Annotated in this window: 55 protein-coding genes (1 of these 55 running past the window's edge); 16 read left to right on the forward strand and 39 right to left on the reverse strand. The window is 73.3% G+C overall.

Features of this window, described 5'->3' with window-relative positions; translation table 11 throughout:
- The 7 genes from Q9S36_RS40920 to Q9S36_RS40950 all read right to left on the reverse strand — a co-directional run.
- Nucleotides 1-3020, reverse strand: a 3020-nt coding sequence (locus Q9S36_RS40920; protein WP_311290495.1) for an ATP-dependent DNA helicase, incomplete at its 3' end; no start/stop codon positions are given.
- 102 nt (nucleotides 3021-3122) lie between these two features.
- Nucleotides 3123-4229: a ring-opening amidohydrolase gene (locus Q9S36_RS40925; RefSeq protein WP_311290496.1), complete on the reverse strand. Its 1107-nt coding sequence runs from the start codon at nucleotides 4227-4229 to the stop codon at nucleotides 3123-3125.
- Between the two features lie 46 nt (nucleotides 4230-4275).
- Entirely contained in the window at nucleotides 4276-5226 is a 951-nt protein-coding gene (locus Q9S36_RS40930; protein WP_311290497.1) for a carbamate kinase, read from the reverse strand.
- 101 nt (nucleotides 5227-5327) lie between these two features.
- A complete protein-coding gene (locus Q9S36_RS40935) occupies nucleotides 5328-5597 on the reverse strand; it encodes a hypothetical protein (protein ID WP_311290498.1) in 270 nt (89 codons plus the stop codon).
- A gap of 39 nt (nucleotides 5598-5636) precedes the next feature.
- Nucleotides 5637-6929 (reverse strand): ArsB/NhaD family transporter, encoded by a 1293-nt coding sequence (locus Q9S36_RS40940; protein ID WP_311290499.1) that lies wholly within the window; start codon nucleotides 6927-6929, stop codon nucleotides 5637-5639.
- A complete protein-coding gene (locus Q9S36_RS40945; RefSeq protein WP_311290500.1) occupies nucleotides 6926-7423 on the reverse strand; it encodes a TrkA C-terminal domain-containing protein in 498 nt (165 codons plus the stop codon). The genes Q9S36_RS40940 and Q9S36_RS40945 overlap by 4 nt, the downstream gene beginning before the upstream one ends.
- Nucleotides 7420-7968, reverse strand: coding sequence for an SPFH domain-containing protein (locus tag Q9S36_RS40950; RefSeq protein WP_311290501.1), 549 nt, complete (start codon nucleotides 7966-7968; stop codon nucleotides 7420-7422). The genes Q9S36_RS40945 and Q9S36_RS40950 overlap by 4 nt, the downstream gene beginning before the upstream one ends.
- 68 nt (nucleotides 7969-8036) lie before the next feature.
- Between Q9S36_RS40950 and Q9S36_RS40955 the strand changes: the two genes are divergently transcribed.
- The gene (locus Q9S36_RS40955; protein WP_311290502.1) at nucleotides 8037-9002 is read left to right on the forward strand and encodes a sensor histidine kinase; all 966 of its coding nucleotides are present in this window, start codon (nucleotides 8037-8039) and stop codon (nucleotides 9000-9002) included.
- Complete coding sequence (locus Q9S36_RS40960) at nucleotides 8999-9643, forward strand: response regulator transcription factor (protein ID WP_311290503.1); 645 nt, start codon at nucleotides 8999-9001, stop codon at nucleotides 9641-9643. Before Q9S36_RS40955 ends, Q9S36_RS40960 begins: the two co-directional genes overlap by 4 nt.
- Nucleotides 9644-9662: 19 nt before the next feature.
- Here Q9S36_RS40960 and Q9S36_RS40965 read toward each other — a convergent pair whose 3' ends face one another.
- Nucleotides 9663-10085 (reverse strand): VOC family protein, encoded by a 423-nt coding sequence (locus tag Q9S36_RS40965; RefSeq protein ID WP_311290504.1) that lies wholly within the window; start codon nucleotides 10083-10085, stop codon nucleotides 9663-9665.
- A 99-nt stretch (nucleotides 10086-10184) separates the two neighbouring features.
- On the opposite strand from Q9S36_RS40965, the gene Q9S36_RS40970 reads away from it, so the two are divergent.
- Entirely contained in the window at nucleotides 10185-11141 is a 957-nt protein-coding gene (locus Q9S36_RS40970) for a WYL domain-containing protein (protein ID WP_311290505.1), read from the forward strand.
- On the opposite strand, the gene Q9S36_RS40975 is transcribed toward Q9S36_RS40970, so the two are convergent.
- The 5 genes from Q9S36_RS40975 to Q9S36_RS40995 all read right to left on the reverse strand — a co-directional run bounded on the left by Q9S36_RS40975 (nucleotide 11136) and on the right by Q9S36_RS40995 (nucleotide 20616).
- Entirely contained in the window at nucleotides 11136-12464 is a 1329-nt protein-coding gene (locus tag Q9S36_RS40975; RefSeq protein WP_311290506.1) for a lanthionine synthetase LanC family protein, read from the reverse strand. The genes Q9S36_RS40970 and Q9S36_RS40975 overlap by 6 nt on opposite strands.
- Before the next feature lie 65 nt (nucleotides 12465-12529).
- Nucleotides 12530-13210 carry an NAD(P)H-binding protein gene (locus Q9S36_RS40980; RefSeq protein ID WP_311290507.1) on the reverse strand — a complete coding sequence of 227 codons (681 nt, stop codon included), beginning with the start codon at nucleotides 13208-13210 and terminating at the stop codon, nucleotides 12530-12532.
- 8 nt (nucleotides 13211-13218) lie between these two features.
- The gene (locus Q9S36_RS40985; RefSeq protein ID WP_311290508.1) at nucleotides 13219-15213 is read right to left on the reverse strand and encodes a hydantoinase B/oxoprolinase family protein; all 1995 of its coding nucleotides are present in this window, start codon (nucleotides 15211-15213) and stop codon (nucleotides 13219-13221) included.
- Nucleotides 15210-17336, reverse strand: a complete 2127-nt coding sequence (locus Q9S36_RS40990) for a hydantoinase/oxoprolinase family protein (protein ID WP_311290509.1) — start codon at nucleotides 17334-17336, stop codon at nucleotides 15210-15212. Before Q9S36_RS40990 ends, Q9S36_RS40985 begins: the two co-directional genes overlap by 4 nt.
- A gap of 460 nt (nucleotides 17337-17796) precedes the next feature.
- A complete protein-coding gene (locus Q9S36_RS40995; protein ID WP_311290510.1) occupies nucleotides 17797-20616 on the reverse strand; it encodes an NB-ARC domain-containing protein in 2820 nt (939 codons plus the stop codon).
- Between the two features lie 515 nt (nucleotides 20617-21131).
- Here Q9S36_RS40995 and Q9S36_RS41000 point away from each other — a divergent pair.
- Nucleotides 21132-21770: a GNAT family N-acetyltransferase gene (locus tag Q9S36_RS41000; RefSeq protein ID WP_311290511.1), complete on the forward strand. Its 639-nt coding sequence runs from the start codon at nucleotides 21132-21134 to the stop codon at nucleotides 21768-21770.
- Here Q9S36_RS41000 and Q9S36_RS41005 read toward each other — a convergent pair.
- Genes Q9S36_RS41005 through Q9S36_RS41030 form a run of 6 tightly spaced genes read right to left on the reverse strand, consistent with a single transcriptional unit; the run spans nucleotide 21692 to nucleotide 28950 of the window.
- The gene (locus tag Q9S36_RS41005) at nucleotides 21692-23086 is read right to left on the reverse strand and encodes an amidase (RefSeq protein ID WP_311290512.1); all 1395 of its coding nucleotides are present in this window, start codon (nucleotides 23084-23086) and stop codon (nucleotides 21692-21694) included. The genes Q9S36_RS41000 and Q9S36_RS41005 overlap by 79 nt on opposite strands.
- Complete coding sequence (locus Q9S36_RS41010; RefSeq protein WP_311290513.1) at nucleotides 23083-23715, reverse strand: carbon monoxide dehydrogenase subunit G; 633 nt, start codon at nucleotides 23713-23715, stop codon at nucleotides 23083-23085. The genes Q9S36_RS41005 and Q9S36_RS41010 overlap by 4 nt, the downstream gene beginning before the upstream one ends.
- 51 nt (nucleotides 23716-23766) lie before the next feature.
- Nucleotides 23767-26178: an aerobic carbon-monoxide dehydrogenase large subunit gene (cutA, locus tag Q9S36_RS41015; RefSeq protein WP_311290514.1), complete on the reverse strand. Its 2412-nt coding sequence runs from the start codon at nucleotides 26176-26178 to the stop codon at nucleotides 23767-23769.
- Nucleotides 26175-26675: a 2Fe-2S iron-sulfur cluster-binding protein gene (locus Q9S36_RS41020; RefSeq protein WP_311290515.1), complete on the reverse strand. Its 501-nt coding sequence runs from the start codon at nucleotides 26673-26675 to the stop codon at nucleotides 26175-26177. The genes cutA and Q9S36_RS41020 overlap by 4 nt, the downstream gene beginning before the upstream one ends.
- A complete protein-coding gene (locus Q9S36_RS41025) occupies nucleotides 26672-27529 on the reverse strand; it encodes an FAD binding domain-containing protein (protein WP_311290516.1) in 858 nt (285 codons plus the stop codon). Before Q9S36_RS41025 ends, Q9S36_RS41020 begins: the two co-directional genes overlap by 4 nt.
- The gene (locus Q9S36_RS41030) at nucleotides 27526-28950 is read right to left on the reverse strand and encodes a solute carrier family 23 protein (protein WP_311290517.1); all 1425 of its coding nucleotides are present in this window, start codon (nucleotides 28948-28950) and stop codon (nucleotides 27526-27528) included. Before Q9S36_RS41030 ends, Q9S36_RS41025 begins: the two co-directional genes overlap by 4 nt.
- A gap of 177 nt (nucleotides 28951-29127) precedes the next feature.
- Here Q9S36_RS41030 and Q9S36_RS41035 point away from each other — a divergent pair, with 177 nt between their 5' ends.
- The gene (locus tag Q9S36_RS41035) at nucleotides 29128-29601 is read left to right on the forward strand and encodes a GNAT family N-acetyltransferase (RefSeq protein ID WP_311290518.1); all 474 of its coding nucleotides are present in this window, start codon (nucleotides 29128-29130) and stop codon (nucleotides 29599-29601) included.
- A 28-nt stretch (nucleotides 29602-29629) separates the two neighbouring features.
- Here the strand turns inward: Q9S36_RS41035 and Q9S36_RS41040 are convergent, their stop codons facing one another.
- The 5 genes from Q9S36_RS41040 to Q9S36_RS41060 all read right to left on the reverse strand — a co-directional run bounded on the left by Q9S36_RS41040 (nucleotide 29630) and on the right by Q9S36_RS41060 (nucleotide 34774).
- Complete coding sequence (locus Q9S36_RS41040) at nucleotides 29630-30163, reverse strand: hypothetical protein (protein WP_311290519.1); 534 nt, start codon at nucleotides 30161-30163, stop codon at nucleotides 29630-29632.
- Nucleotides 30164-30267: 104 nt separating this feature from the next.
- The gene (locus Q9S36_RS41045; protein WP_311290520.1) at nucleotides 30268-31686 is read right to left on the reverse strand and encodes an HNH endonuclease signature motif containing protein; all 1419 of its coding nucleotides are present in this window, start codon (nucleotides 31684-31686) and stop codon (nucleotides 30268-30270) included.
- 116 nt (nucleotides 31687-31802) lie between these two features.
- The gene (locus Q9S36_RS41050; protein ID WP_311290521.1) at nucleotides 31803-32066 is read right to left on the reverse strand and encodes a hypothetical protein; all 264 of its coding nucleotides are present in this window, start codon (nucleotides 32064-32066) and stop codon (nucleotides 31803-31805) included.
- Between the two features lie 54 nt (nucleotides 32067-32120).
- Nucleotides 32121-33503: a hypothetical protein gene (locus Q9S36_RS41055; RefSeq protein WP_311290522.1), complete on the reverse strand. Its 1383-nt coding sequence runs from the start codon at nucleotides 33501-33503 to the stop codon at nucleotides 32121-32123.
- Nucleotides 33504-33505: 2 nt separating this feature from the next.
- Nucleotides 33506-34774 carry a helix-turn-helix domain-containing protein gene (locus Q9S36_RS41060; protein ID WP_311290523.1) on the reverse strand — a complete coding sequence of 423 codons (1269 nt, stop codon included), beginning with the start codon at nucleotides 34772-34774 and terminating at the stop codon, nucleotides 33506-33508.
- A gap of 65 nt (nucleotides 34775-34839) precedes the next feature.
- Here Q9S36_RS41060 and Q9S36_RS41065 point away from each other — a divergent pair, with 65 nt between their 5' ends.
- From Q9S36_RS41065 to Q9S36_RS41075, 3 genes are read left to right on the forward strand one after another with little or no spacing between them, the layout of a single operon-like run.
- Nucleotides 34840-35571 (forward strand): DUF2877 domain-containing protein, encoded by a 732-nt coding sequence (locus tag Q9S36_RS41065; RefSeq protein WP_311290524.1) that lies wholly within the window; start codon nucleotides 34840-34842, stop codon nucleotides 35569-35571.
- A complete protein-coding gene (locus Q9S36_RS41070; protein ID WP_311290525.1) occupies nucleotides 35568-37049 on the forward strand; it encodes an FdrA family protein in 1482 nt (493 codons plus the stop codon). Before Q9S36_RS41065 ends, Q9S36_RS41070 begins: the two co-directional genes overlap by 4 nt.
- An 8-nt stretch (nucleotides 37050-37057) precedes the next feature.
- Complete coding sequence (locus Q9S36_RS41075) at nucleotides 37058-38452, forward strand: DUF1116 domain-containing protein (RefSeq protein WP_311290526.1); 1395 nt, start codon at nucleotides 37058-37060, stop codon at nucleotides 38450-38452.
- On the opposite strand, the gene Q9S36_RS41080 is transcribed toward Q9S36_RS41075, so the two are convergent.
- The 9 genes from Q9S36_RS41080 to moeZ all read right to left on the reverse strand — a co-directional run bounded on the left by Q9S36_RS41080 (nucleotide 38449) and on the right by moeZ (nucleotide 45696).
- Nucleotides 38449-39123: a lysophospholipid acyltransferase family protein gene (locus Q9S36_RS41080; RefSeq protein WP_311290527.1), complete on the reverse strand. Its 675-nt coding sequence runs from the start codon at nucleotides 39121-39123 to the stop codon at nucleotides 38449-38451. The genes Q9S36_RS41075 and Q9S36_RS41080 overlap by 4 nt on opposite strands.
- Before the next feature lie 5 nt (nucleotides 39124-39128).
- Nucleotides 39129-39461, reverse strand: coding sequence for an MGMT family protein (locus Q9S36_RS41085; protein ID WP_311290528.1), 333 nt, complete (start codon nucleotides 39459-39461; stop codon nucleotides 39129-39131).
- A complete protein-coding gene (locus Q9S36_RS41090) occupies nucleotides 39458-39997 on the reverse strand; it encodes a hypothetical protein (RefSeq protein WP_311290529.1) in 540 nt (179 codons plus the stop codon). Before Q9S36_RS41090 ends, Q9S36_RS41085 begins: the two co-directional genes overlap by 4 nt.
- Nucleotides 39994-41268, reverse strand: a complete 1275-nt coding sequence (locus Q9S36_RS41095) for a DUF58 domain-containing protein (RefSeq protein ID WP_311290530.1) — start codon at nucleotides 41266-41268, stop codon at nucleotides 39994-39996. Before Q9S36_RS41095 ends, Q9S36_RS41090 begins: the two co-directional genes overlap by 4 nt.
- Nucleotides 41265-42269: an AAA family ATPase gene (locus Q9S36_RS41100; protein WP_396653944.1), complete on the reverse strand. Its 1005-nt coding sequence runs from the start codon at nucleotides 42267-42269 to the stop codon at nucleotides 41265-41267. The genes Q9S36_RS41095 and Q9S36_RS41100 overlap by 4 nt, the downstream gene beginning before the upstream one ends.
- On the reverse strand, nucleotides 42256-42708 hold the full coding sequence (locus tag Q9S36_RS41105) for a hypothetical protein (RefSeq protein WP_311290531.1): 453 nt from the start codon (nucleotides 42706-42708) through the stop codon (nucleotides 42256-42258). Before Q9S36_RS41105 ends, Q9S36_RS41100 begins: the two co-directional genes overlap by 14 nt.
- Nucleotides 42708-43505 carry a DUF4129 domain-containing protein gene (locus Q9S36_RS41110; protein ID WP_311290532.1) on the reverse strand — a complete coding sequence of 266 codons (798 nt, stop codon included), beginning with the start codon at nucleotides 43503-43505 and terminating at the stop codon, nucleotides 42708-42710. The genes Q9S36_RS41105 and Q9S36_RS41110 overlap by 1 nt, the downstream gene beginning before the upstream one ends.
- 85 nt (nucleotides 43506-43590) lie before the next feature.
- A complete protein-coding gene (locus tag Q9S36_RS41115) occupies nucleotides 43591-44460 on the reverse strand; it encodes a serine protease (protein ID WP_311290533.1) in 870 nt (289 codons plus the stop codon).
- A 36-nt stretch (nucleotides 44461-44496) separates the two neighbouring features.
- Complete coding sequence (gene moeZ, locus Q9S36_RS41120) at nucleotides 44497-45696, reverse strand: adenylyltransferase/sulfurtransferase MoeZ (RefSeq protein ID WP_311290534.1); 1200 nt, start codon at nucleotides 45694-45696, stop codon at nucleotides 44497-44499.
- 169 nt (nucleotides 45697-45865) lie between these two features.
- On the opposite strand from moeZ, the gene Q9S36_RS41125 reads away from it, so the two are divergent.
- The 3 genes from Q9S36_RS41125 (at nucleotide 45866) to Q9S36_RS41135 (ending at nucleotide 47210) form a co-directional block, all read left to right on the forward strand.
- Nucleotides 45866-46504: a TetR/AcrR family transcriptional regulator gene (locus Q9S36_RS41125; protein WP_311290535.1), complete on the forward strand. Its 639-nt coding sequence runs from the start codon at nucleotides 45866-45868 to the stop codon at nucleotides 46502-46504.
- A gap of 55 nt (nucleotides 46505-46559) precedes the next feature.
- Nucleotides 46560-46778 carry a DUF3107 domain-containing protein gene (locus Q9S36_RS41130; protein WP_311290536.1) on the forward strand — a complete coding sequence of 73 codons (219 nt, stop codon included), beginning with the start codon at nucleotides 46560-46562 and terminating at the stop codon, nucleotides 46776-46778.
- A 147-nt stretch (nucleotides 46779-46925) separates the two neighbouring features.
- Nucleotides 46926-47210 carry a GlsB/YeaQ/YmgE family stress response membrane protein gene (locus Q9S36_RS41135; protein ID WP_311290537.1) on the forward strand — a complete coding sequence of 95 codons (285 nt, stop codon included), beginning with the start codon at nucleotides 46926-46928 and terminating at the stop codon, nucleotides 47208-47210.
- A 100-nt stretch (nucleotides 47211-47310) separates the two neighbouring features.
- On the opposite strand, the gene Q9S36_RS41140 is transcribed toward Q9S36_RS41135, so the two are convergent.
- Complete coding sequence (locus Q9S36_RS41140) at nucleotides 47311-48000, reverse strand: ferritin-like fold-containing protein (RefSeq protein WP_311290538.1); 690 nt, start codon at nucleotides 47998-48000, stop codon at nucleotides 47311-47313.
- A 157-nt stretch (nucleotides 48001-48157) separates the two neighbouring features.
- Here Q9S36_RS41140 and Q9S36_RS41145 point away from each other — a divergent pair, with 157 nt between their 5' ends.
- A complete protein-coding gene (locus tag Q9S36_RS41145) occupies nucleotides 48158-49561 on the forward strand; it encodes a DEAD/DEAH box helicase (RefSeq protein ID WP_311290539.1) in 1404 nt (467 codons plus the stop codon).
- Between the two features lies 1 nt (nucleotide 49562).
- Here the strand turns inward: Q9S36_RS41145 and Q9S36_RS41150 are convergent, their stop codons facing one another.
- Nucleotides 49563-50408 carry a ParA family protein gene (locus Q9S36_RS41150; RefSeq protein ID WP_311290540.1) on the reverse strand — a complete coding sequence of 282 codons (846 nt, stop codon included), beginning with the start codon at nucleotides 50406-50408 and terminating at the stop codon, nucleotides 49563-49565.
- A gap of 60 nt (nucleotides 50409-50468) precedes the next feature.
- On the opposite strand from Q9S36_RS41150, the gene Q9S36_RS41155 reads away from it, so the two are divergent.
- Nucleotides 50469-51221, forward strand: coding sequence for an SDR family oxidoreductase (locus Q9S36_RS41155; protein WP_311290541.1), 753 nt, complete (start codon nucleotides 50469-50471; stop codon nucleotides 51219-51221).
- Complete coding sequence (locus Q9S36_RS41160) at nucleotides 51218-51718, forward strand: GNAT family N-acetyltransferase (RefSeq protein ID WP_311290542.1); 501 nt, start codon at nucleotides 51218-51220, stop codon at nucleotides 51716-51718. Before Q9S36_RS41155 ends, Q9S36_RS41160 begins: the two co-directional genes overlap by 4 nt.
- Here Q9S36_RS41160 and Q9S36_RS41165 read toward each other — a convergent pair.
- Nucleotides 51715-52101, reverse strand: a complete 387-nt coding sequence (locus Q9S36_RS41165; RefSeq protein ID WP_311290543.1) for a response regulator — start codon at nucleotides 52099-52101, stop codon at nucleotides 51715-51717. The two genes, Q9S36_RS41160 and Q9S36_RS41165, sit on opposite strands and share 4 nt — an antisense overlap.
- A gap of 117 nt (nucleotides 52102-52218) precedes the next feature.
- On the opposite strand from Q9S36_RS41165, the gene Q9S36_RS41170 reads away from it, so the two are divergent.
- Nucleotides 52219-53172, forward strand: coding sequence for a hypothetical protein (locus tag Q9S36_RS41170; protein ID WP_311290544.1), 954 nt, complete (start codon nucleotides 52219-52221; stop codon nucleotides 53170-53172).
- 3 nt (nucleotides 53173-53175) lie between these two features.
- Here the strand turns inward: Q9S36_RS41170 and Q9S36_RS41175 are convergent, their stop codons facing one another.
- The 3 genes from Q9S36_RS41175 to Q9S36_RS41185 are packed head-to-tail and all read right to left on the reverse strand — an operon-like array spanning nucleotide 53176 to nucleotide 55145.
- Nucleotides 53176-53727 (reverse strand): adenylate kinase, encoded by a 552-nt coding sequence (locus Q9S36_RS41175; RefSeq protein ID WP_311290545.1) that lies wholly within the window; start codon nucleotides 53725-53727, stop codon nucleotides 53176-53178.
- Nucleotide 53728: 1 nt separating this feature from the next.
- Nucleotides 53729-54574, reverse strand: coding sequence for a PHP domain-containing protein (locus Q9S36_RS41180; protein ID WP_311290546.1), 846 nt, complete (start codon nucleotides 54572-54574; stop codon nucleotides 53729-53731).
- A gap of 1 nt (nucleotide 54575) precedes the next feature.
- Entirely contained in the window at nucleotides 54576-55145 is a 570-nt protein-coding gene (locus Q9S36_RS41185; RefSeq protein ID WP_311290547.1) for a histidine phosphatase family protein, read from the reverse strand.
- A gap of 49 nt (nucleotides 55146-55194) precedes the next feature.
- On the opposite strand from Q9S36_RS41185, the gene Q9S36_RS41190 reads away from it, so the two are divergent.
- On the forward strand, nucleotides 55195-55973 hold the 5' portion of the coding sequence (locus Q9S36_RS41190) for an MFS transporter (protein WP_311290548.1). Its footprint extends 415 nt past the window's final position; 779 of the gene's 1194 nt are visible here — the first part of the coding sequence; the start codon lies at nucleotides 55195-55197; the stop codon falls past the right edge of the window.

A 55973-nucleotide genomic window follows, 5' to 3' on the forward strand; every position in this document is an offset into this window, starting at 1 on the left:
CCGCGCGGCCCCCGCTCGGCACCGCCGGAGCGCATCGGCCGGCCGGCCTCCTCGTCGAGGGCGCCCGCGTCGACGGCGTACTGGTAGAGGGCGAGCTGGAGGTTGCCGGCGACCGCCGGGCCCGTCGGCGCCGTGCGGGCGCTCTTGAAGTCGACGACGACCACCCGGCCGGCGTCGTCGATCTCGAGCCGGTCGGCATAGCCGGTGAGGGCCACCGGCCGGCCGTCGACGTCGACGACGGACCGGAAGCGGGTCTCGGCGCCGAGGACCGTGCGCGGGTTGGCGAGGTGCCACTGCACGAACCGGGCGACCGCCTTGCGGATCCGGGCGAGCTCGCGCTGGCGCGACCACGGCGTGCGGAAGGCGAGGCGGTCCCAGATGGCCTCGACCTCGGCCATCAGCGGCTCGACCTCAGCCGGGAGCTCGCCGCGGACCACGCGCTCGGCCAGCGCGTGGAGCACCTGGCCGAGGTTGGCGGACTGGTGCACTGCCGAGACCCCACCGGCCTCGCGCTCGAAGAACCACTGCGCCGGGCAGAGCAGGATCGACTCGAGCATGCTCGCCGAGATCGGCACCGGCCCCTCCGGGTCGCGGATCGGCTGGACCGACCGGGTGGCGCTGCGGGTGCCCCACCAGGTGGAGGGGTCCGCGGTGGGCACCAGCTGCCGTCCGTCGACCTCCTCGGCCGCGAGCGCCGCGAGGCGCCGGGCGGCCGCCTCGCGCAGCGGCGCGGAGAGGCCGGGGTCGGCGGCGGTGCGGCGCAGCTCGGCGACGAGGCCGCCCAGGGACAGCGGCCGGGGCGGCCGGCCGTCCTGGTGGTCGATGGTCACGCCGAGCTCCTCGAGGAACCGCGAGGGCTGCTCGCCGTCGTCGTCGGGCGAGCGCACCGCGCTCACCACGAGCCGTCGACGTGCGCGCGTGCAGGCGACGTAGAAGAGCCGGCGCTCCTCCATCAGCAGCGCCCGGGCCGTCACGGGCGGGACCAGGTCCGGGTGCCCGGAGGCGTCGACGCCGATGCGGTCGGCGCCGAGCAGGGTCGCGCGCCGACGCAGGTCGGGCCACCCCTCCTGCTGGACGTGGGCGACCACGACGAGGTCCCACTCGAGGCCCTTGGAGCGGTGGGCCGTGAGCAGCCGGACGGCGGCGCCCCGGACACCGCGCTCGGCGAGGGTGTCGGCGGGCAGCTGCTGCGCGACGAGGCTGGCGAAGAACGTGGCCACGCCGACGTGGTCGCGCTGGTCGACCGCGCGCGCGGCGAGCTCGAAGAGCGCGACGACCGCGTCGAGGTCGCGGTGGGCGCGTCGGGCGGAGGCGCCACCCGCGTCGACCTGGCGCCGCAGCCGGGTCGGCCACGGGGTGGTCGACCAGAGGTGCCACAGCACGTCCTCGACGCCGGCGCGGTCCTCCAGCATCCGGGCGCCGTCGCGCAGGAGGGTGGCCAGCGCCCGGGCGCGCTCGACGTCAGGGCCTTCGAGGCCGTCGAGGAAGCCCGGCGCCACGACGGCCAGCCGCAGCAGCTCCCGGGAGGTGCGACGCTCGGCGGCGTCGGCGTGCTCCTTCTCGCGCTGCCGCAGCCGGCGCACCAGGGCCCGCAGGTCGGAGGCGTCGAGCCCGCCGAGCGGCGAGAGGAGCAGCGACTCGATCCGGCCCGGGTCGAGGAAGTCAGGTGAGTCGGGGTCGTCGTTGTCGAGGTTGACCACCGCGCGGAGCCCGTCGAGGAGGGGCAGCACGGCCGGGTCGCGGACGAGCGGCAGGTCGTCGGAGGCCACCTCGACGGGCACGCCGGCGGCGGCGAGCGCGCGGCGCAGCGGCGGGATGCTGGTGCGACCCGAGCGCACGAGCACGGCCATCCGCTCCCAGGCGATGCCGTCCTCGAGGTGGGCGCGCCGGAGCAGGTCGGCGAGGCGCTCGGCCTCGGCCCGCTCGGTGTCGTAGGTGACGACCTCGACGCGGCCGTCGCCCTGGGGGCCGGGGACGGCCTCGGGGGCGAGGAACGCCTCGCGAGCGTCGGGCGAGATGCTGCCGGTCAGCGTCAGCCGCGACGCGACGCGCCCGGCGGCCAGCAGGATGCGCGGCCCGAAGCGGCGGGTGCGGCGGAGCACGACGACGGGCGCGGGCGCCCCGGCCGAGGTCGCGAAGGCGGCCGGGAAGTCGAGGATGCCGCGCACGTCGGCCCCGCGGAAGCCGTAGATCGACTGGTGCGGGTCGCCCACGACGGTCAGGTCGCGCCCGTCGCCCGCGATCGCGCGCAGCAGCGCGACCTGCCCCGGGTCGGTGTCCTGGTATTCATCGACGAAGACGTGGTGGTAGCGGGCGCGGAGCTCGTCGCGGTGGGCCTCGGCCTCGATCACCGCGCGGCGGATGAGGTCGGAGTAGTCGGTCGCGCCGAGGTTGTCGAGGACGGTGAGGTACTGCTCGAGGAACAGGCCGGCCGCGACCAGCTCGGGCAGGTCGTGCTCGATGCCCAGCCCGCGCAGCCCGGCGGGGTCGAGCCCCTTCTCCCGGGCGCGGGCGAGCACCGCCTGCACCTCCCGGACGAAGCCGCGGGTGCCGACTGCGCGCCGCAGGGGCTCGGGCCACACGACCGACTCGGGGTTGTCGCGCAACAGCTCGCGCAGCACCACGTCGGCCTCCGGGGCGGACAGCAGCCGGATGGCCCCTTCGTAGAGCTCGTGGGGGGCGTACTTCCTGACGAGCGCGTAAGCGAAGGAGTGGAAGGTGGAGCACGCGGCCGCGGAGGTCGTGCGGGCGACGCGGGCGGTGACGCGGTCGCGCAGCTGCTCGGCGGCCTTGCGGGAGAAGGTGAGGGCGAGCACCGCGTCGGGCGAGGCGCCGCGGTGCTCGATGCGGTCGACGATCGCCTCGACCAGCGTCGTGGTCTTGCCCGTGCCGGGGCCGGCGAGGACGAGCAGCGGACCGCCCTCGTGGTCGACGACGCGCTGCTGGTGCTCGTCGAGCTCGGGCACGACGACGTCGTGCACGGGCCGCACGAGGTGGTAGCGGGTGGTCGTCGTGCTCATGCAGGACACCCCATCACGCGGGACCGACAATCCGCTGCCGGCCCCGCGGACGGGGTGTGGAGGAAGGGGTGTGGAGGAACCTGCGCGAACGGGCAGGACGGGTCAGGACAGGTCGACGATGGCGGCCACCGGGCCGCCGCCCTCGGGCCCCTGGTGGGCCGCGGAGACCGAGACGAAGACCGCCGGGTCGCCCGTCACGGCTGCGGTGACGCCGCCGACGCACGACTTGATCTGGCGGTGCCAGTGCACGTCGGAGTCGTCGAGCATGGCGTTGCGGCGGCCGCGGACCATGCCGTCCTGGCTGGCCTCGCACTTGAGGAAGACGTTGACCAGGCGGTCGTCGAGGTCGCTCGTGCGCGGGCGCTCGGGGAGGTCGAGGCCGGCGGAGCGGATGGCCTCCCAGATGCCGTCGGCGTCGAGGGCGTCCTTCATCACCGAGTGGCCGATGCGGTACTTGCCGCCGACCCCCTTGGCGTTGCCGACGACGACGATCTGCGCCTGGTCGAGCTCGACGCCGGACGAGCAGGAGGCGACCGAGGAGTAGAGCTCGCGGTTGTGCATCACGTCCTCGTCGGTGGGCATGTCGATCTCGCCGAGGGCGACGGCGATGCCGAGGCCGGTGACGCCGTTGGAGAGGTCCATCGACTCGTGGGTGTGCTCGGTCCACACCTTCTTGCCGCGCGACTTGGCGTCGCGGATGGTGTGGATGGTGAGCAGCGGGGTCTTGGTCTGGACGTAGTGGACGTCGGCCGGGTCGGTGATCCCGGCGCGCTCCATCGCGACCTTCACGCCCGCGGCGACCTTCTCGATCATCGCGGTGTAGCCGATCTCCTCAGGCAGGATCGCCTCGCTCATCGCGAAGCCGGCGGTGAGCCGCAGCTCCTCGCGCGACGGGTCGTCCTCGGGGACGTCGGTGGTGGCGAAGATGGTGGCGTGGGGGCTGATCACGCCGTCGGTGCCGCCGGACCACACGATCGGGATGCCCTTGACCTGCTCGGGGTCGGCGCCCTTGGCGACCAGCGCCTCGCGAAACGCCCGGTCGGCGATGATGCGGGTGTAGTCGTTGACGCCGCCGTTGCCCTCGGTCTTGCCGATGATCGCGAAGACCCGGTCGGCGGCGATGACGCCCTCGTCGACGAGCTTCGTCAGCTCCGAGGCGTCGGCGACGGAGTGGATGGGGACCTTGCGGACTTCAATGGCGCTGGGCATCTGGGCTCCTTCTGGTGGTGGGTTTCGAGGCTCGCTGCGCTCGCACTCAACCGCCGAGAGCGGCGGACGGTACGACGACGGTGCCGGCGTCTCCGGCGACCGCTGCGGTGATCTGGTCGAGGCTGGTGATGACGCCCCGCTTGCCGGTGGTCTCGACGAAGCGGCACACGGCGTCGACCTTGGGGCCCATCGAGCCGGACGCGAAGTGGCCCTCGGCGGCGTACGCGCGCAGCTCCGCGACGGTCACGGTGCCGAGGGGCTCGGCCTCGGGGGTGCCCCAGCGGATGACCGCGTTGGGCACGTCGGTGGCGATGACGAGCACGTCGGCGCCGGTGGTCCCGGCGAGCAGGGCGGCCCCGAGGTCCTTGTCGATGACGGCCTCGACGCCGGCGAGCGAGCCGTCGGGACGGCGCACGTGGGGGATGCCGCCGCCACCGTTGGCGACCACGACGAAGCCGGACTCGATGAGCGCGAGGACCGCCGGTGCGTCGAGGATCTCCCGCGGCTCGGGCGAGGCGACCACGCGCCGCCACCCCTTCTCGCCGCGGTCCTCCCACGTCTCGCCGTGGTCCATCAGCACCTTGGCCTCGGCCTCCGGCAGGTGGCGGCCGATCGGCTTGGTGGGGCGGGTGAAGCCCTCGTCGTCGGCGTCGACCAGCGTGCGGGTCACCAGGGCCGCGCTGCGACGGTCGACCCCGCGCAGCGCGAGCTCGCGGTCGAGCGCGTCCATGAGGACGAAGCCCAGCGTCGCCTGGGTCTGCGCGCCGCACCAGTCCAGCGGGACGGGCGGCACGACGGCGGCAGCGAGCTCGTTCTTGACGAGGAGGTTGCCGACCTGCGGGCCGTTGCCGTGGGTGATGACGACGTCGTGGTCGTGCTCGAGCAGGCCGGCGACCGCGGCCATGGCGACCTGCGCGGCGGCGATCTGGTCCTCGGGCCGGGCCCGGCCGTCGGCGTTCGTCATGGCGTTTCCGCCGAGTGCGAGCAGGACCCTCATGGACGCAACCGTAGTGATGCGCGACACGCGGCCCACCGGCAACAGTTGTCAGCGCCCGGCGCGACGCTGGTCAGGTCTTGCCAAGGGGGCGGCGCCGGGGGTCACGCGTCGTACTCGGCTGCGTGGGTGGGGGCCCCGGGCGCCTGTCGCTCCAGGGACTGCCGGTAGGCCACGCAGCCGCGCAGGAACTGCGGCCAGGGCGGGACGGCGATCGCCGGCTCGACCTGCTCGGGCAGCAGGCTCCACAGGTCGGGGTGGTGCCAGCACAGGTCGTGGCCCGAGCTGTCCCGGTGCGTGCGGATCGCCGCCCTCAGGGCCAGCACCTCCGCGACCAGCCGGTCGCGGTCCATCTCCTCGACGTCCTCGTCCATCGGTCCAGTGTGCGCCCGCCCCACGCCCGCGGCGAGCGGTCAGGCGAGCGCGAAGTACCGGAGGTAGACGTAGAGCCAGGCCACCACGAGGGTCATCGCCGTCACCACGACGCCGTACCTGGTGAACCCCCAGAAGCTGATCGGCTCCCCCGCCTTGGCGGCGATGCCGAGCACCACCACGTTCGCGCCCGCGGCCACGGCCGTGGCGTTGCCGCCGAGGTCGGCGCCGAAGACGAAGGCCCACCACAGCGGGCTGTCGGCCCCGGAGGCCCCGGTGCCGGCCACCATCTCCTCGACCACCGGGACCGTGGCGGTCGTGTAGGGGATGTTGTCGACGAAGGCTCCCACCACGCCCGAGCCGAAGAGCAGCGCCGTCGCGCCGAGCAGCTCGCGGTCGCCCATCGCCTCGGCGGCCCACTCGCTGATCGCCCCGATGACGCCCACCTGCACCAGCGCGCCGACCAGGACGAACAGGGCCATGAAGAACGCGAGGGTGCCCCACTCGACCTCCTCGAGGAACTCCTCGGGCTCGGTCCGCGAGACCAGCACGGTCGCACCCGCGCCCATCATCGCCACCACCGACGGGTCGAGGTGCAGGACCGTGTGCAGGCTGAAGGCGACCATCACCAGGAACAGCACCACCAGGGACCGGCGCAGCATCCGCACGTTGGTGATCGCGTCGGCCGGGCGCAGGTCGTCGAGGCCGTGCACGTCGCCCATCACCTGCATGTCCTTGCGGAACAACCAGCGCGCCATCACCACGAACAGCACCAGCAGCACGACGGTCAGCGGCAGCGAGTGGACGAGGAAGTCGCTGAAGCTCAGGCCCGCCCGGCTGCCGATGATGATGTTCGGGGGGTCGCCGATGAGGGTGGACATCCCGCCGATGTTGGAGGCGAGGATCAGCGAGATGAGGTACGGCGCCGACGGCAGCGCGAGCCGCCGGCACACCGACAGCGTCACGGGCGCGACCAGGAGCACGCAGGTGACGTTGTCCAGGATCGGCGCGACCGCGGCACCGACGAGCACGAGCAGGACGAGCAGCCTGTAGGGGTGGCCGCCGGACTTCTTGGCCGCCCACAGCGCCAGGAACTCGAAGAGGCCGGTCTGCTTGAGCACGCCGACGATGATCATCATCCCGAAGAGCAGGAAGATGACGTTCCAGTCGACGCCGGTGTGCTCGTCGAAGAACGCGGTCTCCGCGTCGACGAGGCCGATGACGACCATGCCGGCGACGCCGCCGAGCGCGGCGGCGACGCGGTGGACGCGCTCGGTCGCGATGAGGGCGTAGCTGACGATGAAGACGGCCAGCGCCGCCGAGGTGAGGATCACGCGGTCCCCACCTCGGCCCGGCGCCGCACGCCGTACCTGCGGGCCGAGCCCGACTCCTCGGCGATGTCCTCGGCCCAGCCGGCGAGGCGGCCGTAGCGGCTCACGGAGCGGAGGCGTTCCTCGACCTCGGTGACCTGGCCGAGGGCGGCCACGACCAGCACCTGGTCACCGGTCCGCAGCACGCTGCGTGCCTCCGGGACGACGACCTCCGTGCCGCGGGTGACGAGCGCGACGGCCGAGCCGGTGGGCAGCCGGAGCTCCCCGATCTCCACCCCGGACAGGCGCGAGCCGGGCTCGACCTCGAAGCGCAGCAACACCGCGTCGAGGCGGTCGAGCGTGGCGAACCCGATCGACACCTTGTGCACGAAGCTGCCCTTCTCCTGCCACCGGGGCTGGCGCCCGCGACCGATCGCCAGCCCGACCGCGAAGCCGATGGCGGAGGCCAGGAGGGCCACCGACACGGCCACCTCGACGAAGTACGGCGTCTCGCTCACCTGGCACCTCCGGTGAGCCGCGCCTCCACCTCGGTCACCGCGACCCCGGTGGCGACCGTGCCCGCGGGGAGCCGGCGGTTGACCTCCCGGGGCCACCGGTCCTCCAGCCCCTCCAGGTCGTCGACGAGGGTGCCGACCTCGAGCCGCTCCACCGATGCTCCGACGATCTCCTCGGCCACGCGGACGACCTGCTCCGCCGGCACGAAGTCCGCCCCCGGCTGGACCCGCCTCACCTCCAGGGTGAGGTCGGCCAGGGCCACCACGTCGACCCCGTCGCGGGTGCGTGAGCGCACGACCAGGGGAAGGACCTGCGGTCCGGTGGGCACCGGCTCGAAGCGCTCGAGGCCCGGCCAGCGCGCGAGGAAGCCGCGGTGGCCGACGCGCACGACGCGACCCTGGCGCACGACCAGCACCAGCTCGCCCGGGCCCACCCGTCGTACGCAGGCGAGGGTGACGAACAGCAGGCCCGGGCCGACGATCACCAGCCAGACCACCCACGCGGCACCCGTGGGATCGACGGCGGTGTTCTCCTCCGGTGGGGGCATGCCACCAGTCTTCGGAGCGCGAGCGCTCGACCCCATGGGGGCTGGACCCCATCTGCGAGGGTGACCACATGCACTGGCCGCGCCACCTCCCGCTGTTCTGGACGATCTGCCTGATCAACGGCGTGGTGTTCGTGGTGGGGGCGCTGGTGCTGGTCCTGTCGCCGGCGAGCGTGTCCGCCGACCCGGTGCCGTCGGAGATCGTGGTGATCGGTCTCGGGCTGGTCGTGATGCTGCTGACCAACGCGCTGCTGATCCGGTGGGCGCTGGCGCCGCTGCAGCGGCTCATCGCGCGACTGGAGGGCATCGACGACCTCGCACCCCGCCGGCTCCCCGAGGAGGGGTCGGGTCCGATCCGCGGCATCGCGGAGAGCGTGAACGGGCTGATGCTCCGGCTCGCCGAGGAGCGTCGGGCCGGCGACGCGCGCGCCCTGGCGGCCCAGGAGGCCGAGCGGCACCGGATCGCCCAGGAGCTGCACGACGAGGTCGGGCAGAGCCTCACCGTCGTGCTGCTCGGGCTCAAGCAGGCCGAGTCCCGGGCACCGGCCGGGCTGGTGCCCGAGCTGGCCGCGGTCCGGGAGAGCGCCCGCGCGGGCCTCGACGACGTACGCCGGGTGGCGCGACGGCTGCGCCCCGGCGTGCTGGAGGACCTCGGGCTGGCCAGTGCGCTGGCCGCGCTCGCCACCGACTTCGCCGACCACAGCTCGGCATCGGTGCGCCGCTCCTTCGCGCCGGGGCTGCCGCCGCTGAGCCCCGAGGCCGAGGTGGTGGTCTACCGGGTGGCGCAGGAGGCCCTCACCAACGCGGCCCGGCACTCCGACGCACAGGCCGTGGAGCTGTCGCTGCAGAAGCTCGGCGACAGCGTCGTGCTCGAGGTGAGGGACGACGGGCGGGGCTTCGACGGCCTGGAGGAGGGCTCCGGGCTGATGGGGATGCGCGAGCGCGCCGCGCTGGTCCGGGCCGAGCTGTCGGTGATCAGCCGTCCGCGGCACGGGACCACCGTGCGCCTGAAGGTCCCGGTCGGGGGTGCCGCGTGATCCGGATCCTGCTCGCCGACGACCACACCCTCGTCCGCCGCGGGGTCAGGCTGATCCTGGAGCAGGAGCCGGACCTCTCGGTGGTGGCGGAGGCCGCCGACGGCGCCGAGGCCGTGCAGCGGGTGCGCGACACCGAGGTCGACCTCGTCGTCCTCGACATCGCGATGCCCCGGATGACCGGCCTGCAGGCGGCCGCCGAGATCGCGCAACGGCGCGACCCGCCGAAGATCCTGATGCTGTCGATGCACGACAACGAGCAGTACTTCTTCGGAGCCCTCAAGGCCGGCGCCAGCGGCTACGTCCTGAAGTCCGTCGCCGACGAGGACCTCGTCGGCGCCTGCCGGGCCGCCATGCGGGGCGAGACCTTCCTCTACCCCGGCGCCGAGAGCACGCTGGTGCGCGACTACCTCGACCGGCTTCGGCGCGGCGAGCGGGTGCCGACGTCGGTGCTCACCGCCCGCGAGGACCAGGTGATCAAGCTGATCGCCGAGGGCCGCTCCTCGCGAGAGATCGCCCGCGAGCTCCACATCGCGCTCAAGACCGTCGAGGGCCACCGGGCCAACATCCTCGCCAAGCTCGGCATGCGTGACCGCGTCGAGCTGACCCGCTACGCCATCCGGGCCGGGCTCATCGAGCCCTGACCCACGTGCGGCCGAGCGGTCAGGCGGGGTACGCCACCGCGACGTCGAGGACCCAGGTGACGCCGAAACGGTCGCGCAGCATGCCGTAGAGCGGCGCCCAGCCGGAGGGACCGAGGTCCTGCAGGACCGTGGCCCCGTCAGCCAGTCCCGACCAGAGGGCCGACACCTCGTCGGCGTCGTCGCCGCGAAGCGAGACGAAGAACGGGATGGTGCCGGCGTCGTACGCCGTCGCGGCCGGGACGTCGTACGCCATCACGCGCACGCCGCTGGGGGCGACGACCTGGCCCCACATGACCTGGTCGGCCTCGGCCGGGTCCTGCACGGCGTGGGCGTCGGCGTAGGTGACGAGGACGAGCTCGCCGCCGAGGGCGTCGCGGTAGAAGGTGAGCGCCTCGCGCGCGCGGCCGCGGAAGTTGAGGTGCGGGGTGACGTCGACGGTCATGGTGGTTCCTCTCGGTGCGGCCGGTGGTTCCAGCCGATGACGCCACTCTGTCGGGAGAACAGGACTGTTCCTGTCCGCTACTTCGGGCAGGATGGGCACATGTCCGACACCAGCGCCGGCCCCACCGGGCGGCTGCTCGCGCTGCTGTCGCTGCTGCAGGCACGCCGACAGTGGCCCGGAGCCGTGCTCGCCGAGCGGCTCGAGGTCACGGAGCGCACGGTGCGCCGCGACGTCGACCGGCTCCGGGCGCTCGGCTACCGGGTCGCGGCCGCGAAGGGCCCCGACGGGGGCTACCGGCTGGAGCCGGGCAGCGAGCTGCCGCCGTTGCTCTTCGACGAGGAGCAGGCGGTCGCGCTCGCCGTGGCGCTGCGCCTCGCGGCGGACCTGGACGACGGGGTGGCGGCGGGGGCCGCTCGCGCGCTCGCGACGGTCAGGCAGGTGCTCCCGAGCCGGGTCCGGCACCGCGTGGACGCCGTCGAGGTCACCGGGCTCGACCGTGGTCCGCACGTCGACCCGGCGGCCCTCGTGGCGGTGAGCGAGGCGATCCGGCGGTGCGAGGTGCTGCGCTTCGACTACGGCGACGTGGCGGACGGTCCGGCCCGCCGGACCGAGGCTCGGCACCTGGTCCGGCGGCACTCGCGGTGGTACGTCGTCGGCTGGGACCTCGACCGGGACGACTGGCGCACCTACCGGCTGGACCGGATGCGGCTGCGCACCCCGCACGGACCGCGCTTCACCCCGCGCGCCCTCCCCACCCCCGACGTCGCCACGTTCGTCGCCGCGCGCTTCAAGGGCTCGACCGGCGAGGACGCGTGGCCGTGCCGGGGATCGGCCGTGCTCCGCTCTCCGGCCCACGCGGTCGCGCCGTTCGTCGGCGACGGCGAGGTGGAGGACCTGGCCGACGGGACCTGCCGGATCAGTCTCGGCGCCTGGTCGTGGCCCGCGCTGGCAGCCGCGCTGGCGCGCTTCGACGCCGACCTCGAGCAGGTCGCGCCCGCCGAGCTCGCCGCTGCGTGCCGGCTCGTGGGCGCTCGGCTCGGCGCGGCGGGGTCATGACGGCGGGACGTTCCACCAGGTGTCGAGCCGGGCGACCGCGGGCGTCGTACGTCCTTCGCGGAGCACGCGCGCGAGCCGCAGGAGGTACGCCGCGATGCCGGCGGTGCCCTGCATCCAGCCGACGCCGGGCGGGAGCAACGGGTCCTCGTTGCGGTGCTCCGTGAAGCGCCAGCAGGCGCCCTCGCCGTCCACGATCGACCGCTCCACGAGGGCGTCGCCCAGCACCTGCGCGAAGGCGAGGTCGTCGTCGACCCCGCGCCGCTGCCAGGCGTCGAGGAAGACGTCGCCGACCCCGGCGGTCCCGCAGCAGCGGCCGTCGTTGTCCCAGAAGCCCGGCCGCAGCCGCTCGGGGACCCCGGACGTACGGATGCTGTGCAGGCAGCGCCGCTGCCACCGGACGGGGCTCTCCCCCGCCACCTCCCGGACGCCCGCGTGCTCGAGCGCCGTGAAGAGCAGCGAGGTGCCGGTCGGCCCGTGGCACCAGCTGTAGGTGACCTCGTCCGTGTCGGGCTCCGCGGGGATGACGTGCGGCACCACGAAGCCGTCGTCGCTCGTGTCCCCGAGCGTGACCAGGTGCTCGGCCCCGCTGCGGGCGGCGTCCACCAGGTCGGGTCTCCCCAGCTCCGACCCCGCGACCGCGAGCGCGGCGGCGATCCCGGCGAGCCCGTGCGACCAGTTGGGCATCTCCATCTCGCCGCGCTCGGCGCGCACCTGCTCGGTGAACCGGTGTGGGACGAAGGGCCAGTTCGTGCCCGCCTCGGTCGGCTCGGCCTCGGCGAGCAGCAGGTCGGCGGTGCGGTGCGCGAGCTCGGTGGCTCCGGGCGTGCCGTGCCGGTGCGCCCACACGGCCCCCAGGAGGTTGCCCGCCGTGCCGAGCGTGGCGTCGTTGATGCGCGTGTGCTCGGGGAAGCGCGGCGGCGTCATCCAGGGCTGGTCCCAGCCGTCGTCCGTGGCCAGCGCGGCCAACCGGGCGATCGCCTCGTCAGCGCCGTCGGCGCCGAGCGCGGACAGCACGCCGAGGTCGCTGACCAGGCCGTCGAAGTAGGTGTAGGTCGTGGTCGTCGACAAGCGGCTCCGGATGCGGGCGGTGATCCCGTCGGCGAGCCGCTGCTCCTCGCCGGTCCACGGCCGCGCCTCGCGGGCCTCGGCCAGCACGTGGGCGAGCCCGCCGATCCCGCTGTGCATGCCGTCGCGCTCCTCGGGCGGACCGCCGTGCGGCACGGACTCGGGGATCCACGGCCCGTCGTCGTCCCACCGGACCTGGTCGAGCACCCATCGCCACGCCGCCTCGCCGAGGTCGGCGTACGTCTCCGGAGTCGTCATGGGCGCGATCATGGCAGGACCCGGGCCCGGGGTTCCTGTCCTTTCCTCGCGACGGGAGGCGGGCGTCAGGCGCGGGCGCGCAGCAGCGCGTCGAGCACGCGGGTGCCGACGGGCAGCCCGTGGTCGTCGTAGTGGGCGAACATCGCCGACAGCCAGGGATGCGTGCCGGGATCGCTCACGCGGCGCACGGGCACGCCCGCCTCGGACGCCAGCTCGCGCACCGTCGCGACCCGGGTGGCGAGCTCGTACGTCGCCCCCGCGTGACCGGGCTCGGTGAGGACGACGGCGGCGGACCGCCCGAGGTCCGCGAGGTCGAGGAAGCCGAACGGCACGTCGGGCGAGTAGGGCAGGTCCACCGGGCCGGTCAGGTCGAGGTTCTGCAGGTACGCCCCCGGCTGGAGGATCGTCCAGTCGAGGCCGCTGCGACGGACCAGGTCCTCGCTGACGGCCTTGCCGACGTGGTGCGGCATCGCGGGCGCGTAGGGCGAGGCGACCGAGTGGTAGACCACCCGGCCCACGCCCGCGACCGACAGCGCCTCGAGGACCGCGGCGACGTACGCCGGCTCGTCGGGGTGCAGGTTGGGCGCGATGAGGTACGCCGCGTCGCAGCCGGTCACCGCTGCCGCCAGGTCGGGCCAGTCGGCCCGGCCGAGCGGCAGCGTCCCCACGTCGAGGGCGGTCAGTGCGTCACGGACGGCGCGACCGGTCTTGCCGTGCCCGCCGAGGACCGCGACGCGTCCCACCATCAGGGCACTCAGATCCGGTCGACCTCGGCGAAGGCCGCACCGTCGGCGAGCGAGGAGTAGCCCGGGCCGCGGTCGAAGAACGCGTCGTCCTCGCGGCTCCACGCCGCGCGGCCGGCCCGCTCGGCGGTCGTGGCGTCCGGGTCGAAGCCCAGGTCGCCGGCGTCGGCCGATCCGGTCAGCACCACGCCGTAGTCACGCAGGGCGGCCTCAGGCGAGACCTTGCGCCACACCACGTCACGCACGACCAGCTCGGGGTCGCGGGCCAGCGGGTCGCCCCAGCCGCCGCCACCCGTCGTCCGGATCCGGACGACCTGGCCGGCCTTGACCACCTCGGCGTCGGCGAGGGCGTCGACCTCGCGCTCGTCGGGACCGCCCGGGTCGATGACGACCTGGAAGGGCGCACCCGCCCTGCCGCCGCGCACGCCCCAGCAGGCGAGGATCGACCGGTCGGCGATGGACATGAAGTGCGCGTCCTTGAGCATCCGGATGTGCTTCTCGTAGCCGAGGCCGCCGCGGAACTCGCCCGCGCCGCCGGAGTCCATCGCGAGGCCGAGGCGCTCGACGATGAACGGGAAGCGGGACTCGGTGAACTCGGTGGGCAGGTTCCGGGAGTCGGGCACCACGTGGATGGTGTCCTCGCCGTCGGCGTAGTAGCGCCCGCCCGAGCCGCCGCCGAGGACCTCGCGCATGAGGTAGTCGTTGCCCTCGAGGTCCTTGCCGTAGACGCCGGTGTAGCGGATGGTCTCCTGGTCGGCCGGCATCTTGCCGTCGACCGCCTTGGCCACCACGCCGGCGAGCACGCCGAGCAGCCGGAGGATCACGAAGGTGCGGGCGTTGGTCGGGGCGGGGTGGATCGGGGTGAGCAGCGTGCCCTTCTCGGGGAAGCGCATCTCGATGAGCGGCACGATGCCCTCGTTGACGTCGAGCTCGGCCATCCGCTCCGGGGTGTCGGCGAGGTTGCGCAGGATCGGCGCCAGCCACTTCTTGAGGAAGTTGCCGCCGACGTAGTCGCCGCAGTGGTTGATCGGGCCCTTGGCCTGGGCGCTGGTGCCGGTGAAGTCGATGATCAGCCGCGGTCCGGCGGGACGCCCGTTCTCCGGGTCCGCGGGGGCGTCGCTGACCTTGGTCAGGGTGATCCGCTGCGTGTGCAGCTGGGGCTCGTCGACGCCGTCGTGCTCGGCGTAGTCCTCCCAGACGTAGGTGCCGTCGGGGATCTTGGACAGGATCTCGCGCCGGTAGGTCTCGGTCGTCGCGTCGAGGATGGCGTCGAACGACGCCTCGATCGCGTCACGGCCGTAGCGGCCGAAGAGCTCGCCGAGCCGGCGCGCGCCCATGAGGCAGGCCGAGCACTCGGCGTCGAGGTCGGCGGCGAGGCTGTCGGGCATCCGCGAGTTGCGGGTCATGATCCGCAGTGCCGACCTGTTCGGCACGCCGGCGTCCCACAGCTTGATCGGCGGGACGGCCAAGCCCTCCTCGTAGACGGTCGTGGCGTTGCTGGGCATCGATCCGGGCACCGCGCCGCCGATGTCGTCGTGGTGGCCGAAGGCCTGCACGAACGCGACCACCTCGCCCTCGTGGAACACCGGCACCGTGACGCAGAGGTCGGGGAGGTGGCCGATGCCGCCCTCGGACTCGTAGACGTCGTTGTGGAAGAAGACGTCGCCCTCGCGCATCTCCTCGATCGGGTAGTCGCGCACGATCGGGTGCACGAGCGCGCTGTAGGAGCGGCCGGTGAGCTTGCGCAGCTGGCGGTCGTGGATGCCGGCGCGGAAGTCGTGGGCGTCGCGGATCATCGGCGAGCGGCTGGTGCGGCCGATCGCGGTCTCGACCTCCATCTCGACGCTGGCCAGCGTCCCCTGGACGATCTCGACGAGGATCGGGTCCACCGTCGTGCCCTCGGGGGTGAGCCGGCCGCCGTGCTCGTAGGCCGTCGGCAGGCCGGCCGGGTTCACCGGCTTCGCGGTGACGTACGCCGGGTCGACGGTGGTGTCGAAGGTGGTCATCGCACGCCCTCCTGGGTGCTGGTCTTCCGGATCACGAGGTTGGCCCAGTCGTCGACCACGACCTCGAAGCCGGGGTGGACGGGGATGGTCGAGCCGAACTCCTCGACGATGGCCGGGCCGCTGAAGCTGTCACCCGCTCCCAGGTCGGGGCGCCAGATGACCGGGGTGTCGACGTAGCCCTCGCCGGCGTCGAAGCAGACGGGGCGGCGGCCGCGGACCGCGCGGTCCTCGAGGTCGCCCTCGGCCTTGTCGAGGGTCTGGATCTCGGGGCGGGTGATGGGGCCGATGCCGGTGACGCGGAGGTTGACCCACTCGACCTGCTGGTCGCGGTCGCCGCGGAAGTCGTAGCCGTAGAGCTGGCGGTGCTCGGCGTGGAAGGTCTCCGCGACCTGCGCGACATAGGCGTCGTCGACGTCGCCCTCCGGGGCCGCGACGCGCACCTCGAAGGCCTGGCCGACGTAGCGCACGTCGATGGTGCGCTGGAAGCGGTGCTCCGCGGCGGCGAAACCCTCCTTGTCGAGGGCCTCGCGCGCCCGGGCTGTCAGGTCGTCCAGGATGGACTGGACGGCCACGTGGTCGAGCGCCGACTCCTTGGCGACGTGGGTCTGGACGTAGTCGTTCTTCACGTCGACGGTCAGCAGGCCGAAGGCGCTGACGTTGCCCGGGTTGGGGGGTACGACGACGCCCGCGAGGTCGAGGATGTCGACGAGCCGGCAGGCCAGCAGCGAGCCGGAGCCGCCGAAGGTGGTCAGCATGAAGTCGCGCACGTCGAGCCCGCGCTTGACGCTGACCTGGCGCAGCGCGTTGGCCTGGTTCCAGGCGGAGATCTCCAGGATGCCCGTCGCGCAGGTCTCGAAGTCGAGGTCGAGCTGGTCGGCGAGGTCGGCGATGCCGGCCCGGGCGGCCTCGACGTCCAGCGGGATCTCGCCCCCGAGCAGGTGGGGAGGGATCCGGCCGAGCGTGACGTGGGCGTCGGTGATGGTCGGCTGGGTGCCGCCCTTGGCGTAGCAGAGCGGGCCGGGGTCGGCACCGGCCGAGTGGGGGCCGACCTTGAGCGTGCCCTCGGGCGAGAGCCAGGCGATCGAGCCGCCGCCGGCGCCGACGGTGACCACGTCGATCATCGGGATCTTGCTGGGGTAGGCGCCGACCGTGCCCTCGGTGGTGAGGGTCGGCTCGCCGTCGAGCACGACGGACACGTCGGTCGAGGTGCCGCCGCCGTCGCAGGTCAGGATCTTCGGGAAGCCGGCGACCTTCGCGATCAGCGCAGCACCGAGCGCCCCGGCGGCCGGGCCGGACAGCACGGTCGTGATCGGCTGGTGCACGACCTCGTCGGCCGACAGCACGCCGCCGTTGGACTTCATCACGTAGAACGGGATCTCGCTGCCGGTCCTGTGCCCACCCGTGAAGGCCATCAACCGCTCGGAGATGTTGGTGACGTAGCGACTGACGTTGGGCTTGACGGCCGCGTCGACCAGCGTGGTCATGGAGCGCTCGTACTCGCGGTACTCGCGCAGCACCTCGCTGGAGATCGACACCACCGCGTCGGGGTGCTCGCGGCGCAGGATGTCGCGCATCCGCAGCTCGTGGTCGTCGTTGGCGTAGGCGTGGAGCAGGCAGACGCCGATCGTGCTGATGCCCTGGTCGCGGAACCAGCGGGCCGCGGCGACGGCGGCCTCCTCGTCGAAGGGGCGGATCTCGGCGCCGGTGAAGTCGAGGCGGCCACCGACGGTGCGGACCCGGTCGGCCGGCACGATGCGGTCGGGCTTGACCCAGAAGTAGGAGTTGCCGTAGCCGTCGGGCACCGACTGCCGGGCGATCTCGAGCATGAACTCGTAGCCCTCGGTCGTGATGAACCCGAGCGCCTCGACCTTGCCCTCGAGGAGCTTGTTGGTCGCGACCGTGGTGCCGTGCGACACCGCCGAGATGTCACCGCCCCCGGCGCCGACGATGCCGAGGATCTTCTCGATGCCGGCGATGAACCCGTCGGCCGGGTTGCCCGGCGTGCTGGGCGTCTTGGTGGTGACCAGCTCCCCCGAGTCCTCGTCGAAGGCGACGACGTCGGTGAACGTGCCACCGGTGTCGATACCGATCCTGATCCGCCGCTGGGCCGATTCCTGCGTCATGGGGACGATTCAACTGAACGTGGCGTGGCGAGGGCCACGGCAGAGTCTGCCGACGGAATGCCGATTGTCCGGCGATTCTTGCCAGCCAGCTCCTCGACACCGGGGCGGAAATAGGTGAAGGGCCCTCGTCGGTATGAGCGGCAAGGGCCCTTCGGGCGATGTGCAGGTCGCCGAAGCGTCCAGCTCATCTGGGTGACCGGTCGTGGTGATGCTCCCGGTCGATCGCTCCCTCTGTCCGGTCCCAGCCACCGCATCACCCGGTGCCTGCGACGATCCCCGGCGAACCGGTTCCCGTCGTGCGGACCCTCCTTCCGGAGCCATCCCGCCTCCCCTTGCGGGGGTGCGTAGGAGAGTTCTATGCCCGCGGCGCAGGCGGCCGCAAGGGGTTCGACGAAGGAAGTTCCACATACTCCGGGTTCCGGCGTGTCGTCCCCAGCCCGGGGGCGGTCCTCCCCAGGGATCAGCGCTTCTCCACACCTTCGTGCACAGGGCTGTGCACAGGTGACGGCTCCTGCTCCTGCCGCGGCGCGGGCACGGCGTCGTGCACCCGGCCGTCCCCGTCGAGGATCCGCGCCAGCACCTGGTCGAGCGTGAGCCGGGCACCCTCGGCGCGCAGCTCCTCGAACCGGTCGTCGCCCAGGCTCGCCCGGAGCAGCATGACGACGCGCGCATGCTCGGGCACGTCGCCGGGGTGCCGGCGGGCGCCGAGGACGCGGAGCGCCTCGTCGCCGGCGCCGATGAGGACGGCGCCGAGCTCCGAGCGGCCGAGGGCGTGCTCGGGACCGGCCAGCTGGGAGACCGTCCACGCCGCCATCAGCCGGCGACCCTGCGACCAGCAGATCCGCAGCGCCCGGTGGGTGAGCCGGCGCGCCTCCTCGTGGTCCCCGCGGTGGTCGGCCAGGTAGCTGAGGTTGGACAGGAACACGCTGACGTACATCTCGTCGCCCAGGGCGCTGGAGATCTGCAGGCCCTCCTCGTAGGCGTCCCGCGCCAGCTCGTCCAGGCCGGCGACACGGGTCAGCTCGCCGCGCACGTTGAGCACCTGCGCGACCAGCGCCGGACTCCCGACTCCGCGCCCGAGCGCCAGCGCCTCGTCGTTCATCGCGATCGAGCGCTCGACGTGTCCCACGTCCCCGATGTACGTCGCCGAGGTGACCGCCAGCCCGTAGGCGACGAGCCGGGTCTCCCCCAGCGCCCGGAACAGCTCGGTCGCGCGCTCCCAGTGACGGCGCGCGTCGGACCGGTCGGACGGGAAGGCCATGAAGCCCGCGGCGAGATGGATCCGCGCCGCCACGTAGGCATCCAGGTCGCCCTCCACGGCGAGCATCTCCTCGATCCAGCGCAGGCCCTCGGCGTGGTGGCCCTCGAGGAACCAGTACGCACCGAGGGCTGCGGTGATCCGCGCGGTCAGCGCCACGTCGCCGGACCGTGCCGCCCAGGCGTGAGCCGCACGGACCTCCTGCAGCATCTCGCCGATGTCGTCGAGCCACCGGTCGGTCGCGTCGGTCCAGCGTCGCTCGTAGAGGTCGTCGAGGCGGGAGGAGAAGTACGCCGCGTGGGCGGCGCGCGCCGCCTCCCGCTCGTGGTCTCCCAGCCGGGCGGCCGCCTGCTCGCGGACGAGGGAGAGCATCCCGAAGCGGGGCGCGTCGCGGTAGCCGGTGGTCCTGCGGACGAGGCTGTGGTCGACCAGTACGGTCAGCGGGTCGACCACGTCCCCGTCGGCCCACACCGCCTCGACGGCCTCGAGGGGCACGGCACCGTGGAAGACCGAGAACAGGTCGAAGAGCCGTCGCTCGGCCGGCCCGAGGAGCTGCAGGCTCCAGTCGATCGCCGCCGGGATGGTCTGCTGGCGGTCGGGGAGGTGGCGACCAGCGACGGCGGCCGAGCCGAGACGACTGGTCAGCCGCTCGCGCAGCAGCGCGGGCGACAGGGTGCGCAGGTGGCCGCCCGCGATCTCGATGGCGAGCGGCAGTCCGTCCACCGCCCGGCAGATGGCGGCGACGTCGTCGACGTGGGCGGCCAGATCGAAGGTGGGGTCGACCGCGGTCGCGACCTGGTCGAACAGCGCGAGGGCGTCGGCGAGCCCGTGCGTGCCGTGGCCGGCCTCGAGCGTCAGCGGATGCACCTCGTAGACGCACTCCCCCGCGACCCGGAGCCGGGCCCGGCTGGTCACCAGCACCCGGAGGTCGGCGGACCACTGCAGCATCCGTGCGACGAGGTCTGCCGCCTCGACCACGTGCTCGAAGTTGTCGAGGACCAGCAGCAGCGACTGACGTTGCAGCGCCTCCTCGAGCATCTGGACCACGTTGGCGTTGTCACCGGAGCGCACGCCGAGCTCGCTGACGGTCAGCTCGGCGACGAGACCGGGGTCGGCGACCTTGGTCAGGTCGACGTAGCAGGTCCGCCGGCCCGTCGCCTCGGCCCAGCCGTGCGCCACCTCGGCGGCGAGCCGCGTCTTGCCGACCCCACCGATGCCGACCAGCGTCACGAGGCGGTGGTCCTCCATCAAGGTCAGCACCGCCGTCACGTCGCGCTCGCGTCCCACGGTGGGGGTGGCGGGGCGGGGCACCCGGCTCGCGCCGGTGCCGTGGACCGGGCTCGCCGGCTCGACCGCCGGCATGGCGCTGGCACGCGCGTGCAGCTCCCGCGCCGCGGGCCCCGGCTCCAGACCGAGCTCGTCGCGCCAGAGGCGGGCCATCGCGTCGAGCTCGCGCAACGCCTGGGCTCGGTTGCCCGACTCGACGTGCTGCTGGACCAGCCTCAGGTGGGCCTCCTCGTCGAGGGGCTCGGCGACCACGAGCTCGGCCCAGCGGCCGGCCGACCTGAGCAGGTCGAGGTAGGCCACCCGCAGGCGCTCGCGCTCGGCCTCGGCCCACGGCTCGTAGAGGTCCTCGGGGAGCAGGTCGCCGCGGTAGAGCTCGATCGCCTCCGCGACCGACGACGGGTCGCCCGCCACCCGGTCGAACCGCTCGACGTCCACGACGACCTCCGCGTCGGGCAGGAGCGTGACGACGTCCCCGGCCAGGACGACCGCGGTCGGGACGCCCATCGCCGTACGGGCGTAGTGGGCGGCCTTGTGCAGCCGGGGTGCCGCCTGCTCGAGCAGCAGGTCCGGCCACAGCAGGTCGACCACCTGCTCGCGGGGCAGCTGGCGGGCCGGCCGCAGGGCGAGCAGCTTCACCAGCGTGGCCGCGCTCCGACGGCTCCACGCCTGCGCGGCGACGGCGCGGCCGTCGACGACGACCGCGAATCCTCCGAGGAGGTTGATGTCGACGTGCACCGCACCCTCCCAGCCACGAGCGATGCGACTCTACGCCCGCGGCGGCGGGTGGTTCGACGCCATTGCCCTGGGATCAGCGCGCAGTGCCCACCGGCCGGAGCGCCTCGAGGTGCTGGACCTCGTCGGCCATCGCCGCGCTCAGGCGGTGGAGCAGCGCGCGGATCCCCGCTGCGTCCCAGTCGTAGGCCGTCGAGGACGACGACGTCGTCCTGGTTCGTGGCGCTCGTGGCGAGCGGTGTGACCGGCTCGTCCTCGCGACTCCTGGCGAGGAGGTTGGCGGGCCGGCCTTCCGCGGTCCTTCCCGAATCCTTCCGCGGCGCGGACCGGGCTGGGGAAGGGCGCCGGAAGGACGTCGGCACACCCTCGGTGCGACCAGAAGGAATCGATCAGGAGCACCTCATGCACCACGCACTCAGCACCACCCTGGCGAGCGCCCGCGAACGCGAGCTCCGCGCCGTCGTACGCCGTCCCGAGCGCCTGATGGCCCGGCTGCTCGAGCTGGAGAAGGAGGCATCGTGAACCACCACGTGCACGTCACCGTCCGCCTCGCGGACGGTGGCTCCGTGCTCCTGCGCCCGCTCTCCGGCGGCGAGGTCTCCGTCGTCGAGACCGTCTTCGAGGGCCTCTCGTCGCAGTCGCGGCGACGACGCTTCCTCGTCCCGATGCCGCGCCTGCCGGGCGGGCACCGCCGGGCGCTCGCGGACGTCGACGGCGAGCGCCACGTCGCGTGGGTCGCGCTCGTCGACGGCGTGCCGGTCGGGATCTGCCGCTACGTGCGGACCTCCCCCGACGCCGCGGAGCTGGCCTTCGAGGTCGTCGACGCGCACCAGGGCCGCGGCATCGGCTCGGCCCTCGTGGACGCCGTGACCACGGTCGCCCGCGCGAACGGCATCACCTGGCTGGAGGCGACGGTCGAGCCCGGCAACGCGGCGTCGGAGGCGCTGCTCACCCGCGCCGGCGTCCGGCTGGTGTCCGTCGACGGCCTGCTGGAGGGCGGCGGGGAGCCCCGGCCGGTCCGGTGGTCGTCACCGGTGAACCCGCGCGCCGTGCTCGCCCTCGCCGCCGCGCCGGCCGCTCAGCCCGCGAGCAGCTCCTCGACAGCCGCAGCGACCTCCAGCAGCTGGCGGTCCGAGCCGTGCCTGGCGACCAGTTGAACCCCCACGGGGAGTCCGTCGGGCGTAGCGCCGGCCGGCACGGAGATCGCCGGGCACCCGGTGACCGTGATGAAGTACGCCGAGCGCATCCACGCCAGGTAGTCCGGCATCTGCTGGCCGTTGATGGTCTCGGGGAACTCCTGCTCGACCGGGAACGGCGGGACCTGTGAGGTCGGCAGCAGCAGCACGTCGTGCCGCTCGAAGAACAGGCGCATCGTCTCGGCCAATGCGGTGCGCTGGGTGTAGGCCCGGGCCACGTCCGCGCCGGTGAGGGACTCCCCGGCCCGGATGTTGGCCTCCAGGGACGGCTTGAACGACGTGGGGTGCTGGGCCAGCAGGTCGGCGAACTTCGCCTGGAAGTGCCACGCCCGCAGGGTGCGGAAGGTGTCGTCGGCGAGCGACAGGTCGGGGTGGGAGTCCTCGAGCGCCGCGCCGGCGTCGGCGAGCCGGCCCGCCGTGGCGCGTACGACGTGCGCGACCGCGTCGTCGACCACCAGCGCGCCGCCGAGGTCCACCGAGCAGGCCACCCGCAGCCCGGCGAGCGGGGCCGGGGCCAGCGGGGGCGCGAAGGTCGAGCCGGGGTCGCCCAGCGCGTGCGGCGCGCGGGGGTCGGGCCCGGCGATCACCGACAGCAGGAGTGCCAGGTCGCCGACGTTGCGCGCCATCGGACCGCCGACCGAGGTGGTCTCCCACTGGTTGTAGAGCGGCCACTCCGGGACCCGGGCCCACGACGGGCGCATGCCGACGACGCCGCAGAACGACGCCGGGTTGCGCAGCGAGCCGCCCATGTCGGAGCCGTCGGCCAGCGGCACCATGCCGGAGGCCAGCGCGCACGCCGCTCCCCCGCTGGACCCGCCCGCGGATCGCGACGGGTCGACCGGGTTGCGGGTGACGCCGAAGACGGTGTTGAAGGTGTGCGACCCGGCCGCGAACTCCGGCACGTTGGTCTTGCCGACGAACACCGCACCTGCCCGGCGTACCCGCTCGACGAGCAGGTCGTCGTGGTCGGCGACCGCATCGGCGAAGATCGGCGAGCCGTAGGTCGTGCGCCAGCCCGCCAGCGCGTGGGTGTCCTTCACGGCGAAGGGCAGCCCGTGCAACGGGCCGACCTCCTCGCCCGAGGCCTGGGCCTGGTCGGCCACGGCGGCGGCCTGACGGGCACGCTCTGCGTCGAGCGAGACGATCGCGTTGAGCTCGGGGTTGCGCTGCTCGATCCGGTCGAGGTGCAGCTCGAGCAGCTCGGCCGCGGAGATCTCGCCGGAGCGTACGGCGGCGGCCTGGGCCCGGGCGGTGGACTCGACGGTGACGTCGGTCATCGCCGGCGACCGAAGATCCCGCCCACCACGACGCCCAGGACCACGAGCCCGGCACCGACGGCGACGCCGGTGAGGAACTCCTGCCGGGAGCCGGCCGCGGCCGACGTCGCGGGGGCGGTGAAGACCTGGCCGACGGCGGCGGGCTGGGCCTGCTGCGTCCCGGCGGCCTCGGCAGCCGCCGGGACCGCCGGTCCACCCTTGATCGCGGCGTCGACGTTGCCGAAGAACTCCCCCGCCATCCGGCGCGAGACACTGGTCAGCATCCGCTGGCCGACCCCGCCGATCATGCCGCCGACGACCGCGTCGGCGTCGTAGGAGACCTTCGTCGAGGAGCCCTCCGGGGCGAAGCGGACGTTGACGGTGGCGCCGATGGTGCCCGGGGCGCCCGCGCCGTCGAGCTTCATCACGAGCGACTCGTGCTCGACCAGGTCGGTCAGCACGCACGAGCCGGCGTAGGTGCCCTTGATCGAGGCGACACCCGCGGTCACGGTCATGGCGTACGCGTTGTCCCCGGTCGCCTCGAGGCGCTCGCAGCCCGGGATGGTGCGGACGAGCACGGCCGGGTCGAGCAACGCGTCCCACGCCTGCTCGACGGGCGCGTCCAGGACGTTCTCTCCGGTGAACTTCATGAGGTGGCTCCTAGTAGGGGGTGTGGTTTCGAGGCTCGCTGCGCTCGCACCTCAACCACCAGACGAACCGTCGGCGTGCGCGAGGCGCAGGGCGAAGAGCTCGGACGGCGAGATGGGCATCGCGGTGATCGCCAGCTCCGGGTGGTGGGGCCGCTCGGCGTCCTCGATGGCCGCGGCGAAGACGGCGGCCGACGGGATCACGCCCGCCTCGCCGGCGCCCTTGATGCCGAGCGGGTTGAGCGGCGAGGGCGTCTCGAGGTGGTCGATGTCGATCGTGGTCGGCACCTCGGTGACGTAGGGCATCAGGAAGTCCATGAACGACGCGTTGAGCAGCTGTCCCGACTCGTCGTAGGCCATCCGCTCGTAGAGCGCGCCGCCGACACCCTGGGCCACGCCGCCGTGGATCTGGCCCTCGACGATCATCGGGTTGATGAGGTGGCCGCAGTCGTGGACGACGGCGTACTTGAGGATCGTGATCTCGGCGGTCTCGGGGTCGGTCTCGACGATCACGGCGTGCATGCCGCTGGCGAACGTCGAGCGCGGCGGGGAGTAGAAGTCCTTGCCCTCCAGGCCGGGCTCGTCGTCCTCGGCGACCGGCGGCTTGCCGGGGTCGCCGACGGAGAACTGCGTAGCGGCCTTGGACGCCTCGTCGAAGGCGTAGCGCAGCGGGTTGGACAGCACGGCGACCGTCCCGAGGTCGATCGAGGCGTCGGTGCCGCGCACGGAGACGACACCGTCGGCGATCTCCAGGTCGTCCTCGGACGCCTCGAGCGCCTCGGCGGCGATGCGCAGGGCCTTCTCGCGGGCGCGGAGGGCGGCGAGGTGGATCGCCGAGCCGCTCATCACCGCCGCGCGGGAGGCGAAGGTGCCCACGGCGTACGGCATCTTCCGGGTGTCGCCGGTGGTGATCTCGACGTCCTCGAAACGCACGCCGAGGGCGTCGGCGACGATCTGCGCGAACGCGGTCTGGTGCCCCTGGCCCTGGGTGGTCAGGCCGGTCGCGACCTTGACCTTGCCGGACGTCTCGATGTGCACGTGCGCCCCTTCGTAGGGGCCGACGCCGGTGCCCTCGACGTAGCAGGCCAGGCCGATGCCGACCCTCCGGCCCTGGGCCGCCATCTCGGCGCGGAAGTCCTCGAACTCGTCCCAGCTGACCAGCTCCTTGAGCTTGGCCAGCGACGCCGGGTAGTCGCCGGAGTCGTAGGTGAGCTCGCGACCGTCCTGGAAGACCAGGCCGTGCTCGTAGGGGAACTCGTCGGGCTGGATGAAGTTGGTCGAGCGGACCTCGGTGCGGTCCTTGCCGAGGTACTCCGCGATCGCGTCCATGGTCCGTTCCATCACGAAGCATCCCTGCGGGCGGCCGGCGCCGCGGTAGGGGGTGACGATCACGGTGTTGGTGTAGAGCGACTCGAAGACGACGCGGTAGTTCTGCGGCTTGTAGGGGCCGAGCAGCTGGGTCGAGGTGATGATCGGGACGATCAGGCCGTACGGCGTGTAGGCGCCGTGGTCGTGCCAGAACTCGACGTTGAGCCCGAGCACCCGGCCGTCGTCGTCGAAGCCGACCTCGACGACGTGCTGCTGGGCCCGCTCGTGGGCGGAGGAGATGAAGTGCTCGCGCCGGTCCTCGGTGAACTTCACCGGCCGGCCGAGCGTCATCGCCGCCAGCGGCACCAGGAGCTCCTCGGGCCACGGGTGCACGACCTTGACGCCGAAGCCGCCGCCCACGTCGGGGGTGACCACGTCGACCCTGGCGAGGTCGAGGCCGAGCTTGGCCGCCACGCAGCCGCGGACGCCGGTGGAGGTCTGGGTCGACGACCAGACGGTGAGGCGGCTCGTGTCGGGGTCCCACCGGGCGACGGTGCCGCGGCCCTCCATCGGCGTACAGGCCGAGCGCTCGATGTCGAGGTCGAGGGCGAGGGTGTGCGGGGCGGCGGCGATGGCGGCGCGGGCGTCGCCGTTCTCCTGCTCCATCCGCGCGCCGACGTTGCCGGGAACGTCGTCGTGGACCAGCCTCGTGGCGGCCCGCGCGGCGGCGATGCCGACCACGGGCTCGAGGTGCTCGTAGTCGACGCGGATCCGCGAGACGGCGTCCTCGGCGACGTAGCGGTCGACGGCGACGACGAAGGCGATCGCCTCGCCGACGTAGTTCACCTCGTCCCTGGCGAGGGCGTACTGGGTGCGCCCGTGGGTGAGCGTCGGGTGCGGGATGAGCAGCGGCAGCGGGTCGGCCATCGGGCCGGTGAGGTCGTCCCACGTCCACACCGCCAGCACGCCCTCGATGTCGAGCACGTCGGAGACGTCGATGTCGACGATGCGGGCGTGGGCGTGGGGCGAGCGCAGCACCGCGGAGTGCAGCAGCCGCGGGTCGTCGTGCAGCAGGTCGTCGACGTAGCGGCCCTGCCCCCGCAGGAACCGCTGGTCCTCCACGCGCGGCACCTTGGCGCCGAACATCTTGGTGGTCACACGTCACCCCGCTGGATCTCGGCCGCCCGGAGCACCGACTTCACGATGTTCTGGTAGCCGGTGCAGCGGCAGAGGTTGCCGGCGATCATCTCGCGCGCCTCGTCCTCGGTGGGGTCGGGGTTGTCGCGCAGCCCGGCGGTGATCGTGGTGAGGAAGCCGGGGGTGCAGAAGCCGCACTGCAGGCCGTGGCAGTCCGAGAAGCCCTGCTGGACCGGGGACAACGAGCCGTCGCTCTCGGTCAGGCCCTCGACCGTGGTGATCTCGGCGTCGACCGCGGAGACGGCGAACATCAGGCACGAGCGCACCGGGGTGCCGTCGACGAGCACCGTGCAGGCGCCGCACACGCCGTGCTCGCACCCGACGTGGGTGCCGGTCAGGCCGCAGTCGTGGCGCAGCGCGTCGGACAGCAGGCGCCGTGCCGGCACCTGCACCTCGTGGACGGACCCGTTGACGTGCAGCCGCACGTCGTGGAGCTCCTCGGCGGACGGGACACTCATGGGTTCTTCCTCCGGCGTGCGTGGTCGGTGGCCGCCGCGAGGACCTTCGGCACCAGCACCTTCACGAGGTGGGCGCGGTAGGCGGCGGTGGCGTGGATGTCGTCGGCAGGATCGAGCTCGGCCAGCGCCCGGCCGGCGGGGTCGTCGAGGGAGTCGCTCACGTCGACGACGACGGGCACGTCGCTGACGGACACGAAGCCGAGCCGCGCGCGGGTGACGTCGTCGCCCTCGGTCTCGACCACGGCGGCGACGCCGACCAGGGCGTAGTCGCCGTGGCGCCGGGCGATCTCCTGGAACGCGACGCCCGCACCGTCGGGCAGCGACGGGAAGAACGCCTCGACGGCGATCTCGTCGTGGGCGAGCGTCGACTCGAGCGGACCGGCGAACAGCTCCGCGGCCGGGATCGTACGACGACCCCGCACTGACGCGACGTCGACCGAGCCCTCCAGCAGCCGGAGCACCATCGGCATCTCGGCGGCCGCGTCGGCGTGGACCAGCGAGCCGACCGTGGTGCCGCGGTTGCGGATCGTCGGGTGCGCCACGTGGCTCAGCGCCATGGCGACCAGCGGCTGGACCTCGGCCGCCTCGGCGGAGGCCAGGACGTCCGCGTGGCGGGCGAGGGCCCCGACCCTCACACCACCGCCCCCGGCCACGGAGGCGTCACAAGTGACGTCTCCGAGGCCCGGCAGGGCGTTGATGTCGACGAGCATCGAGGGGGCGGCCAGCCGCATGGACAACAGCGGGACCAGGGACTGGCCGCCGGCCAGCACCTTCGCCCCCTGCTCCCCCGCGAGCGCCGCGAGGGCTTCCTCGAGGGTGGACGGACGCAGGTAGGCGAAGGGTGCGGGCTTCATCGCGGAGCGGGACCTCCCGAGGCCACGTCGTCGACGCCCTCGTCGTAGTCGGGGTGGCTGAGGTTGCGGGTGACGGTGCCCGCCCCGTCGCCGCCCCGGCCCTTGACCATGTGGAAGAAGACGATGACGAGGATCGTGCCGAGCGCGATGCCGCCGAGCTCGAAGTCGTCGCCGAAGGTGAGCGTGACGCCGCCGATACCGGCGATCAGGCCGGCGGCGAGGCCGACCATGTTGACCGGGTTGCCGAAGTCGATGTTGTTCTCGACCCAGATCTTGGCGCCCACCAGGCCGATCATTCCGTAGAGCACGACCGTGATCCCGCCCAGGACCCCGCCCGGAGTCGCGTTGACGATCGCCCCGAACTTCGGGCACAGGCCGAGCAGGATCGCGACGACCGCGGCGACGTAGTAGGCGGCCGAGGAGTAGACCCGGGTGGCGCCCATGACGCCGATGTTCTCGGCGTACGTCGTGGTGGGCGAGCCGCCGAAGGCGCTGGCGAACGCGGTGGCGACGCCGTCGGCGCCGATCGCGCGGCCCATGTAGGGGTCGAGGTTCTCGCCGGTCATCTCGGCGACGGCCTTGACGTGACCGGTGTTCTCGGCGACGAGGGCGATGACACCCGGGAGGACCAGGAGGATCGCGGTCAGCGAGAAGGACGGGCCGTGGACCACGGACACGCCGTCGGCCAGGGTGCCGCTCGGGAGGCCGATCCAGTCCGCGGCCTGGACGCCGGCCCAGGACACGCGGTCGTGCTCGGTCGCCTCGGTGGCACCGCCGAGCACCGACGTGATGGGGCCGAACACGAGGTCGGCGACGTAGGAGAGGAGGTAGCCGAAGATCAGCGCGAGGAAGACCGCGATGCGCGACCAGAAGCCCGGCAGCACGACGGCCGCGAAGACCATGAACGCCGCGGTGAGCAGGGCGATCCACTGGTCCTGCGGCCAGTAGATGCCGGCGACGACGGGCGCGAGGTTGAAGCCGATCAGCATGACCACGGCGCCGGTGACGGCCGGCGGCAGGATCTTGTGGATCAGCTCCGCCCCGGCGAAGTGCACCAGCACGCCGACCGCGGCGAGCACGAGGCCGCCGACCAGGATCGCGCCGGTGACGTACGACGAGTCGTTGCCCTCGTCGAGGGCACGGATCGCGGCGACGGACGCGACGAAGGAGGCGCTGGTGCCGAGGTAGCTAGGGACCCGGTTCTGCACGATGAGCAGGAACAGGATCGTGCACAGACCCGAGAACATGATGGCGAGGTTGGCGTCGAGCCCCATCACCAGCGGGAACACGAAGGTGGCGCCGAACATGGCGACCACGTGCTGGGCCCCGAGGCCGATCGTCTTGCCCCACGGCAGGCGCTGGTGCGGGAGCACCGCCTCGCCGGGAGCGGGATCGACCACGTCCCACTTGAACATCGACATGAGCAAGGCCTCCAGATTTCGCAGGGGTGGTTACCCGAGAAGCCACAAACTAGTGCGCCACATCACACACCCTCACTGGCGACATCTGCCGAAGGAACGCCGTGGGTGATGACAAGTTCTTCGGCGGTTCCAGGTGGTGCCTGTCGGCAGGGAGGCGGCACCCATACCGTGCAGGACATGGCACCGTCCGCCCCCGTCGCACCCGTCGGCCTGCGTCGCGCGAGCGCCGCGGACGCCGCAGCGATGGCGGCCGTCGCCGAGGCGGCGTACTCCCCCTACGTCGCTCGGATGGGCGGGCTCCGACCGGGGCCGATGGACACCGACTACGCCTCCGCCGTCGAGGACTCCGAGGCGTGGGTCGCGGTCGAGGACGGCGAGGTGGTGGGTTTCGTGCTCCTCGTCGAGGAGGACGACGTCCTGCTGCTGGAGAACGTCGCCGTCGTCCCCTCCCACCACGGACGCGGGGTCGGCCGCCGGCTCCTCGAGCACGCCGAGGCGCGTGCCCGCGCCCTCGGCCGCACCCGGGTCCGGCTCTACACCCACGTCACGATGGTCGAGAACCAGGCGCTCTACGAGCGGATCGGGTACGTCGCGACCGGCCGGACCACGGAGCACGGCTTCACCCGGGTGTTCTACGAGAAGCGGCTCTGAAGCTCCTGCACGGCGGCGTCGCGCGAGGTCACCGCTCCGCGACGCGGACGGTCATGTCGATCCCGTTGTCCGAGTCCTCCGGGACCCCCACGACGCCGCCGAGCACCCCGACGACGACACCGATCGCGACGAGACCGCGGATCGAGGCGCCGAGGCGGGAGGGCGGGCGGGTGCGCTGCCAGGCGTACCACGGCGTCCGTCCGAACCTGTACAGCGCGACCAGCGCGACGACGGTGGTGGCCAGGGAGGCCAGGGCGACGATCGCCTCGCGCAACCCGTCGAGGTACCCCAGCCCGACGCACTCCGCGACGAGCGACACCACCAGCACGATCCAGGCGAGGGCCACCCGGACCGGGCGGGCCCGGATGACGCCGGCGGCGACGTAGCCGACCAGCAGCGCGCCGAGCGCCATCGAGCCCAGCAGCGAGACGCCGTTGACCTGGTTCACGCCGCGATCGGCGAGCACCACCACCTGGCCCGCCAGCGACGCCCATGCCAGCACTGCGATCTCGGTCGGCAGCGGCGGCGTGGGCTGCTGCTCGGTCTCCCCGTCCATGTCCACGGGCGGGATCCTCGCACCGACGCCGGTCCCGCGTGCTGCGATCCGTCCTTCCGGCGCGCCGCTCGACCCCGCCATCGTGGGGACTGGCGGGGTGCGGGGCGGGGTCATGGTCGGTCGGGCGGCTGTGCCTCCGCGATCGGACTGCTCCCGCTGTGGTCGCGTCGGTAGTGGTGGCCGTGAGGGCTGGTCCACTCGAACACACCAGGCGCGACCATCCGGTAGCGCCAGGCGGTGTGGGTCTTCAACCGGTGGTGCGACCGGCACAAGCACGCGAGGTTCGACGTGGTGGTCGGGCCGGGCTGGGGTCGGCCCTCGGCCACGGCGTCGTGGTCGAATTCGACGATGTGGTCGACGTCCGAGCGGCGGGCGGGTCGGGTGCACCACGGGAACACGCACGTGCGGTCCCGGAGAACGACCTGCTCGCGGATGCGGTCGGGGATGGCGTAGCCCGATGCGCTCAGCTCGGCAGCCAGGTCGATGACCGGCTTGATGGTCACCTTCGTGTGCGAGTCACCGCACCGCGCCCGCACCTGGTCGAGCAGCACCAGCCGCTGGCCCTCCTCGATTCGGCCGGTCGGACCGAACACCGTCCTCGTGCCTTCGGTGGTGGCACCGACGGTCGACGCGTCGAAGTGGGCGTGGATCACGACCTCGCGGGCGGCCGGCAGGTCGGCCGGCTTCCGTTCGGTGCCGGTGTCGTTGGCAGTAGCGGCTGAGAGGTCGAGGGCGGTCTGGATGCGGGCCAGGTCACCCAGCGCCTTGGCCCGACGCACGTCGAGCGACTCCGCCGACCCCAGCGCCTTCAGCGCCGCAGCACCCCGCGACACGGCATGACCCAGGTCGAGGGCGTCCGCGATGTCGAGCTCGGCCTCGACGCGCATCGTGCCCGCGAAGTGCACGTCCTCCTCGTCGATCGTCACGTGCCGCGGATCCACCGCGAGGTAGCCGTCCTCCGGATCCGCTGCCGGGTCGTCGGTGGCCAGGTCGTACCGCTTGATCGCCTCCGCGACCAGCCGGTCCAGCTGCGCCGGAGCAACCCGCCCGGCCACGGCAGCGACCTGCGAGTCGACGAACGCCGCCGCCTCGGGCGTGAGGGCCGGCGTCGTGTGGATGGTGACCTCCGCGACCGACCGGGCCCGCCACGCCGGCACCACACCCGCCTGCACCAGGTCCCACAACCGCGGCAGCCGATGACGCAGCTCCAACGCGTGGCCGATGAGCTTCTTCGCACCAGTCGACGACATCCCCAGGACCGCACCGAGCTCCGGGATGCAGAACTCCGCCACCAACGGCGCACCCACACCCGCGATCGGCTCCTCGTGCTCACACCCCGCCACCGCGAACGTCGCGGCCGAGTGGATCGACTCCGGCGGATGCAGGTCCGCCCACCGCCCCGCGAGTTCCAGGAGATCAGCGGCAGCACGCTCCTCGGCCGCCTTGCGCTCGCGGATCGAAGCGAGCAGCGCACCGGCCGAGAGGTCGTCCGCGACCTCCACCGCCTCCCGCTCCAGCACTTCGATCATGTGTTCGAAACTACGGCAACCCACCGACACTCACCCCGCTCCGAACACCACCTGTGGAGACGTCCCGTGACGGAACTCCGCCCCTCTCGACCACCGGTGGAAGAGCCGGGCGCGGATCAGCCCTGGTAGGGCGGAGCGACACCCCAGCCCCAGCGCGGCGTGGGTGCGTGCTCGACCGGGGCGGCGCCGGGCTGGGAGTTCTCCATGGCGAGGCGGGTGCCCCACTCGAGGTAGCCGATGATCGCGGCGCGGAACTCGGGGTCGGCCGGGAGGTCGGCCTCGACCCGGTCGTAGAAGCAGTCGATCATCCGGCGCAGCGGGACCAGACCGCCGGCCCAGTCGTACAACGTCGGCAGCCCGGGCTCGTCCACTCCGCTCATGGGCTCCATGGTGGCCCGGGTCACCGGCCCACCGCACCCAACATTCCGGGTCCCTCAGCCCGACCCACGCACCGCCGACAGCCGCCCCCTGGCGCCCGCCCACGGCAGGACGGCGTACTGAACGAGAGGCGAGGCGAGGAAGTAGCTCGTCATCCGGCCGATCGTGATGCTCGCGGCGTCGGTGCCCGCGGTCACGGCCACGGTCGTGCCGGCCGGCTGCGTCCACACGGCGTCGCTCGGCTCGCGCAGCCGCCCCCTGGCGCCCAGGTCGAACGACGTGGCCGTGACCGTGGCGGTCTCGGCACCGCGTTGCTGTGCGGTGCGGGCGACGACACCGTGCCCGTCGGCGGCCACCGAGAGGTCGAGGGTGTCGCCCGGGACGACGGACTCGTCGAGCGCGCTCGCCCCGCCCAGGCGGGTCACGGACGGCTGGCGGCGGGTGGGCGCCCACGTCGCGAGCCAGGGCCGCACCGAGCGCCGGTCGCCCACGGTGAGCCAGGTCGCCACACCCGCGCTGGCCTGGGTGATTCCGGCCGACACCTCGCGCACGTCTCGGCTCCAGCGGGACGGGGACCAGGACCGCGGGTCCCGCGGCGTGCCGGACAGCAGCAGGACACGCTCGGCACGGCCGTCGAGCTTCCCGGTCGAGCGGGACTGCACGGCGGCGGCGACGATGCGACCGTCCGCCACGTCGATGCGTCCGGGCGCGATGCCGCCGTCCGGGTCGGCCAGCCGGTGACGTACCGTCCAGCGACCGCGTGCGTCGCTGTAGGTCTCGATGCGCATCCGCCCGCCGAACCAGTAGCCGGGCTCGTCCTCGAATCCCGACCCGCGCAGCGTGACGACGTTGCCGGAGTCGTCGACCGCCGCGACGAGGTCGTCGCCGCCCAGCCCGAGCTCGGGACGCCGCAGGTCACGCCAGCCGAGGTCGGCGTGGTAGCTGGTCAGGTGGTGCGGACGGCCGTAGCGGCTGTTCGTGGCGAAGAGGACGTACTGCCCCTGCGGGGAGTAGTCGAGAGAGGCCAGGGCTCCCTCCGACTGGACCCGCCACACCCATCCGTCGTCGCCGGTCCACACCAGCTCGACCAGCCGCGTGGGCGGGTCCTCGAACCCGGTCGTCTGCCGGCACTCCACGGCGACGGCGAGGTTGCCGAGCGACGTCACCGCCTCGACCGGGCGACAGTCCTCAGCGCCCTCGACGGTCATCACCTCGGTGCGCGGGCCCTCGCTGCCGGCGACCACGCGCTGGTCGTGGATCGTCGCCTCGTCCGGCCCGCCGATGCTGATCAGGGCCACGGTCTCGTTGTCCAGCGCGACCGCCAAGGCGTGGTCCCCCACCTCGCGCAGAGGGGTCCAGTCGGCTGCGACGGCTGCGGTCGGTGTGACGAGGGTCGACACCATGGCGGCGACCAGCAAGACGTACGACAGGCGGCGCACGGCTACTCCGCGATCTCGAGCGCCCGCAGCGCGACGGCGACGTCGAGGCGCAGGTGCGGGTCGGTGGCGACGGGCCCGAGCAGGCGCTGCAGCTTGCCGACCCGGTAGCGCATCGTGTTGTAGTGGAAGAACTGGGCGCGTGCCGCCTCGGCCACGTTGAAGTTCGTGTCGAGCAGCACCTGCAGGGTCTCGCGCAGGTCGGCGGCCTCCGGGGTGCGCTCGGCCAGCGGGCCCAGGACGTCGGCGGCGAACGCCGACAGCTCGGCCCCGTCGGGGACCAGCGCGAGCAGGCGGTGCAGGCCGAGCTGGTCGAAGCGGGTCACCGAGCCGCCGCCGTGCACGCGGCGGCCGATCTCGACCGCGCGCTGCGCCTGGCGGAACGCCTCGGGCAGCTCGCCGAGGTCGTGCGCGATCCGGCTGACCCCCGCCGAGAAGGCGATGCGCCCGCCGCCACGGTCACCGCGGACACCGTCGATCATCCGGTCCACCGCGGCGTGCCCGGCCGCGACGCCCTCCTCCGGGTCGACCGGCACGAGGGTGACGACCTCGCGGCTGAAGGCCACCGAGGCGATGCTGCGGTCCGTGGCCGCGGCCACCTGCCGCCACGCCGCGGCGAAGCGGTCGTGCCAGGCGCGACGGTTCTCCGCCGGCCCCTGGGCGGCGACGGCGTCGGGCTCGAGCACCGCCACGACCACCATCACCGGGCGGCCGAGCTGCCAGCCGAAGGCCCGCGCGTGCTCGGAGACGTCGTCCTCCTCCCCGGCACGGCCGAGGAAGACGTCACGGAGGAAGTCGCCCTGGTACTTGTTCTCCACCGCCGTGATCGCCTCGACGCGGGTCACGAGGAGCGCGGCGACGATCGCGGCGCGCTCGAGCGCCTGCACGTCGGAGGCGTGGATGGTGCCGTCGGTGCGCAGCGCGACGAGGCGGGCCAGGTCGACGCCCGCGGCGACCACGCGCCGGATCAGCGCCTCCCCCTCGCCGACGGCCGTGCCCTGCGGGTCGATCCGTTCCACGCGCACGCGCCCCGTGGGGTCGAGCAGGTCTGCCGTCGCGAGCGCGTCGCGGTGGACCTCGTCGAGGTGGGCCGCGCGCTCGCGACCGTCCGTGGAGGTGAACACGACCCCGCAGCCGAGGGCGTCGCTGACCGCCTCCGCGATCGCCGCGAGGTCCCCGCCCTCGAGGACGATGTGGGTGAGCGCGGTGTGGAGCGCGTCCGCCCGCTCCAGTGCGGCGACCGCCTCCGGATCGCTTATCAAGTCTTGGCCCACTTCATGTCCTTCGTTGTCAGGAACTCACATTCGCGAGTGTGCCACGAGCCGTTAGCGTCTGGGGAATGATCCCCGTGGCCGCACCGATCCGCGTGCGGGCGCGACTGGCCGCCGCCGCCGACGGACCGCGCCCGGTGCTCCACGCCAGCAGCACCGCGGTGTACGTCGACCTCGACGGCTGGTGCCTCGGGCTGGTCGCGGCCGGCGCGACCCGCGTGCCGTGCGCGCTGTGGTCCGCGCTGCCCGACCTCACCCCCCTGGCCGGGCGTCCCGTGCACGTCAGCGCGGGGACGCTCACGATCGGCGGGGAGCCCGTGCGGATCGGTCGGGTGGTCGACCCGCGGGCGACCACCGTCGCACCCGCGACGTCGTACGACCCGCCACGCTTGCCCATGACGTCCGACCTCGACCTCCCCGCCGACGGCCGGCTGACGGCCGCCCACGTCGACCGGCTCGTGGGCCGCGGGCCCGGTCTGACGCCGCTCGGCGACGACGTGCTGGCCGGCTGGCTGGCCACGCGCGCCGTGCTGGGCCGCCCCGACGCGACGGTCACGGCAGCCGTCCGGGACCGCTTCGGCTCGACCACCCTGCTCTCGGCCACCCTCCTCGACTGCGCGATCCGCGGCGAGGTGCTCCCCCAGCTCGGCGCCTGGCTGGCCGAGCCCACCCCCACCGCCGTCGAGGCGCTGCTGGCTGTCGGCGCCACCTCGGGGGCCGGCCTGCTCGCCGGCGCCCGCCTCGCACTCGCATCCGTCACCACCGACCGACCCACCGACCCCCTCTGGAGGGCTGCATGAAGGACCACGTCGAGCTGCGGAGCGGCGCCTACGCCGACTCCGTGACCCTGCTCCAGGTGAGCCGGGCGGTGCAGGCAACGCCTGGGGTGGTCGCGGCCCAGGTCGCGATGGCGACCGGTCTCAACCTCGAGGTGCTCGAGGGCATGGGCTTCGACATCCCCGCGTCCTCGCCCAACGACATGGTCGTGGCGCTGCGCCTCGACGACGACGCCGACGTCGCCACCGCGCTGGCCGCCGTCGACGCCGCGCTCGCGCCGACCCGCCCGGGCACCGGCGACACCACCGTCGCCCCTCCGCGCACGACCGGCGCAGCACTGCGCCGCGCGGGCCGCGGCGCGATCGCCCTCGTCTCCGTGCCCGGCGCCAGCGCCACCGTCGAGGCGATGGACGCGCTCGAGGCCGGCCACGACGTGATGGTCTTCAGCGACAACGTCCCGGTGGCCGAGGAGGTCGCCCTCAAGACGTACGCCGCCTCGCGCGGCGCGCTCGTGATGGGACCCGACTGCGGCACCGCGGTCATCGACGGCGTCGGCCTGGGCTTCGCCAACGCCGTCCGGCCCGGCCGCATCGGCCTCGTCGCGGCCTCCGGCACCGGCTGCCAGCAGCTGCTCGCGCTGCTCCACCACGCGGGCGCGACCCACGACGGCGTCGGCGTGCGCCACGCCCTCGGCGTCGGTGGACGCGACCTGTCCGCCGCCGTCGGCGGCACCTCGACCCGCGAGGCGCTGCGCCGCCTCGACGCCGACCCCGACGTCGACCTCGTCGTGGTCGTCTCCAAGCCGCCTGCCCCCGAGGTCGCGGAGGCGCTGGCCCGGGACGCGGAGGCCCTCGGCACGCCGGTCGAGCTCGGCCTTCTCGGTCGCGGGCAGCGCGACCTCACCACGGTCGCCGAGGCCGTGCTCGCCCGGCTGGGGCTCGAGGCCCCACAGTGGCCGGTGCACGGCGTCGACCACACCGCCGCCGCCACCGGGCCGCTGCTGCGCGGGCTGTTCGTCGGCGGCACGCTGTGCGACGAGGCGATGTTGATGGCCACCGAGGCGCTCGGGCCGGTCCGCAGCAACATCCCGCTCTCCGACGACCTCGCGCTGGGTGACGAGCTCCTCGTCGACCAGCACACGATGGTGGACTTCGGCGACGACGCCCTCACCCAGGGGCGGGCCCACCCGATGATCGACCCGACGCTGCGCAACGAGCAGCTGGCACGCGCGGCCGCCGACCCGGGCACCGGCGTGATCCTCCTCGACCTGGTGCTCGGGCACGGCGCCGAGCCCGACCCGGCCTCCCTGCTGGCGCCCGCCATCGAGGCGGCGCGCGCGGAGCGGGCGATCCCGGTCGTGGTCAGCCTCGTCGGCACCGACCTCGACCCGCAGGGACTCGACGCGACCCGCGACGCGCTCGTGGCCGCCGGTGCCGAGGTCCACCTCTCCAACGCGTCGGCCACCCGCCGCGCCCTCGACCTGATCGGAGCAGCCCAGTGAGCAGCGCAGTGAGCAGCGAGACCACCGTCGTCACCTGCGGCGCCGACATGTTCGCCGACGCCGTGGCCGGCCAGGCCGTCGGCGTAGAGCGCGTGGACTGGCGCCCGCCGATGCCCGGCACCGAGGCCGACCTCGCGAAGGTGGCGACCGACCCCCGGCGCCCGGAGGCCAACCGCCGGGCCGTCGAGGCGATGCTCGGGGTGACCGCGCACCTCGTGGACGTCGCCCCCGCCTCCGAGGTGCTCGGCCTCGAGCAGGGCCAGTTCCTGCACGCCGGCCCCCCGATCGAGTGGGAGCGCGCCTCCGGCCCCCTGCGCGGCGCCCTCATGGGTGGCGCCGCGCTCGAGGGGCTGGTCGACGACCCCGAGGACGCCGTCGCGCTGTTCGAGTCGGGCAGCAACGTCAGCCTCGAGCCCTGCCACCACCGCAGCGCCGTCGGCCCGATGGCCGGCGTCGTCACCCCGTCGATGTGGATGTGGGTCCTGGAGGACCGCGCGACCGGGCGACGGACGTACTGCTCGCTCAACGAGGGCCTCGGCAAGGTGCTGCGCTACGGCGCCTACAACGACGAGGTGCTCACCCGCCTGCGCTGGATGGGCGACGTGCTCGGCCCGCTGCTCCAGGCCGCCGTGCGCGGCACCGCGGAGGCCACCGACGTGACCGGCATCCTCACCCAGATGCTGCAGATGGGCGACGAGGCGCACAACCGCAACCGCGCCGGCACGCTGATGCTGCTGCGCGACCTCTCCCCCGCCATGGTCACAGCCGGCTCCGACGCCGGCTTCGGCGGCAAGGACGTCGCGGACGTGCTCCGCTTCGTCGGCGGCAACGACCACTTCTTCCTCAACCTCGCGATGCCCGCCTGCAAGCTCGCGCTCGACGCCGGCCGCGACGTGCCCGGCTCGACGATGGTCGTGGCGATGGCGCGCAACGGCACCGACTTCGGCATCCAGGTCTCCGGCACCGGCGACGAGTGGTTCACCGGACCGGCCCAGGTGGCCGAGGGACTCTTCCTCGGCGACTACGGCCCCGACGACGCCAACCCCGACATCGGCGACTCGGCCATCACCGAGACCGCCGGCATCGGCGGCTTCGCGATGGCGACCGCCCCGGCCATCGTGCGGCTCGTCGGCGGCACGGTCCCCGACGCGCTCGCCACCACCCGCCGCATGCACGAGATCACGCTCGCGGAGAACCCGCGCTGGTCGGTGCCGGTCCTGGAGTTCCAGGGCACGCCCACCGGCATCGACGTGACCAAGGTGTGCCGCACCGGGATCCTGCCCCAGATCAACACCGGCATGGCCGGAGCGGTCGCGGGCGTGGGCCAGGTCGGGGCCGGGCTCGTCACGCCCCCGGCCGAGATCTTCCCCCAGGCGCTGGCCGCGCTGGCGGCTCGGGTCTAGGCGCCGGCGGGGCGCTCGTTGTAGACGCCTGCGAGCTCCTGGCCGGTGAGGCCTGCGATGGCGGTCATGATCCGGTCGGTGAGGTCGCGGCGCGCGCGCCCGGTGGGTACGCCGTCGTACTCGCCCGCGACGGTGATCGGCTCGCCGAACCGGACGGTGACGTCGACCTTCGCCAGCCGGGGCCGGCTCGAGCCGACGGGCTGGATGTCCTGGGTGCCGGTCAGCCCGACCGGCACGACCGGGCAGCCGGCGGTCAGCGCGAGGTGGGCGACGCCGGTGCGTCCGCGGTAGAGCCGCCCGTCGCGCGAGCGGGTGCCCTCGGGATAGATCCCGAACGCCTCCCCCTTGCGCAGCACCTCCAGCGCGGTGTCGAGGCTCGCGATCGCCGCCTTGGTGTCGTCGCGGTCGACGGGCAGCATGCCCAGGCCCTCGAACCACGCGCGCGACAGGGCGCCCTTGACGCCACTGCCGGTGAAGTAGTCGGACTTCGCGAGGAAGACGACCTTGCGCGGCACCACCACCGGGATCACCACGCTGTCGAAGAACGACAGGTGGTTGCTGGCCACGATGACCGGTCCGCTGTCCGGCACGTGGTGCAGGCCCTCGACCCGCGGGCGCCACACGGCACGGGCGAGCGGAGGGATGACGCCGTGCGCGACCGTGTAGAGCATGGCAGTCATTGTGCCCCGAGCCGCGGCTGCCAGAACGCGCGTCCCAGGTCCACGGCGCCGCTCGGCCGGAGCGGGGTGCCCTCCTCGAGGTAGGCCTGGCGGGCCTCGTCGTCGTGCGAGGGCGGCAGCGACCCGTCGGCGCGCACCACGCGCCACCACGCCACGGCCCCGCCGTGCTGGGCCATCACGTTGCCGACGAGGCGGGGACCACCGCGGCCGAGCCGCTCGCCGACCACGTCCGCGATCGCGCCGTACGTCGTCACCCGCCCGCGCGGGACCGACTCGGCGCACTGCAGCACCAGCTCGACGTAGAGCTCGCGCTCCTCCGGAGTGGTCACGGGCGCGGGTCTCCGTCCCGCGGACCCTCGACCGGCTGCGTGCTGCGCAGGGTGACCAGGGTGAGGGCCACCAGCACCAGGCCCGCGGACAGCCACAGCCACGGCGGGGCGAGGTCGGCGTCGAGCCCCTGCAGCGCGAACCAGGCGATCGGCACCGGCACCAGCGCCAGCAGGCCGCGCCCGGCCCAGAGCCGGGCGAGCGCCGGCTCCACGGGCAGGGTCGCCGGGCCGTAGGACAGCAGCGTCGCCACCACGTGCGCGACGAGCAGCAGCACGCCCACCACGGGGACCCGCCAGTCCATCACCCCGTGCACCGTCCACCAGACCACCACGAACGCCAGCGCGATGCCGCCGGCCGCGTGGTCGGGCCGGCGCGCCCACAGTGCGGCGCAGAGGACGACGGCCGTCACGACCAGGACGTGGGGGCGCGTGGGCAGCGCCAGCGCGAGCGACGCGCAGGGCAGCAGGAACAGCACGACGCGCAGCACCGTCCCGGCCGTGTCGAGCCCGGGCGGCAGGCGCAGCCGGGCGCTCACCGGGCCCGCACCTTCGGGACCCGGGCGCGGCGCGCGAGCTGGTGGAGGACGGTGTCGAGGGTGCCCGGACCACGCCACGGCACGACGGGGCAGCCCAGCGCGGCCAGCTGCAGGAGCCGGTCCTCGCGCTCGATGGCCTGCATCCGCGCGGCGAGGCTGGCGAGGGAACGGGGGTCGGCGTCGGTCGGGCGCTCGCCCAGCGTGTCGATGACGACCACCGACGCACCGCTGCGCAGCAGGCTCGCCGTGGCGGTGACGAGCGGCGTGAACAGCATCGGCGACAGCACGTAGACCACGCTGCCGGCGCCCGCCCCGAGGTCGAGCCGCTCGGGCGCCACGCTCCGTGCCTCGGTGCGCACGCGCGCGAGCGTGCCGGTGAGCCGGTGCAGGTGGCGCGGGCCCGAGCCCAGTCCGACCCGGGCCGCGTCGGCCGCCACGACGAGCAGCCCGACCCGGTCGCCGGTGCGCACGTGGTGCTCGGCGAGCGCGGCGGCGGCCCGGACGGTCAGGTCCAGGCTGCTGGCCGCGCCGTCGACGCCGCCCGAGGCACCGATGTCGCGCAGGCCGTCGACCACCAGCCACACACCGGCGTCCTGCTCGGCACGGGTAGTGATCACGTGCAGCTCCCCGGTCCGCAGCGACACCGGCCAGTTGACCCGCTTGAGCCGGTCGCCGGTGGCGAAGGGGCGGATCCCCTCGAACTCGGTGCCGCTGCCCAGACGGCGCGACCGGTGCCGGCCGACGAGGCCGTCGGGCTGCGGCACCTCCGCCCGGCTGTCGTACGGCGCCGTCTGCGGCAGCACGCTCAGCCCGTGCTCGGGCATGTCGACCGGGCCCCAGCGCCACCCGCCCCACGCGCTGGTGAGCGCCACCCGCTCGGCGCCGATGACGCGCCGGCCCCAGCGCCGCGGGCTGAACTCGACCGTGGGCAGGCCATCCCCGACGAGCGACCCGACGGCGCCGTACGCCGGGTGGGTGACGACGTGCGGCGTCGGGGCGGCGACCCGGGTGACGTGCTCGACGCCGGACAGGTCGTCGACGACCAGGCGCGAGGTGGTGCCCTGGCCCTCGTGCAGGCGGTGGTGGTCGATCTCCGTGCGGACGGCGGGCGGGCGACCCGGGCGGCCGAGCAGGCCCATGGCGGCGAGCACCACGAACGGGGCGGCCAGGACCACCGGCACCTCGAGCCCGCCCACGACGCCGCCGGCGAGGCCGGCGAGGGCGAGGACGCAGGCGCGGACGAGCGCGGGGGTCGGCCACCAGGAGGTCACCGTCGCGACTCCAGGGTGCGCGGCGTCTCCACGCTCGTCATGACGGCGTCGACGACCCGCGCGCCGGAGGCCTGGGTCATCCAGAGCTCGGGCCGCACGGTGATCCGGTGGGCGAGCGCGGCCCGCGCCACCACCTTCACGTCCTCGGGCACGACGAAGTCCCGGCCCCGGATGGCTGCCCACGCCCGGGCGGTGAGCACCAGTCCGAGGCTGCCGCGGGGCGAGGCCCCGGTGAGCACGTCGGCGTGGCTGCGCGTGGCCGCCACCAGGTCGACGCAGTAGCGGCCGACCGACTCGTCGACCGCGACCCGCTCGACCGCCGCCTGCATGCCCGCGAGGCCGGCGGCGTCGGTCACCTGCGCGATGTCGACCTCCTCGCGCTGCCGGTCCAGCCGCCGGCGGAGGACGTCGTACTCCTCGCCGGCGTCGGGGTAGCCGAAGCTGACACGTAGCAGGAAGCGGTCGAGCTGGGCCTCGGGCAGGGGGTAGGTGCCCTCGTACTCCACCGGGTTGGCGGTGGCGAGGACGTGGAACGGGCTGGGCAGCCGGTGGGTCTGGCCCTCGACGGTGACCTGTCCCTCCTGCATCGCCTCGAGGAGCGCGGCCTGCGTCTTGGGCGGGGTCCGGTTGATCTCGTCGGCGAGCAGCAGCCCGGCGAAGATCGGGCCGGGGCGGAAGTCGAACTCCGCGCGCCGCTGGTCGTAGACGTAGGAGCCGGTGAGGTCCGCGGGCAGCAGGTCGGGGGTGAACTGCGCCCGCGCGAAGTCGAGCCCGAGGGCGCTCGCGAACGAGCGCGCGGCGAGGGTCTTGCCGAGACCGGGGAAGTCCTCGAGCAGCACGTGGCCCTTGGCGAGGATGCCGGCGAGCACGAGGGTGAGTGCCTCCCGCTTGCCGACGACGGCGCGCCCGACCTCGTCGAGGACACGCTCGGCGAACGAGGCCACGTCTGCGGCGGCCGGGACGGGGGCGACAGGTCCGGCGGTGGGGTCAGGGGCGGTCACGGGCGGTCTCGATTCGGGTCAGGATGCGGTCGACGTCCGCCGGCGAGAGCCGACGGGCGGGGTCGTGGGGTCCGCCGAGCTCGTGGCGCAGGGCGTCGGCGAGGTCGGGGTCGCGACCGCGGGCGAGCGCCACCAGGCGCTCGCGCACCGCCTCGGTCGGCACGCTCGCCTGCTGGTGGCTCGTGAGGAGGCGCAGGTCCGCGGTGGCCTCGTCGGCGCGGTCGTGCACCGGGGACGTCGCCGGCAGCCAGCGCGCCGGCTCGTCGTCGACGACGTCGAGCACCATCCACACCAGCGACAGCACCACGGCCGTCATCACCACGAACGGCACCGGCTGCGGGTCCCAGTCCAGGAGGCTCGCGCCGGCGAAGGTCGCCGCGCCGAGCACCACGCCGACCAGCAGCCGGGTGCGCCACGTACGGCTCTCGGCGCGCGCCATCAGGCCCGCACCGCCAGGCTGCGACGGATCGCCACGAGCGCGTCGAGGGCGGCGGCCCGGTGGTCCTCGGTGATCGGGTGCTCGGAGAACCTCGCCTCGCGGTAGAGCGTGGCGAGGCGGTTCACGGCGCCGGAGTCGGCCGCGACCAGGTCGAGGATGCGGATGGCGTACTCCGAGGAGGTCTCCCAGGGGTGGCGACCGGCCCCGGCCGCGAGGCCCTGCACCTCGAAGCGCTGCCAGGCCGCGACGATGGCGTTGCGGGCGTCGCCGTCGCGCAGCAGCGCGTCCTGCTGGTCGGCGTCGCGGGTGATCTCCTCGACCAGCCGGACGGGCGCGTCGAGGGCGGTGAAGGCGATCTCCTCGCGCCTCTCCACCCGCCGGCGGTGCACCCGCCGGTCGCGCAGGACGAGCGCGAGGAGCACCAGCGCCACCACGATCGTCGCCAGGATCGCGGCCACGAAGGTCCAGGTCAGCACCTTCAGCCACAGGGGCGCGTCCTCGGTCCGCGGTGGCGGGGGCTTCCCCTGCTCGCCGCCGGGCTCGTCGCACCACGGGAGGTTGCGGGGGTTGTCGGGCCGCTCGGTGGTGGTCGTTCCGTCCGGGGCGGTGCTCACCACCTCCAGCGGCACGCAGGACTCCGCGGGCGTGGTGAGGGTGCGCTGCACCACGCCCGGACCGGTGAAGACCTGGCTCGGCCCGACGAGGGTCGCCCAGGCGACGAGCACCATCAGCAGGCTCGTCCCGGCGACCATCAGCACGGCACGGGCACCCGGTGGAGGAGCACCGAACGCACGCATGGCGCGAACCCTAGGTGACGGGCTCGCGCCATGCGAGGGGGGCGCGCCCGGTGGGGTCGGGCGCAGGGGGGATCAGGGGAAGGGGTCAGAGGAGGGGGCTGAACGGCTCCGTGCCGGGGACCAGGCGCAGGCCGGCGATGCCGCTGTGCGCCTGGGCGTACGACAGCTCGTGCGCGAGGTCACCGACGCCGTTCGATCCCGCGAGCGGGGCGAGGGCCAGCGTCGAGAGGGTGCCGACCGCGTTGCCGTCGGCGTCGAGGAAGGCGCTGCCGGAGTCTCCCGGCACCCCCGGCGTGACGGTGTAGACCGGGTGGGTCCAGCCGCTCGATTCGGTGCCGAGGCTGGTGCCCTGCTTGGGCGAGAGCACCTCGACACCGCCGCGCAGGCTGGAGTTGCCGAAGCTGTAGACGGTGTCGCCCGCCGCGGTGCCGGTCGTGTTGATGCCGACCGGGCCACCCCAGAACGGGATCGACGGGTTGACCTTCGCCGCGTCCGCCGCGTCGACCTTCACCAGTGCGAGGTCGTTGTAGGCGCAGGCGTCGGCGTCGGACTCGCCGGTGCGCTGCATGGTGAGCCACGACGAGTAGACCAGCGTGCCGCCCCCGACGCGGGTGCCCTCGGCGAGGAGGGAGCCACCCTCCACGAAGTCGACCTTCGTGCCGAGCGGCAGCGACGGCGAGGTGCAGCCGTCGGTGTCGGTGGCCTCACCGAGGCCGGCGCAGTGCGCGGCGTAGCCGACGTACGTCGTGCCCGCGGTGTCGGTGTAGACGAAGTTGGCCGTGCACTGGGCGCCCTCGGTGTACATCTGCACGCCGGGGTGGATGGTGGCGGTGTCCGCGGGTGCCCAGCTCGTGCGGACCTGCTTCTTCGGCGCCGCGGTCGCGGGCGCGCTGGTGGCTGCGGCGGCGACCAGGCCGGCGGCCGCCAGGGTGAGGAGCTTCGTCGGAGTGCGCATGCCCTCCCAACGACACTCGCCGGGAGGGGTTACGCGTCAGTAGTCGGGCTGGCTCGGGTCGACCTGGTTGACCCAGGCCACCACGCCGCCGCCGACGTGGACGGCGTCGGAGAAGCCGGCGCCCTTGACGATGGCGAGCACCTCGGCCGAGCGGACGCCCGACTTGCAGTGCAGCACGATCGGCTTGTCGCTCGGCAGGTCGCCGATGGCGTTGCCGTTGAGGAACTCGCCCTTCGGCACGAGCACCGAGCCGGGGATCCGGTTGATCTCGAACTCGTTGGGCTCACGGACGTCGATGAGGGTGAAGTCGCGCTCGCCGGCCTCGCGCTCCTTGAGCATCTGCTCCAGCTGGACGACCGAGATCGTCGAGCCGGCGGCCGCCTCGGCGGCCTCGTCGGAGACGGCGCCGCAGAAGGCGTCGTAGTCGATCAGCCCGGTCACCGTGGGGTTCTCGCCGCACAGCGCGCAGCTGGGGTCCTTGCGGACCTTGAGCTTGCGCCACTCCAGCTCGAGGGCGTCGTAGATGACGAGCTTGCCGACGGCCGGGTCGCCGATGCCGGTCAGCAGCTTGATCGCCTCGTTGACCTGGATCGAGCCGATGCTGGCGCAGAGCACGCCCAGCACGCCGCCCTCGGCGCAGCTGGGGACCATGCCCGGCGGCGGGGGCTCGGGATAGAGGCAGCGGTAGCAGGGGGCGTCGTCGGCCAGCGTGGGGGCGAAGACGCTCGCCTGGCCGTCGAAGCGGTAGATCGAGCCCCAGACGTAGGGGATGCCGAGGAAGTACGCCGCGTCGTTGACCATGTAGCGGGTCGCGAAGTTGTCGGTGCCGTCGACGATCAGGTCGTAGCCCTCGAAGATGCCCATCACGTTGTCGTTGTCGAGGCGCTCGTTGTGCACCACCACGTCGACGTACGGGTTCACCTCGGCGATCGACTCCTTCGCCGAGATCGCCTTCGGGCGGCCGATGTCGGACATGCCGTGGATGATCTGGCGCTGCAGGTTGGACTCGTCCACCTCGTCGAACTCGGCGATGCCGAGCGTGCCCACGCCCGCGGCGGCGAGGTAGAGCAGGGCCGGGGAGCCGAGCCCACCGGCGCCGATGACGAGCACCTTGGCGTTCTTCAGGCGCTTCTGCCCGGCCATGCCCACGTCGGGGATGATCAGGTGGCGGCTGTAGCGGCGCACCTCATCCGTGGTGAGCTCGGCAGCCGGCTCGACAAGAGCGGGGAACGACACGTGATCTCCTTGACTCGGGTGTGGGTGCAACAGCACCGACGCCACTGCTGTTCCCCGCCATGGTCCCTGCGCCCGGCGGACACGCCCCGCCACGTCCCGCGATACGGACGCGGGTCGGCGACCGGGGGCGGCTAGGCTCAGCCGCGACCGCACTACTCAGGAGTACGACGTGACTGCAGGCCAGCTGGAACCAGACGCCCCGCGACCGCGCGGGGGCCGGATGCCGCGCCGTGAGCGCCGGGTCCAGCTGCTCGAGTCGGCCCTCGAGGTCTTCGTCGCGCAGGGCTACCACGCCGCCGCGATGGACGACATCGCCGACCGGGCCGGCGTCTCGAAGCCGGTGCTCTACCAGCACTTCCCGGGCAAGCTCGACCTCTACCTCGCGCTGCTCGACGCCTCCTGCGACACGATCATCGACAACTGCCGCGCGGCCCTCGCCTCGACCACCGACAACAAGGACCGCGTCGCGGCGACGATGAAGGTCTTCTACAGCTACGTCGCGTCCGAGGAGGGCGCGTTCCGGCTGGTCTTCGAGTCCGACCTCACGAGCGAGCCCGACGTGCGCGAGCGCGTCGACCGGGTCACCGTCGAGTGCGCGGCGATGATCGCCGACGTGATCCGCACCGACACCGGGCTGCCCGACGAGGCCTCCGAGCTGCTCGCGGTCTCGCTCGTGGGAATGGCGCAGGTCTCTGCCCGGTTCTGGCTGGCGGGTGGCGGCGGCATCCCCCAGGACGACGCCGCGGCCCTCATCGCCGGCCTCGCGTGGCGCGGCATCCGGGGCTACCCGATGACCGACGACCACTGATCCGGCAGGATCGATCGCACATCACCCCCAACGTCCTCAAGCAAGGAGCACCACCGTGGAGGTCAAGATCGGCGTGCAGAACGCGCAGCGTGAGCTCGTGCTCGACACCGACAGCACGCCCGACGACATCGAGAGCAAGCTGACCGAGGCACTGGCCGCCGGCGGCGTGCTGCGGCTGGCCGACGTGAAGGGCCGCGCCGTCGTCGTGCCGGCCGACAAGATCGCCTACGTCGAGCTCGGCAACCCGACCGCGAGCACCGTCGGCTTCCGCTGAGCCCCACCCGGGAGGGGGTGCGACACCCCCTCCTTTCGGGCGTCGCGGTGATTGAAGGCGACGCGGCCGGGGAACATCATGGAGGAGTCGGTGCACCCACACCGACACTCCCGCCACGAGCTCGTGGCACAGAAAGGCGGAGCGCTCATGCTTTGGACCATCATCTTCTACCTCGTGGTCGGCACCATCGTCGGCCTCCTGGGCAAGTTCGTCGCCCCCGGCGACAAGGACAACATCCCCCTGTGGCTCACCGTCGTGTGCGGCATCGGCGGGATGATCCTGGGCGGCTTCATCTACCGCGCCTTCGGGGGCGACGGCAGCCGCGGTCTGGACTGGACGCAGGGCATCGTCGCCATCCTCACGGCGGCCGTGCTCGTGATCATCGCCTCGACCGTCACCGGTCGCAACGCAGGCACCCGCACCCGGGTCTGACCCGCAGCTCCCGACACGCAGCACGCGACAGGGCCCCGCACCTCACGGTGCGGGGCCCTGTCGCGTCGTGCAGCCTCGCGTGGTTCAGGCCTCGCGCGGCTCAGGCCTCGAGCCCGAGCCTCGCCATCCGGTCGGTGTGCAGCTCGGTGAGCCGGGTGAACATCCGCCCCAGCGCAGCCAGGTCGAGGCCGGGACGGTCGACTCCCCCGGCGAGCAGCGCGGTGAGCGACTCCCGGTCGCCGGCGACGCGCTGGGCCTGGGTCAGTGCCTCCCCCATCAGCCGGCGGCCCCACAGCGCGAGGCGCCCACCGAGGCGGTGGTCCTCGGCGATGCCGGCCCGCACCCGCTCGACGATGAACGCGGTCTGCCCGGTGTCCTCGAGGGAGCTGATGATCACCTCGCGCGTCTCCGCATCGAGGTAGGCCGCGATCTCGCGGTAGAAGTCAGCGGCGAGCCCGTCGCCGACGTAGGCCTTGATGAGTCCCTCGTAGTAGTCGGAGGGCGCGGTGTGCTCGTGGAAGCTGTCGAAGCTGGGCCGGAAGACCTGCATCGCCTCCACCGGGTCGGCGCCGAGCTCCGCGAGCCGGTCGACGAGCTTCTGGAGGTGGCCGAACTCGGCGGTGGCCATCGCCCCGATGGCGATCTTGTCGTCGATGCCGGGCGCCATCTTGGCGTCCTCGACGAGCCGCTCGAAGGCGGAGAGCTCGCCGTAGGCGATCGCGCCGAGGAGGTCGACGGCGGCGCGGCGGTAGTCCTCGTCGGGCGATGCCGTTTCGGCCGATGCGCTCATGCGCGCAGCCTAGCGATAGCATCGAGGGCACCGAGCCGTCGACAACGTGTCGGGCGGCCACCTGTATGTGCGCGGTTGGCATTCCCTCCCTGCAAGCTTCCTCGAGTGGGCTGACCGCATCCGTGTGGGACATCCAACTCAGCAGAGAGCGAACTTCGTGACCACCTTCCGTGACATGGGCGTGCTGCCCGAGATCTGTGACGCGCTCGAGCGCGCCGGCATCACCACCCCCTTCGCCATCCAGGAGATGACCCTCTCGGTGGCCCTCCTCGGCACCGACCTCATCGGCCAGGCCCGCACGGGCACCGGCAAGACGCTGGCCTTCGGCATCCCGGTGCTGCAGCGCTCGATCGCCCCGGGCAACCCGGCGTACGCCGACATGCCGCAGGGCAAGCCGCAGGCCCTGATCGTCGCCCCGACCCGCGAGCTCGCGCTCCAGGTGTCGAACGACCTCGCCCTCGCCAGCGCCGACATGGGCCTGCGCGTGCTGACCGTCTACGGCGGCGTCGGCTACGAGCCGCAGCTCGAGGCCCTCGACACCGGCGTCGACATCGTCGTCGGGACGCCCGGTCGCCTCATCGACCTGGCCAACCGCCGCGCCCTCGACCTCTCGCACGTCCACGCCCTCGTCCTCGACGAGGCCGACGAGATGCTCGACCTCGGCTTCCTGCCCGACGTCATCACGCTGATCTCCAAGACCCCGGAGACGCGCCAGACGATGCTGTTCTCGGCCACCATGCCGGCCGCGATCGTCGCGTTGGCACGCACCCACATGCGCCACCCGATGAACATCCGGGCCGAGTCGTCGTACGAGAACGCGACGGTCCCCGCGACCGCCCAGTTCATCTACCAGGCCCACGACCTCGACAAGACCGAGATCATCGGGCGGGTCCTGCAGGCCGAGGACGCCGACAAGATGATCGTCTTCACCCGCACCAAGCGGCAGGCGCAGCGGGTCGCCGAGGACCTCCAGGAGCGCGGCTTCAAGGCCTCGCCGCTCCACGGCGACATGGCACAGGTGGCGCGTGAGAAGGCGCTGGCCCGCTTCCGCGAGGACAAGATCCAGGTCCTCGTGTGCACCGACGTCGCGGCGCGCGGCATCGACGTGCGGGGCGTCTCCCACGTCATCAACTACACCTGCCCCGAGGACGACAAGACCTACGTCCACCGCATCGGCCGCACCGGTCGCGCCGGCGCCTCCGGCACGGCGATCACCTTCGTCGACTGGGCCGACCTGCACCGCTGGAAGATGATCAACAAGGCGCTCGAGCTGCCCTTCGACGAGCCGCAGGAGACCTACTCCACCTCCGAGCACCTCTTCCACGACCAGGGCATCCCGGCCGGCACCAAGGGCCGTGTCGTCGACCCGGCACCGGTGGAGAAGAAGGAGCGCGCCCCGCGCGAGCGCCGCTCCGGCTCGGGCCGCTCCGACTCCGGCCGCTCCGACTCCGGCCGCTCCGACTCCGGCTCCTCGGAGAAGTCCGGCGACGCGCCGCGCCGCCGCAACCGCAACCGTCGTCGTACCCGTGGCGGCCAGTCCGTCGAGGCGCCGAAGGCATGAGTCAGCGCTTCTTCGGAGCCTTCTTCGCGGTCTTCTTCGGCGTGGGACGTGACGCCCGCGCGACGAGGTTCTCGGCCACCTCGCGGTAGGCCTTCGCGCCCTTGCTGCTGCGGCTGGTCGCCAGGATCGAGCGGCCGGCCGCGGGGGCCTCGGCGAACTTGATGGTCTTGGGGATGGGCGGCTCGACGACCTCGAGGTCGTAGGTCTCGCTGATCGTCTCCAGGACCGTGCGGGAGTGGTTGGTGCGCCCGTCGTAGAGCGTCGGCAGCACGCCCCACACCTCGAGGCGGCGGTTGGTGAAGCGGCGTACGTCGTGGACGGTGTCGAGCAGCTGCCCCACGCCGCGGTGCGAGAGCGTCTCGCACTGCAGCGGCACCAGCACGCCGTCGGCGGCGGTCAGGGCCGCGACCGTGAGCACCCCGAGCGACGGCGGGCAGTCCAGCAGGACCCAGTCGTACGCCTCGTCGCCGAGGTCCTCGGCGAGCTGCTCGAGCGTGCCCTTGATGACGTGCTCGCGACCGGTGCGGGTGAGCAGGTCGGCCTCCGCGCGAGCCAGCTCGATGGTGGCTGGCAGCACGTCGACCCCGTCCTCGGTCTCGATGATGACCTCGGCCGGGTCCAGGCCCTGCGTCAGGACGTGGTGGACCGAGGTCTCGAGGTCCTCGGGGTCGATGCCGAGGGAGAAGGTCAGGCACGCCTGCGGGTCGAGGTCGACGAGCAGGACGCGCTGGCCCATCTCGGCCAGGGCGGCCCCGATGGAGGCGACGGACGTGGTCTTGGCGACCCCGCCCTTCTGGTTCGCGACGGCCAGCGTGACGGGGGCCGCTCCCCGGCTCTTGGTGCTCATCGCTGGCCATTGTGCCGGACCGGGTCGCGCCGCGACCGGTCGTCCTGAAATGCTGTGGCCATGAGCACCTCTCTCATCACCGGCGCGACCGCCGGCATCGGCCTCGAGTTCGCCCACCAGCTCGCCGGCCGCGGCGACGACCTCGTCCTGGTCGCCCGCGACGCCCAGCGGCTCGAGGCGGTCGCCGAGGAGCTGCGGCGCGCCCACCAGGTGGAGGTCGAGGTGCTGGTCGCCGACCTCGTCGACCGCGACCAGCTCGCCACCGTCGAGGCCCGCCTCGCCGATCGGGCGCGACCGGTCGACCTGCTGGTCAACAACGCCGGCTTCGGGTTGAAGCAGCGCTTCCTCGACAACTCCGCCGACGACGAGACCGCGATGCTCGAGGTGCTCGTCACCGCCGTGCTGCGGCTGAGCCACGCCGCCCTCGGCGCGATGGCCGAGCGCGGGCACGGCGGCATCATCAACGTCTCCAGCGTCGCGGCCTTCCTCCCCCGCGGCAGCTACTCCGCGGCCAAGGCGTGGGTGAACAGCTTCAGCGAGTGGGCGCACCTGGAGTACCGCTCGCGAGGCGTGCAGGTCATGGCGCTGTGCCCCGGCTTCACCAAGACCGAGTTCCACCAGCGCATGCAGGTCAGGCGCGGCGACGGGTTCATGTGGCTCGAGCCGGACTTCCTGGTGCGCAAGGCCCTCGAGGACTTCGCCAAGGGCCGCGCCTACTCCATCCCGGGCGCGCAGTACAAGACGATCATCGCGCTCACCAAGGCCATCCCCAACCGGGCCCTGCGGCTGACCCAGGGCATGGGCCGCCGGTGACCGTGCGGGTCGCGCCTGCCCGCGTCGAGGACGCCGAGGCCCTGGCCGGTCTGCACCTCGACGTCTGGGAGGAGGCCTACGCCGACCTCATGCCCGCCACGGTCTTCGCCGAACGGCGGGCCCGGCGCGCGGAGCGGGTGCAGAGCTGGAGCACGATCATCGCCGCCGGGTCGAGCGACAACCTGCTGGCGTGGTCCGGCGACCTGCTCGTCGGCTTCTCCAGCACCGGTCCCGGCCGCGACGACCCGGACGACGGCCTCCCGCCGCTGGAGCTGATGGCGCTCTACGTGCGGGCGTCGTCGTACGGCACCGGGGTGGGGTACGCCCTGCTCGAGGCGGCCGTCGGGGCGTCCGACGCCTACCTCTGGGTGCTCGACGGCAACGAGCGGGCGATCGGCTTCTACGAACGTCAGGGCTTCCGCTTCGACGGTGCCACCAAGCCCGAGCAGGTCGGACTCCACCGGCGGATGGTCCGCCGGGGCCCGGAGTCACCCTAGGTGCACACCGCGGCGTCGAGCTGGGGCCCGGCGATGCCGTTCAGGCGCGCCACGAGGTCGGCGAGGCGGAACGGCTTCTTCAGCACCTCGTCGGCCCCGGCCGAGCGGCACTCCTCGTCGTGGGCGATCCCGGAGTGTCCGCTCGCGACCATGACCGAGCCGCCGAAGCCGTCACGGCGCACGCGCCGGACCAGCTCCAGGCCGTCGCCGTCGGGGAGGCCCCGGTCGACGACCATGACGTCGACGTCCTGGCCGGCGAGCACCGCAACGGCCTCCTCGCCGGTGCCGCAGCTGACCACGTCGAAGCCGGCCCGCGTGAGGGACAGGCTCATCACGTGGACCAGGTCGGGCTCGTCCTCGACGAGGAGCACAGACAGGGGCACACGCGAAACGTACACGTCGAAGCAACACCTCGGGACCAGAACGGTAACGAAAGGATCCAGCACAACGATTCGGTGACGTCCGTTGTGCCTGCGCGTCCGCCCGGCCACCCTCGGGGCATGTCGACCGGGAGAGCGCTGGCTGCAGCCACCCTGGCCCTGCTGCTCGCCGCCTGCGGCGACAGCGCCACCCCGGACACCGCGGCGCTCGGCGACGCCACGGCGCCCGTCCCGGCCGGGCTGGAGGACGGGTGCCCACCCGACGACACGCCCCTGCGGCTGGCCACCGGCGACCTGCCCACCGGGGCGGTCGGGGTGCGCCTGTGCCCCGGCCCACCGACCGTCGGGTACGACGGCACGCGCCACGGACCGTTCGTCCAGCCCGTCACCGACGAGCTCACCACCGGCATCGAGCCACTGGTGGACCTGGTGAACGGCCTGCCTGAGTACGAGCCCGGCGCCTGCCCCCTGGACGGCGGCGCCCACATCGTCTACTGGTTCCGCTACCCCGACGGGGATGCTCGCGCCGTGGCCTACGGCGAGCGCGGCTGCCACACCCTGACGACCGGGGAGAACCTCATGCGCGAGCGCGGCGAGGACCTCGCCACCGCGTTCGCCGACGCCCTCCGAGCCCAGCGCGCCACGGCACGTCCATCCGCCACGCCCCCGGCACCGACGCGCCCACCCGAGTGCCCCCTGCCGACGAACGAGACCCCCCTCAGCGTGCTCCCCCAGGTCCCGCTGGACCTCACCCGGGCCACCTGGTGCCAGGGCGGACCTCGCCGTACGCGGTCGGCGACGGTGCCGCCGAGGCTCCTGCGCCGCCTCGAGGAGGGCCTGCTGGGCAAGCGGGCGCGAGGTCGCGACACCTGCGAGCCCGTCGGGTACGTGCAGTCGATCGAGGGCACCACCAGCTGGGGCGACCGGGTCTCGTACTGGGTGCTGTCCGACTGCCGCATCCATGTCCGCGTCGGCTACGGACGCGACACGAACATGGCCACCTTCGAGGCCGCGCCCGACCTCATCGCCGCGTTGCGGGCGCTCCCACCGACCAGCGTCCTGCGACACCCCTGAGCCCTAGGGGGTGGCGAGCGAGGTCAGCCAGGCGTCGAGCTCGCGCGGATGCCGGAACAGCAGCACCTCCGGTCCGTCCGGGGCGTCCGCCCAACCGCGCATCCGGTCGCGCTTGCGCGCGAATGACTGGAAGTGCCAGCGGATGATCGAGGACCGGTCGACCATCTTGCGAAAGCTCTCGACGTTGCCGTTGCAGCGCGGTTCCTTCGTGATCGCGCCCGACACCGTGCGCCGCACGAGCCGGGACAGCGACAGCCAGCGCGGGTAGTCGAGCCCGATGACGAGCTGGGTGCGCGGCAGGAGGAGGTCGAGCCAGTCGCCGTACGCCGAGTCGAGCAGCCACCGCTCCCCCGCGACGATCTCGCCGATGACCTCCCGCTGCCGCGACGCCTCGACCGGCACCCAGCCGGGCAGCCAGGTGAGCTCGTCGACCAGCGTCACGGGGTGCCCGGTGCGGGCACCGATGGCCAGGGCGGCCGTGCTCTTGCCGCTCCCCGTGACGCCGTAGACGAGGACGCGGTCGGGAAGGGGTCTCGAGGCTCGCTGCGCTCGCACCTCAACCACCGAGGGGGCGGCGCGCGAGCGAGAGCAACCGCTCGTACTGCTCGGGCTCGGTCGTGTTCACCCCGAGGTCGTGGTCGACCTTCCCGAGGCCGTGGTGGTCGCTGCTGCCGGTGACGACCAGGTCGAGGTCGGCGGCGATGCCACGCAGCCGGGTGCGGACCTCGGGCGGGTGGTCCTGGTGGTCGACCTCGATGCCGGCGAGCCCGATGGCACGGAGGGACGCGAGGACGTCCTCGGTGAGCACCGTGCCACCGCGCCGGCCCCACGGGTGGGCGATCACGGGCACGCCGCCTGCGGCGACGACGATCCGCACCATCTCCTCCAGCGCGGGTGCGTAGCGGTTGACGTACCCGGGCTGCCCCGGGCTCAGCAGCGTCGCGAACGCCTCCGTGCGGTCGCCGACCACGCCGAGCCGGACCAGCGCGTCGGCGACGTGCGGGCGGCCGGCGGCCACCGACTCCCCGGCCTCGCGGTGCACGTCGTCCTCGGTGATGTCGATGCCGTGGCCGCGCAGCGCCGAGACGATCGCGGGGGTGCGCTCGGTGCGCCCGGCGAGGATCCGGTCGAGCACCTCCACCAGCGGTCCGTGGGTCGGGTCCGGCAGGTACGCCAGGAGGTGGACCCCGCGGTGGTGGAGCTTGGTGCTGATCTCCAGGCCCGGCAGGAGGGTGATGCCGACCTCGTCGGCCGCACGCTGGGCCTCGGCCCAGCCCGACGTCGCATCGTGGTCGGTCAGCGCGACGACGTCGAGGCCGGCCGCCTTCGCCTCGCGCACGAGCGCAGCGGGCGTGTCCGTGCCGTCACTCGCGGACGAGTGGGTGTGGAGGTCGATCCGCACGTCAGCTGTTCCACTTCAGCAGGACGGGGGTCTCGCGCTCGAAGCCGAGCACCGACACCGTCGAGGTGTCGAGGCGGAAGAAGCGGCCCTCGGCGGCCGGCTGCTCGAGCCAGCGGGCGGTCAGCACCCGCAGCGAGTGCCCGTGGGCGAAGACCAGCGTCCGGTCGTGCTCGCGCGCCCGGGCGATGACCCGGTCGAGCCGCGCGGACACCTGGTCGGCGGTCTCGCCACCCGGCACGGGGTGCGTCCACACCGACCAGTCGGGGACGGTCTCGCGGATCTCGGCGGTGGTGACGCCCTCGTAGTCGCCGTAGGCCCACTCGACGAGGTCCTCGTCGACGTCGACGTCGGCGAAGCCGGCCATCTCGGCCGTACGACGGGCGCGCTGGCGCGGGCTGGTGAGCACCAGGTCGAAGTCGACGTCGTACAGGCGCGGCCCCAGCAGGATGGCCGCCTCCTCGCCGTCCGCGGTCAGCGGCAGGTCGGTCGTCGACGTGTGCTTGCCGTCGCGGCTCCACTCGGTCTCGCCGTGACGGACCAACCAGAGCTCGGGACCGGCGGTGGAGGACATGCGCGCGAGTCTGCCACGGGCGCGCGGGTCTCCTGCCACGATGCTCGCCATGAGTGGACCCACCCCCGCTGCCGTCGACATCGGCCGCGCCCGCCTCGCGATCGCGGCGGCCTTCGGCACCCAGGGGTTGGTCTTCATCAGCCTGACGACCCGGCTCCCCCGCATCCAGGACCGCTGGGACCTCGGCGAGCTCGCCCTGTCCGGCGTGCTGCTGATGATGGTCCTGCTCGCCGGTGCGGGCTCCCTGCTCGCGGAGCGGCTGGCGCCCCGCCTCGACAGTGCGGTGGTCCTGCGCGCCGGCCTGCTCGTCGTCGGCGCCTCGGTCGCGTTGGTCGTCCTCGCCCCGGCGAAGGCGGTCTTCGTCCTCGCGCTGGCGGCGTACGGCGTGGGGCTGGGGCTGGTCGACGCCACGGGGAACATGCAGGCCGTCGCGCTCGAGCACCGGCTCGGGCGCGTGGTGCTCCCCTCCTGCCATGGCGCGTGGACCCTCGGCGGCGTGGTCGGCGCGGTGCTGACCCTCGCCACGACCGACGTGCCGTGGTCGGCGACCGCACTGCTGGCCGTGCTCCCGGTGGTGGCCGCGACCGCGCCCTACCTCCTCCGCGACCACGGCGAGGCGGCCACGTCGACGCACACCGACGTGCCGTGGCGCGCGATCGTCCTGGTCGGGCTCGCGCTGGTCGTGTTCTACACGGTCGACACCGCCGCGGCGACGTGGGGACCGGTCTACCTCGACGACGTCTTCGGCGCTCCGGAGGCGCTGGTCGCCCTGGCCACGCTTCCCTACCTGCTGGCCAGCGGCATCGTCCGGCTGGCCGGCGACCGGCT

The sequence above is a fragment of the Microbacterium sp. ARD31 genome (assembly GCF_031844425.1).

Excerpts from the sequence above, each read along its gene's own strand:
- Q9S36_RS40990 (WP_311290509.1), bottom strand. The coding sequence starts at position 17,336 with ATGACGCAGGAATCGGCCCAGCGGCGGATCAGGATCGGTATCGACACC.
- Q9S36_RS40970 (WP_311290505.1), top strand. The coding sequence starts at position 10,185 with ATGTCCGACACCAGCGCCGGCCCCACCGGGCGGCTGCTCGCGCTGCTG.
- Q9S36_RS41185 (WP_311290547.1), bottom strand. The coding sequence starts at position 55,145 with ATGTCCTCCACCGCCGGTCCCGAGCTCTGGTTGGTCCGTCACGGCGAG.
- Q9S36_RS40985 (WP_311290508.1), bottom strand. The coding sequence starts at position 15,213 with ATGACCACCTTCGACACCACCGTCGACCCGGCGTACGTCACCGCGAAG.
- Q9S36_RS41010 (WP_311290513.1), bottom strand. The coding sequence starts at position 23,715 with ATGAAGTTCACCGGAGAGAACGTCCTGGACGCGCCCGTCGAGCAGGCG.
- Q9S36_RS41105 (WP_311290531.1), bottom strand. The coding sequence starts at position 42,708 with ATGGCGCGCGCCGAGAGCCGTACGTGGCGCACCCGGCTGCTGGTCGGC.
- Q9S36_RS40955 (WP_311290502.1), top strand. The coding sequence starts at position 8,037 with ATGCACTGGCCGCGCCACCTCCCGCTGTTCTGGACGATCTGCCTGATC.
- Q9S36_RS41025 (WP_311290516.1), bottom strand. The coding sequence starts at position 27,529 with ATGAAGCCCGCACCCTTCGCCTACCTGCGTCCGTCCACCCTCGAGGAA.
- Q9S36_RS40950 (WP_311290501.1), bottom strand. The coding sequence starts at position 7,968 with ATGCCCCCACCGGAGGAGAACACCGCCGTCGATCCCACGGGTGCCGCG.
- Q9S36_RS40980 (WP_311290507.1), bottom strand. The coding sequence starts at position 13,210 with ATGGTGGGACGCGTCGCGGTCCTCGGCGGGCACGGCAAGACCGGTCGC.
- Q9S36_RS41035 (WP_311290518.1), top strand. The coding sequence starts at position 29,128 with ATGGCACCGTCCGCCCCCGTCGCACCCGTCGGCCTGCGTCGCGCGAGC.
- Q9S36_RS41020 (WP_311290515.1), bottom strand. The coding sequence starts at position 26,675 with ATGAGTGTCCCGTCCGCCGAGGAGCTCCACGACGTGCGGCTGCACGTC.
- Q9S36_RS41150 (WP_311290540.1), bottom strand. The coding sequence starts at position 50,408 with ATGAGCACCAAGAGCCGGGGAGCGGCCCCCGTCACGCTGGCCGTCGCG.
- Q9S36_RS41030 (WP_311290517.1), bottom strand. The coding sequence starts at position 28,950 with ATGTCGATGTTCAAGTGGGACGTGGTCGATCCCGCTCCCGGCGAGGCG.
- Q9S36_RS41050 (WP_311290521.1), bottom strand. The coding sequence starts at position 32,066 with ATGAGCGGAGTGGACGAGCCCGGGCTGCCGACGTTGTACGACTGGGCC.
- Q9S36_RS40925 (WP_311290496.1), bottom strand. The coding sequence starts at position 4,229 with ATGCCCAGCGCCATTGAAGTCCGCAAGGTCCCCATCCACTCCGTCGCC.
- Q9S36_RS41005 (WP_311290512.1), bottom strand. The coding sequence starts at position 23,086 with ATGACCGACGTCACCGTCGAGTCCACCGCCCGGGCCCAGGCCGCCGCC.
- Q9S36_RS40965 (WP_311290504.1), bottom strand. The coding sequence starts at position 10,085 with ATGACCGTCGACGTCACCCCGCACCTCAACTTCCGCGGCCGCGCGCGC.
- Q9S36_RS41140 (WP_311290538.1), bottom strand. The coding sequence starts at position 48,000 with ATGAGCGCATCGGCCGAAACGGCATCGCCCGACGAGGACTACCGCCGC.
- Q9S36_RS41115 (WP_311290533.1), bottom strand. The coding sequence starts at position 44,460 with ATGCGCACTCCGACGAAGCTCCTCACCCTGGCGGCCGCCGGCCTGGTC.
- Q9S36_RS41070 (WP_311290525.1), top strand. The coding sequence starts at position 35,568 with ATGAAGGACCACGTCGAGCTGCGGAGCGGCGCCTACGCCGACTCCGTG.
- Q9S36_RS41045 (WP_311290520.1), bottom strand. The coding sequence starts at position 31,686 with ATGATCGAAGTGCTGGAGCGGGAGGCGGTGGAGGTCGCGGACGACCTC.
- Q9S36_RS40930 (WP_311290497.1), bottom strand. The coding sequence starts at position 5,226 with ATGAGGGTCCTGCTCGCACTCGGCGGAAACGCCATGACGAACGCCGAC.
- Q9S36_RS40935 (WP_311290498.1), bottom strand. The coding sequence starts at position 5,597 with ATGGACGAGGACGTCGAGGAGATGGACCGCGACCGGCTGGTCGCGGAG.
- Q9S36_RS41155 (WP_311290541.1), top strand. The coding sequence starts at position 50,469 with ATGAGCACCTCTCTCATCACCGGCGCGACCGCCGGCATCGGCCTCGAG.
- Q9S36_RS41080 (WP_311290527.1), bottom strand. The coding sequence starts at position 39,123 with ATGCTCTACACGGTCGCGCACGGCGTCATCCCTCCGCTCGCCCGTGCC.
- Q9S36_RS41065 (WP_311290524.1), top strand. The coding sequence starts at position 34,840 with ATGATCCCCGTGGCCGCACCGATCCGCGTGCGGGCGCGACTGGCCGCC.
- Q9S36_RS41110 (WP_311290532.1), bottom strand. The coding sequence starts at position 43,505 with ATGCGTGCGTTCGGTGCTCCTCCACCGGGTGCCCGTGCCGTGCTGATG.
- Q9S36_RS40975 (WP_311290506.1), bottom strand. The coding sequence starts at position 12,464 with ATGACGACTCCGGAGACGTACGCCGACCTCGGCGAGGCGGCGTGGCGA.
- Q9S36_RS41170 (WP_311290544.1), top strand. The coding sequence starts at position 52,219 with ATGTCGACCGGGAGAGCGCTGGCTGCAGCCACCCTGGCCCTGCTGCTC.
- Q9S36_RS41135 (WP_311290537.1), top strand. The coding sequence starts at position 46,926 with ATGCTTTGGACCATCATCTTCTACCTCGTGGTCGGCACCATCGTCGGC.